We start from the raw sequence: 57,671 nt of genomic DNA on the forward strand, positions 1-57,671 counted from the left end.
AGGGGAAGAAGCAGGAAAAGCGTTAGTATGCGTCGTATCGTTTATGACAGTCTGATTATTTGTTATTGTGAATTGGAAAGTTTTTTCAATTAAGAAGGGATACGTTTGTATGTTGATTCGTTTCAAAAAGAGTTATGAAAAAATTGCGATGGGTCTTCTTTCTTTTATGCCAACAGAAAAAGAACTGAAAAAGCTACTAGCTACAGTGAAGGAATACGAAACAAACGAAGATTGGCAATTGTATTTGTGGAAAGAGGACGATGATGTTCTTGGAATTATCGGAACAGTGAAGAAAGAAGAAGGCGTTGTGCAGGTTCAGCATATTTGCGTGAATCCATCACATCGTCATGCTGGTATGGGCAAAAAAATGGTGCAAGAGCTATGTGCCATGATGCCTGGGGTTACGCTGTACGGAAATGAGCATACTGCGGTTTTTTGCGAAAAATGCAAGGACGTATCGCATCAAGTTAGCTTATAAAAAATTGTATAATACATTGTTTCTTGTTAAGAAAAACTCGCTGGCTGGCGAGCTGTTAGGCGAAGACATAGGAGTAGCTGCACTTACATTTTATCCTTAACAATGTAAGAAAAGAAGCAAAAAAGAAAGCAGAGCAATCATCTCTGCTTTCTTTTTTGCAGTTGGCGCTGTCGTTCAGCGATAACCTCGCTTCGATCGCGCAGCGTATGCCTATGAAGGAGAGACAAGTTCGCCATATCACTGTTGCTTCCGAATTGGAATCCCAGCTTCTCACATTGGCGGATGCATGTCTCGGTTAGCCCGCCATCAGCAATCGGGAGCATGATACTTTTGTAAGCTCGCTGATGGATTATATCATCGAGCTGGTTGCCTAAGAGACGCAGCAATGATTCATAATCAAGTCCAAGCGCTCTAACTGCCGCTTCCTCTTTCTGTAAGATGGCAAGGGCATGTTCCATCATGCGCGCAGCGCCTTTCCAATTGCCGCGGCGCTGATGATATAAGGAAACCGCAATTTGAATCAGCCCGACCCAATGCGGCTTTCGCTGGCCGCGCGGCTCCTCCTTCCAATATTCCTCCAAAATTTCATGACATTCAAAATAATCACGGTCTCCATGAAAATGAATTAAGTATTGTATGTATGCGTTTGGATACATGTACAGAGCCCCTTTGTAACACTTTAAGAAAGCATAAGTTTCCAGCCAGAAGCCACTCGACGCAGCAGGAAATCTTAGGAATAAAGTGTAAGAAATTTAAGCTAACAAATTTGATTTACCTACCATTTTACCATAATCAAGAAAAAGCAGCCGGAAGGAAATCCGGCTGCCTTCGGGTCACCAGCAGATGCAAGCTGCACCAACGATAATTAACAAAATAAACAACACCACAATTAAAGCAAATCCGCTATGATGTCCTCCCACATGATCACCCATAGTTTTTGAACCTCCTACATAATTGTTTGCTTCATTACAGTGTTATCATATGTAGGACATAAGCCCCGTTGCGTGGGCGAATGTCTAGTTCCAAATAAAAGAATTTCTGACTTTTTCTAAGAACGGTTGGATAGTTCATCCGGATGCTCTATACTTATAATGTTCTGCCGTTTGGTCTTCTCGAGCAGAAGCCCCGGCGGTATTAAGGAATTGGTGGGATGTATCGTGCAATACAATGTTAAAATTGATGCCTTTGAAGGCCCTTTAGATTTACTTTTACATTTAATCAATCGTTATGAAATCGATATATACGATATCCCTGTTGCAACCATTACGGAGCAGTATGTATCGTACATACATGCGATGCAGGAGCTTCAGCTGGATGTGGCGAGCGAGTTTTTGGTTATGGCGGCAACGCTGCTGGCTATGAAAAGCAAAATGCTCCTTCCTAAGCATGAAGAGGAATGGTCCGAAGATGGCGAGGAGCTTACGGAGGATCCGCGTCAGGAGCTGATGGAGCGTTTAATAGAATACAAGAAATATAAAGAAGCCGCAACGGAATTAAAGGAGCGAGAGGGAGAACGTGCCCAGCTGTTTACACGCCCTCCGGCCGACTTAAGTCCGTTTCAAGGGCAGGATAGCGACGAACGTATACCGCTGGATGTTACGCTGTACGACATGCTTGCAGCCTTTCAAAAGCTGATGCGGCGTAAAACGCTCCAGCGGCCAATTACGACAACTATTACGCGTCAGGAAATTTCCATTGAGGCACAGATGGATGAAGTAATGAAGCGTGTGAGGTTAAGTGGAGGCCGGCAGCGGTTTTTTGATTTGTTTGGGCAAGATGACAGGGAAGCAATAGTTGTTACGTTTTTAGCTGTGTTGGAGCTGATGAAAAAAAAGCTCATCATGATCGAGCAGGAGCGTAATTTTGACGAGATTTATGTCTTTCAAACATAGAGGAGGAGATTGTGTTGGAACGTGCAGAACAAAAAGCAGTCGTTGAGGGGCTTCTCTTCATCTCTGGAGATGAAGGAATCTATCTTGAACAGATTGCAGGTGTACTAGAATTAGAGAAGGGAGAGGTGCAATTGCTTTTACAGCAGCTGCAGGAGGACTATCAGAGACCTAGCTGCGGCTTGCAAATTGTTCAATATGCACAGACATATCGTCTAACAACAAAAAAGGAGCATGCCTCCTACTACAAGAAGCTTATTGAAACGCCTATGTCGTCTTCCTTATCGCAGGCGGCGCTTGAAACGCTTGCAATTATAGCATACCGCCAGCCTATTACAAGAACGGAAATTGAAGAGGTTCGCGGCGTGAAGACGGAAAAGGCGCTGCAAACACTCATTTCCCGCTTGCTGGTGAAGGAAATCGGGCGAGCCGAGGGAACAGGGCGTCCAATTTTATATGGTACAACAAAGGAATTTTTAGATACATTCGGATTGAAAACATTAAAAGAGCTTCCTCCGCTGCCAGAGGAAGTGCAGAATATGAACGAAGCAGATTTATTTTTTGATTCGCTTCGTGAACTCCCTGTGGAACAAGAAGCCTGACAACTGTCGGGCTTTTTTGTATTGTAGGAAACTATAAATTCCCAGACAGAAGCCAACTCGACGTAGCGAGAAATTTTAGGAATGAAGTATAGGGGCAATTACGCCTCTGTCTTCGCCCAAGAGCAAGGATCGACAATCCGCAATTTATATACATGAAAATAAAGTAAACGCCTCATAATAAGCAGAAAAAGGAGGCTGTTGTATGAAGTGGATACGGGTTATATGTTTTGGCTTGTCTGTTCTCTTTTGCCTCCAATTGTCGGGTGTTTCGTATGCTACACATGATTTCGCTGTACAGGCAAGTAAGTTCATTTCAGAGCAGGAGCAATCTAATAAGCTAAAGATTATGTTTTTGCAGGTTGGACAAGGGGATGCAACTTTGCTTGTTCTGCCAAATCAAAAGACGGTGCTTATTGATGGAGGACCGCATGAGGCGGGGGAAGTAATTATGAATAAGCTCATTGAAAAAGGGATTAAACGTCTTGATTTGGTTGTCAGCACGCATCCAGACATGGATCATATCGGCGGGTTAATTCCTATTATTCAGCAGGTGCCGGTTGCTATGGTGCTAGATAGCGGTAAACCTTATGGTACACTCACCTATCATATGTACGTACGCAGCGTGAAAAAGCGACGAATTCCCTTTATTCCCGCAGAGGAAGGAAAATTCCTGCAAATGGATCCGGACGTATCCATCCAAGTACTGAATACTGGAAAAAGAAAACTGCAAAACAACGAGTCTTCCATTGTGCTGAAAATTAGATATAAGAAGGCCGATTTCCTGCTTATGGCAGATGCAGATGTAAGGACAGAAAAGAAAATAATTCAAACGTATCCTGTTCATGCGGATGTTCTGAAAATCGGTCATCACGGCTCTTATACCTCAACAGGACGGTTGCTTTTGGAGAATGTGTATCCTCAATTTGCCGTTATTTCTTACGAAAAAGGAAATCCATACGGTCATCCTCATCGGAGTGTGATGAAGCGGATTCGGAAATTTGGCATTCAAGTGTATACAACCGCTGACGGTGATGTGGAAATGGAGACGGATGGAAACAGCTTGCAAATACAAGGCGGTCTACCGTTGCCGTTGTTGCGATAAGCTAAGGTTATTCTACCTATGAGCAGATTACACATAAAGAAAAGCGGACAAGGCCCGCCTTTTATGGCAGCGTAGAGGTGGGCCAAAGTAAAAGGTGCTTTTTGCCTTTTGCGGAGGTTCAGCCTGAAGTCTGCCATTTTGGGCCTAGGGAGCTAAGACATCACCCCGAAAAGTTATATACTTTCTTAATCTTGTAAAGAAAACTCGCCGATTGGCGAAGACAGAAACGTAGTTGCATTTACACTTTGTTCCCCAAATTTCCTGCTGCATCGAATTTGCCTCCAGCTGGAAATGTATTCTTTTTGAAATTATAAAAACATACTGCTTATAGTGATTATATAGCAGTATGTTTTTATAATTATGTATAGGTTAACAGCTCTGTGGATTGCTTCTCTTGAAGATTCTCCTTGCACAGGGAACTGCTACGGTTTCTTAAGTCTTGTGGCCGGCATTTCTTACACAGTTTGTTGATTATGCATACGAACGTATTCTGCGGCTTCTTTTACGGATGCCGCTACATGCCCGGCATGCCGTTTTACCTCTTTGTCTGCATCCTTCATGGCAAAGCTGTGCGGCGTGAGCTGAAACATAGGAATATCATTATAGGAATCGCCAATGCATGCCATTTCATCAGCTCGTACGCCGTGCTGCTCGAGCAATACGGAAACAGCTGCTCCCTTGCTTACACTAGCTGGCATAATGTCGAGGCACTCCTTTGCCGAGATAAAGGTGCTCACTTTTCCCGCGAAGCGATCCTCGATTTCCTGTTGCAGTTCTACTAAAGCAGCCTCATTGCCGCCGATCGAGATTTTGTGAGGAAATATTGTTTTCCCAACCTTATCCAGCAACTTCGGTTCCTCAACGGAATGCAGTTTGGCTTTTTCTTCTAATTCCAAAATGAAAGGGCTTTTTTTCTCAATATAATAATTATGCTCATCACTGATATAACGAATAAATTTTTCGCCGCTTGATATTGCAAGCAATTGCGGTAAAATATCTGGCTCGAAGGAGGCGTTCAACAGCTGTTCGTTGTCATGCGTGTAAACAAATACACCATTTACGCTAATACGGTGAAAGTTTGTACCGATATCCTTCATCAACGCGGCAATTTCATTATCTAATCGGCCGGATGCAAAGCAAAGAATGACACCTTCTTCAGCCATCCTACGCAGTGCCTGCACATCCTCTTTATCAATAATGCCCCCGTGCTGCATCATTGTGCCGTCGATATCGCTTACAAACATTTTGATCATAGATAACCGCTCCTTTTTATTTAGTGGAATGCTATGTTAGAAATATAGTTATATCCATTATAGTCGTCAGGACAGCCGATGTCTAAAAGGAAGAGCCTTGTATTGGCAGTTGTTTTGCATTGACGATAAAGCACTGGTTTTGTAACATGGAGACAGACTGTTTTTCGCATAAAGGTGGAGGATATATGAGAGAAGGGCTTGAAGTACAAAAAGTGCTTAACAATAACGTCATCATCGCCTCCCATCCGGAGCATGAAGAGGTTGTCGTGATTGGCAAAGGAATCGGATTCGGAAAGAAGACGGGAGACCAACTATCCGCAGAGACAATCGAGAAAATGTTTATTTTGACAAATGAACGGGAACGAGAACAATACAAAACGCTTGTTCCGCATGTGAGTGAACGATTGATTGAGCTTATGAACGATATTATGCTGTACATTCAAGACCGGGTAAGTGAGCCGTTAAATGAACATATTCATATCGCACTCACTGATCATATTGCATTTGCAATTAAGCGGCTGAAGCAAGGCTTTGCGATGGACAACCCATTTTTGCTAGAGACGAAAGCGCTGTATCCTCAGGAATATGAGATTGCTAAAGGCGTTATTGAAATGCTGAATGAAAGGTTAAACATTTCACTCCCTGAAGGAGAAGTCGGGTTTATTGCATTGCACATTTACAGCTCGGTTACAAACTCGGAAGTATCATCTGTCAATCAAAATTCCCGTTTGATCTCGCGCTTAATTACTCTGATCGAAGAGCATCTACAGATTGAACTGGCCCGCGACAGCGTTCATTACCTTCGTCTCATTCGACATTTGCATTATACAATTGAACGTGTGAGGAACGGAGAACAGGTAGAGGAGCCAAGGCGATTTGCAGAAATTTTGCGGGAGGAATATCCAACTGCTTATGCTGTAGCATGGAAGCTTGTAAGGGTAATGGAGCAGCAATTGCAGCTTTCGGTGTATGAGGCGGAAACAGTGTACCTCACGATGCATCTGCAGCGCCTCGCGCAAGGAAAAACGCCGAACTAGGGTCGGATGTTTAAAAAAATATAAAAATAAAAATAAAAAGTATTGAATCGCTTACATGTACTGTGTATAATATTTTTCGTAAGCACTATGTTTCGACAAAAGTCGCAAGGTTTCTTCAGAAAGCCGTTTGCGGCCTGTAACAGTTGAATATTGCTATTATTTATCTCGTTCGACACGTGTTACTGATTCGATCAGGCATGAGTGAAGAAGGGCTCGGAATGATAGCTGATCATAGGGGTATACTACCCTTGAACAGCTATTTTCTGCCTTTTTCCTCATGCCTTTTTTATGTTTGTCGAGCATAAAAAATAAAAACCCTAAAAAGGAGGAAGAGTCCAAATGTTTAAAAAATTATTTGGTGTGCTTCAAAAAGTCGGGAAAGCGCTCATGCTTCCGGTTGCGATTTTGCCTGCGGCAGGTATTTTGCTCGCGCTTGGTAATGCATTCCAAAATCCGGCACTTACAGATCGTATTCCAGCATTAACAACTGACTGGTTCGTTATGATTGCAAAAGTTATGGAGCAATCAGGCGGCGTTGTTTTTGATAATCTGCCACTTCTGTTCGCGGTAGGGGTAGCAGTAGGGCTAGCAGGCGGTGAAGGTGTTGCCGGCTTAGCAGCCATCGTTGGTTACTTAATTATGAATAAAACACTGAGCGTAATTGCAGGTGTAACAGCTGACAAAATTGGTACTGATCCTTCATTTGCAAACGTTCTTGGTATTCCGACGCTGCAAACAGGTGTGTTCGGCGGTATTATTGTCGGTGTCCTAGCGGCATATTGCTATAACAAGTACTTTAACATTGAACTTGCTTCTTACTTAGGATTCTTTGCAGGGAAGCGTTTCGTTCCGATTGCGACTGCGGCATTTTCATTACTTTTAGGTTTAGTGCTGTTCTTTATCTGGCCTCCAGTACAGCACGCGTTAAACGCATTCTCTCATAACGTAATTGATGCAAACAGAACAGTTGCGGCATTTGTGTTCGGATTGGTAGAACGTTCTTTAATTCCATTTGGTCTGCATCACGTATTTTACACTCCAATTTGGTATGAATTTGGTCAATATACAGACAAAGCAGGAAACATTGTACACGGTGACCAAAAGATTTTCTTTGCTCAATTAAAAGATGGTGCTCCTTTGACAGCTGGTACGTTCATGACAGGTAAATATCCATTCATGATGTTCGGTCTTCCAGCAGCTGCATTAGCAATGTATCATGAAGCACGTCCAGAAAATAAAAAAATGGCAGCAGGTATCTTAGGTTCTGCCGCATTAACATCTTTCTTAACAGGTATCACTGAGCCAATCGAATTTTCATTCTTGTTCTTGGCTCCTGTATTATTCGCAGTTCACGCTGTGTTTGCTGGTCTTTCCTTCATGATTATGGATATTTTAAATGTGAAAATTGGTATGACATTCTCTGGTGGTTTAATTGACTTCCTATTGTTCGGGGTTCTTCCAGGCCGTACAGCGTGGTGGTTAGTAATTCCAGTTGGTCTTGCATTCGCAGTTATTTACTACTTCGGATTCCGTTTTGCAATCCGCAAATGGGATTTGAAAACACCAGGCCGTGAAGTAGTAGAAGAAAATGAAGAAGGTCCAGTAGCCTCCGCAGGAGAGCTTCCGCATGAAATCCTAGCAGCTCTTGGCGGTAAAGAAAATATCGCTTCTTTAGATGCTTGTATCACTCGTTTACGTGTACAGGTTGCAGATCAAAAGAATGTTGATAAATCACGCTTAAAAGCACTTGGCGCAGCAGGCGTATTAGAAGTAGGTAACAACATTCAAGCGATTTTCGGGCCAAAATCCGATACATTGAAATCACAAATTCATGACATCATGAAAGGTCGTACACCGCAAATTGTGAAGGAAGTACAACCGGCGCAGCCAGTGAAAGCAGAGCAAGCGGCGGCAACTAAAGAAGAAGTAATCGTGGCTCCAATTGAAGGAAAGCTTGTTCCAATCACAGAAGTTCCAGACCAAGTATTCGCAGGAAAAATGATGGGTGATGGCTTTGCGATTGAACCAGCAGAAGGTACAGTTGTATCTCCAGTAAACGGTGAAATCATCAATGCGTTCCCGACAAAACATGCTATCGGTATTTTATCTGAAGGCGGAAAAGAAATTTTAATCCACTTCGGTATTGATACAGTAAAATTAAATGGTGAAGGCTTTGAGCTTCTTGTGAGCCAAGGCGATAAAGTAAAACAAGGACAACCATTGTTGAAGGTAGACCTAGACTTCGTGAAAGCAAATGCGCCTTCGGTTATGACTCCTGTAGTCTTCACAAACCTAAAAGAAGGACAGGAAATCGTTATTAAAAAGCAAGGCAACGTAGCAAAAGGTGAAAAAGACGTTGTAGCTATTAAATAAAAAGTATTAAAATGGCTCATAGCTTATAGTAAGCAATGCAAATACGTTGCTTACTATAGGTTTTTAATAATAACTATACAGAAAAAAGGGGACCATCATTATGGAAAAAACTTTTAAAGTAACTAGCCATGCTGGTATTCATGCTCGTCCTGCAACACTTCTTGTAAACACTGCAAGCAAATTCAATGCTGATATCCAATTAGCGTATTCAGGAAAAACTGTAAACCTAAAGTCCATCATGGGTGTAATGTCTTTAGGTATTCAAGAAGGAAGCTCAATCACAATTACTGCCAACGGTGGAGATGCGGCTCAAGCCTTAGCAGCTATTGAAGATACAATGAAAAGCGAAGGTCTAGGAGAATAATGACACTTCATATCCAAGGGATTGCCGCATCCAACGGAATCGCAATTGCAAAAGCATTTCGTTTGGAAAATCCTGACTTCACTATTGAAAAAAAATCTGTTGCTGATGCAGCAGCTGAAGTGGCGCGCTTAGAAGCAGCGCTTGAAACATCAAAGGGTGAGCTCTCTGCCATTAAAGACCGCGCTTTGACGGAGCTTGGTGCAGATAAGGCTGCAATCTTTGAGGCGCACCTTCTCGTACTTAATGATCCAGAGCTTGTAAACCCAGTAAAAGACCGCATCAATAGCGAGGCTCTAAATGCTGAGTTTGCGATGAATGAAGTCGCTAACATGTTCATCGGCTTGTTCGAAGGCATGGATAACGAGTATATGAAAGAGCGTGCTGCTGATATTCGTGACGTAACGAAACGTGTATTAGCGCATCTATTAGGAATTAACTTCTCAAATCCAAGCACAATTTCTGAAGAAGTTATCATTATCGCTGAAGATTTAACACCTTCTGATACAGCACAGCTTAACCGCACATATGCAAAAGGCTTTACAACAGATATCGGCGGACGTACGTCTCACTCAGCGATTATGGCACGTTCTATGGAAATTCCAGCAGTTGTTGGTACAAAGGTTGTTATGGAGCAAATTAAAAATGGCGACCTTGTTATCGTAGACGGCTTAGATGGAAATGTAGTCGTAAATCCATCTGCTGAGGAGCTTCGCGCTTACGAAGAGAAAAAAGCGAACCACGAAGCACAAAAAGCAGAATGGGCGAAATTAAAAAATGAACATACAGTAACCGCTGACGGACATCAAGTTGAGCTCGTTGCCAACATCGGAACACCAAAGGATGTAAAAGGTGTACTTGATAATGGCGGCGAAGGTGTCGGCTTATACCGTACAGAATTCTTATACATGGGCCGCGACAATCTTCCAACAGAAGAAGAGCAATTTGATGCATACAAAACTGTTCTGGAAAGCATGGAAGGAAAGCCTGTTGTTGTTCGTACACTAGATATCGGCGGCGATAAAGAGCTTCCATACTTACATCTTCCAAAGGAAATGAACCCATTCCTTGGATATCGTGCAATCCGTCTTTGCCTAGATGAGCAAGACGTGTTCCGTACGCAGCTTCGCGCATTGCTTCGTGCAAGTGTGTATGGCAACCTAAAAATCATGTTCCCAATGATCGCGACTGTAGACGAGTTCCGTCAAGCAAAGGCTGTGCTTCTTGAAGAGAAGGACAAGCTTGTACAAAGCGGCGTGACTGTATCTGACAGCATCGAAGTTGGTATGATGGTAGAGATCCCTGCATCTGCCGTACTTGCTGATGTATTCGCGAAGGAAGTTGATTTCTTCTCAATCGGAACAAATGACTTAATTCAATACACAATGGCAGCAGACCGTATGAATGAGCAAGTAGCGTACTTGTACCAGCCATACAATCCGTCCATTTTACGTCTTGTAAAAATGGTTATCGATGCAGCTCATAAAGAAGGAAAATGGGCTGGCATGTGTGGCGAAATGGCGGGCGACTCGCTTGCGATTCCGCTTCTTATCGGCTTAGGACTAGACGAGTTCAGCATGAGCGCAACGTCTATTCTTGCAGCAAGAACACAAATGCGCAAGCTTTCTAAGTCTCAAATGGAAGAACTTGCACAAAAAGCATTACAAATGGCAACTGCTGAAGAGGTAGTTGAGCTTGTAAAGAGCATCTAATAGAAAACGACCTTGCTAATTTTTAGCAGGGTCGTTTTCTATTGTTGAAACAATCTATTAACCTTTTCCTTACACTCGAGAAACATAGTTCCATTCGTAGGCATACCCCCATCCTACTCATCCGCGCGAAAAAACAGAAATAGAGAAGAGAAAACTCTAGAAAAATTTATGAACTTCATAGCCTTATTTATGTAAAACTTCCACAAGAGCCTGTACACCTCGTCCCCTTTTCATGCATATCATGTATCAACAGTATAAAGGAGGTGAGATAGTATGAGTTTTAACGGTAACTATGGAAACAGCTTCTGGGGATGCGGCGGTCATGACAAAAAGGAAAACCACCACAACGTCCACCACAACGTCCACCACAACGTCACCAATGTAGCATCTGTAAACGACCTTACTCCATTTCTCCGTCAATTAAGCCCTGGCACAAGAGTGACTGTACAATACGATAGCCAGCCTCCAGCAACAGGCGTTTTCCAAGGCTTCCAAAACGGCTTTGTTTTGCTAGATAACTTTAATGGCTTTCCTGGTTTGACTCGTCTATTACCAAACAGAATCAACGCGATTTCTCCTTCCGGTGGAGGACGTTACTAAGGCTAATTCCTCAGCAATAATCTCCTTTTCCAATAAGGCTTGTTCCGACTATTAATATGATTATAGGGAGGTGAATAATATGGGTAACTATAACTATAGCAACAACAACAACTATAACAACACTAACGTGGCAGGGGTGAATGACTTAACTCCATTTCTCCGCCAATTAAGCCCTGGTACAAGAGTAAGACTACAGTACGATAGCCAACCGCCAGCAACAGGCGTTTTCCAAGGCTTCCAAAATGGCTTTGTATTGCTAGATAACTTTAATGGCTTCCCAGGCTTAACTCGTCTATTACCAAGAAGGATTAATGCGGTTGCACCGTTCGCAACTGGTGGTAGATACGACGATGACGATTTTATGGAAGATTTCGAAGACTAATTGCAAATCAAAAGAGCACGGGAATATCCCCGTGCTCAGTTCATGTTTCTTACATATTTACAAAATAGCAACAGCTTGAATCGCGCTGATACGAATACGCATTACATTGTCTTTTACTAAAAATAAGGCATAGCTCCTTTGAAAGCCTTCAAACTGGCCCTTAATAAATCCGGATTCATGAAACCAAATTGCGACTCGCTGCCCTGGAGAAATATCTTGTAAAATGTCAGCTTCCGGGCTCTCTGAACGAACGAAGCGATCCTCAGCCTCATAGCGCCTTGGAAAGTCAAATGCCCACATGGCGGCACCTCCTTATGTATAGCATATTCAGCTTGTTTTTCGGAGGTGCGCTGCTTGTTTTTGAAAATATAAATTTCTCGAGCTAGAAAGCCAATTCGATGTAGTGAGAAATGTTAGGAATACCGTATAAGAGCAGGGCTCGCCAATCGACGAGTTTTCTTTACACACGTCTTGTTTTCAAGCGAACAATGATATACACAGGAATAGCGAAGGCCAGAGGCAAAAGGGAGTGTAATGACGTTTCTGTATGAGCTCCTTTTGCAAGCTGCAGCCATGGAATAGTAAAAACATCACCAATCAAATAAAGAAGCAAAACGGTTACAACATAGCAAAGAACCGCCATAAAGCTTCCATGCAACTTCAAATTCATCTTCCTCCGTTTATATTCTTTTTCTACCATTATATCATGGATGTAAAAACCATGCTTGTTAGACTGTTCTCGTGACATACAGAACATAGCAGCGCCGATCTTCATCCAGTTCTGCCGAATCCCGTTTGCAAATACCGATTGTCGGAACATCAACATAATCCTTCAGCAAATAGCGGATCACTTCCCAATGTCCCCGTCCGTACGGATTGATCTGTAATGTATACAAAAGAGGCATATGAGAAGGAGAAAGATATTCACGAAACTCAAGATGAATGCCTTCATTTTTGTAGAATATTTCCCCCGGCAATGCAGCGGCAGCCCCGAGATGCTCAATGATAAGCATCTCTTCATTTCCATCCATTTCGTTCGAAAGCAGACGATACTGCGAGCCATTTACAATAAAGTACTCACACAGCTGTCTTGCATAAACTTCATTTGCATCGATAGCGCCTTCCTTATATGTATAGAAAGCTTCATAGCTTTGGTCGTCCTTCTGTAAGTAATAGGTAAGATGCATGAGAATTTTCTCCTTTCATCTTGTTCTTCTACATCATATCATAAATTATAGAAGAAACTACATACGAAAGAGAGGCTACCCATGACCAAAACAACAAATATGATGATTGGTATATTTGCAGTTCTCGGAACAGTGGGCTGCGGCAAGGACGAAGCACTTCCCCCTAAGCCAGATGATTTAAGCTGCGGAGAATATGAGTTTGATTATGATGATGGAGTCTGGGAGTGTGACGATCGAACCTCTCGCTATTACGGTCATTATTTTTACGGTGGAACATGGTTCCAATCACGTCAGGCTCTGCATGCTTATGCTCCCTATCAGAAGTATAAACAAAGTCCAGGGTTTAAAAAAGGCTTCGGGTCTGGTTCAGCGGTGAGCGGCTCATGAGTGATCGCATTTCCTTTTATAATACAATTCACGACTTTTGGCCAGATTTGTACGGTCAGCCCTATGCTTTATATGATGTGCTGCTTATTTCAAAGGAGACAACAGAGCAACTACGAGAGGCGTCTACACGCGCAAGCCATATTTTTTTTAAGGTGGCTTCGCTTCTTCGCCGCCTTGATGAGGAAACTTTGCTTGCGATGTATTATCCAAAGGAAGCAATCCCATTTCTGCGTCTCACATCTTCACTTTCAGAAAGCGTCATTGCTCGCTTGGATTTTGTAGAAAGCAATGAAGGCTTTAAGGTGATGGAGTTAAATGCTGATACACCGACCTTTATTAAGGAGCTGTTTTCCGTAAATAAACAAGTATGTGCGCACTTTCGATGTGCGGATGTAAATGAGGGAGAAGCGTATAAGCTGCAGATGGCAGTACAAGAGGCCGTTGATATATCAGCGGGAAGAGATGATGCATACATTGTATTTACCGCTCATGAAGATAATGACGAGGATCGTTTAACTGTCCTGTATTTACAACAGCTGTATGGAAAAGCATCGCGGTTTGTGCCACTCGACAAGCTGCAAATTATTCCTCATGAGGGGCTATATGATGAGAAAGGAAAAAAAATAGATGTACTATATCGACAAACGTTTCCAATTGAAAGTCTGCTACTTGATTACGATGAAGCCGGAGCCCCGATTGGCCATATGCTTTTATCTTTAGTATGCGCTGGGAAATTGAAGGTCATTAATCCTCCATCAGCCTTCCTGCTGCAAAATAAAGCTGTTCAAGCTGTGATTTGGGGGCTTCATGAGGAGCGAAATTCGTTTTTTAGCGATGAGGAGCATGAATGGATTGCAAAGCATTTTTTACCTACTTATTTAGAAGAAGATACATTTTTGATGAAGCGCATGCCGTATGTCAAGAAGCCTATATTTGGTCGTGAAGGTGATACGGTGGAACTGTATGACGGCAAAGGAAGCAAAACGCTGGAGGAGACGCAGAAATCATATGAAGCCTATGGCTTTGTATATCAGCAGTATGTTGATTTGCCTGTGCTGCAAATAGATGTGAACGGACAGAAGCAGGATGGCCATATGATGTACGGGAGTTTTTTGCTAAATGGACGCGCAAGCAGCATTGGCTGCCGCGTTGGGGGAAAGATCACGAATAATGTAGCGTATTATTTGCCTCTGGGTATACAAAAGGACGAGGGATGAATGATCCCCCGTCTTCTGTACCGCTTGATGATGGTGTAAGCTTCCGGCTTTTCCGATTACATCCATTCTGTAGTGCGTGAAATATCCATGCGAGAGGAAGGATGTCCTTTTACACTTGCTTCTCCTAAAGTAATCAGCATGATCGGCAGATAACGCTCGGAAACCTGGAACTCTTCAACAAGTGCCTTCGCATTATAACCGCCAATCGGACAAGTGTCCCAGCCCTTTGCTTTTGCCGCAAGCATAAATTGCATTGCTGCAAGAGATGCGTTACAAACAGCAGCATCGCGTGAGTATTGCGCATTGTTATGGGCGCTGGCTACGTTTTGAGCCAAACGGTCAAACGCTTCCTGCGTCATATAGCCTTCCTTCACAAGCGGACCGAACACATCGTCAACATTTTGATTCGCTTCTAAGTCCCCCAGCACCGCGATTACTGCTGAAGCATCTACAACCTGCTGTTGTCCATAAGCGATGGAAAGCAAGCGCTGCTGTACGTCTTTTCCATGGAATACAAGAAATTTCCAGTGCTGCAGATTCCAAGCAGATGGTGCTTTGCCAGCTGCATTTAACAATTCTGTTAACTCTTCTTTTGTGATTTCCTTTTCTGGGTTGTATGCCCGCGTAGATGTACGCTCCTCGAGTACTGTGAAAAAATCTGCCATTGCTGTATCCTCCATGTTTCTTTATTAACTCCAAAAATTATCTGACTCATTTTTTACACTGTAAGAAAGTATAAATTTCCAGATGAAAACCAATTCGACGTAGTCGGAAATTTTAAGAATACAGTATAAGTAGGGCTACGCCTCTGTCTTCGCCCAAAGGCAGGGCTCGCCAATCGGCGAGTTTTCTTTAGAAGTATTATCCTATCTTAGAATATAATATCTGCTTGTGGGGATTCAAGTATTTTGCACGTGTTGTGGATAGTATGCCCGATTTAAGATTTTTTTAGAAAAAGGACATTCACACAGACAGTTTGCATTTCCTGCTCATACAATACAAAGATGGAACTTCTATAGTTTTTGTCCAAAGTAAGGATAGATATATGGGAGCTTTGATAGTTCTCACGGTCTGCTCCCGCAGTAAAGTATTCCTCTCTGCCTAAACAAATATATAACCTTTGCAGTGAAGACATTTTACTGCGGGAGCAAAAACAGGCCGTATCCGCTTTTCTTAAAAACGAAGTGAGTGACGAGCGTGTGATCAGATTATTGCATTTCCTGTTAACAAACACGATTTTTCAAGATTTGTTGAAGGACCTGGAAGTAAATGTATTGTATGTAGAAGAAGGAGGTCAGATGCAGCCGATAACAGAGGATTGGAAGCCAAAATGCTTATTTCCAGCAAACGGAATCGAGGAAGGTTGGAGCACCTTTCAAAGGGTGAAGCCGCATATTGTGATTTTACATGTCTCTGGAGACGCTGCTTGCTCATTTGTAGAAAGAATGGAACACGATAAAACGCGGGTTGTGGTTATATGCGAGGATGTTGATTCCGACTCAGTCATGAAACTCCTCTCTTTAGGGGTGAAGCATTTTGTTATGCCACCCATTACCCCGCAGGCTGTATTAAAAATTCTTCATGAAAGCTTATATAAAATATCTCTTGAAAAAGAAGCTGAATTGCAAAAAAGTATGCTGTGTACACTAATGGAATTTCAAAGTGATTTGTTGTTTATTGTGGAGGATGATGAAGTTACCGACTGTAACACAACCTTTCTTCATTTTTTTGGCTATGAGGACTTATCAGCTTATCAAGAGAATAATATTACCTTTGCCGATGCCTTTTTAGAAGAAAAAGGCTATTATGTTCCGTTTAATAAGCTTGCTTGGATTGATGATTGCCTAGCGGGAAGCAAGAAGGTCAAAATGATGAACAGTGTGGGAGAAGAGTTTGTATTTCTTGTACGGTCTGTTGCCATTCCTGATGATATGTCACGGTTTCTTGTAATTGGAACGGATATTACGGAGATTGAGAAGGAGTATAAGGAGAACGAGCGTTTAGCAACGATTGATTCTTTAACGAATATTTACAACCGCTTTAAATTTCAAACCCTATTGCAGGAACAATGGAATCTGGCAAAAAGGCGTAGAAAACCTCTATCTGTTGTTATATTTGACGTGGATGATTTTAAAAAGGTGAATGACACATATGGACATGACCACGGAGACCTAGTATTGGCGCAAATAGCTGATCTTGTTTCTAAGCATCTACACACGAATGACGTATTTGCACGCTGGGGAGGAGAGGAGTTTGTTCTTCTTCTGCCTAATACAACGGGTAAGCAGGCATTTGTTATTGCCGAATCTCTTCGATTTTTTATTGAAACAAAAAAATTTACAGGCATTTCGAAGCTAACGGCAAGCTTTGGAGTGGCGGAGTATTCAGCCGGTCTGAGTCGCGAGGAGTTCGTTCAGCGTGCTAATGAGGCACTGTCTGAGGCGAAGCAAAAGGGTAAAAATCAAGTATGTTTATATCGGGAGAGAAAAGATAAAGTGTAAGGGAAAAGTCGCAGCTTGTGAGTTGCGACTTTTTCGTACTGTAGGAAAGGATAAATTTCTAGCCGGAAGCCAATTCGACGTAGGGAGAAATTTTTAGGAATACAGTATAAGTAGGGCTACGCCCGGGGGGCAGGGCTCGCCAGTCGGCGCAAGATAGGAAAGGATAGCTTTTCGGGGTGATGGCTAGCTCCCAAGGCCCAAAATGGCAGACTCCAGGCTGAACGGCAAAAAGCGCCTTTTACTCCGGCCCACCCCTACGCTGCCATAAAAGGTGGACCCTGTCCGCTTTTCTTAATTTGTGTAATGAGAATGACGGAAAAAAGTGGTATCCTTATAGGGAAGTCTACATAAGAAAAGCGGATATAGCAGTATAGTGCTTTTCAATAAGCCATGATAAAAGGAGTGGGCGAGATGAAGCAGCTTACATCGGAAGCGGTGATTGGATTTATCGGCACGGGTGTGATGGGGAAAAGCATGGTGCGTCATTTACTGAAGGCTGGTTACCCTGTACATGTTTATAATCGAACAAAAGCGAAGACGGATGAGCTTGTGCAAGAAGGGGCAGTGTGGGAGGAATCTCCGGCTGCTATTGCCAAGAAGGCGGATGTTGTCATGACAATGGTTGGGTATCCGCACGATGTGGAAAGTACATATCTTGGAGACGAAGGAATGATGCAGAGCGCAAAGCCAGGGACGATTTTTATTGATTTTACAACTTCGACGCCGACGCTTGCAAAGCGGATTTACGATGAAGCGAAGGTACGCGGCATGCACACACTGGATGCACCTGTTTCTGGCGGAGATGTCGGTGCAAAGGAGGCTCGTCTTGCCATTATGGTAGGAGGTGAACAGGAAGTGTATGAAGCTTGCCTTCCTGTGCTGAAACTATTAGGAACAAATATTATTCTGCAGGGCGGAGCCGGCAGCGGACAGCATACGAAGATGTGCAATCAAATTGCTATTGCGTCCAATATGATTGGTGTATGTGAAGCGATCGCTTATGCAAAGCAAGCTGGTCTTGCTCCAGAGCGAGTGCTTGAGAGCATCTCAACTGGGGCAGCTGGCAGCTGGTCATTAAGCAATCTAGCACCGCGGATGATACAAGGCAATTTTGAGCCGGGCTTTTATATTAAGCATTTTATTAAGGATATGGGCATTGCACTTGCTGAGGCGGAGGCGATGAATATAGAGATGCCGGGACTCGACCTAGCGAAGCGGATGTATGAGGAGCTTGCGGAGCATGGAGAAGAGAATAGCGGCACACAGGCGCTGTATAAACGGTATTTCAAAGGGTGAAAGAAGCAGGGGCTTAGAGCCTTGATGCAGTGATTGACGCAGACAGGGGCGTAACTGCACTGATACTTCACTCTTGAAATTTCCAGATATATCAAACTTGTTTCTGGCTGGAGATTTATACTTTTTTAAAGTATAAGCAAAAATAAGCAAGCGTCGCTAGGATGCTTGCTTATTTTGCATTAGGATCTTACTCTTGCACTAGGAAATGGAATGACCTCCGCCGGAATACCACGTTTTGGCTTAACAAGCAGAAGGGTAAAGGTGATCGCAATCGGAATGGCTAAATACCACCCATATATGATAGCGCTTACAACAGAGAGAAAAAGTCCAAGCATTCCTACTTCCAGCTTTTCCTGAAGCACTCCTACGATCATGGGAAGGATACCGCAAATCATACCGATTACAACTAAGCTAATCATCGTCATTTTCTATCCCCTTTTCCAGTCTTATATAAGACTTCGATTACGCAAGACATTTTTTCAAGTATTATAGCTTATTATAGAGGAAATTTTCAGATTTTATTCAAAAACATTTCCATATTTTGTAACAAAATATTTAAAAAGTGTTAGTATGGAATTGTATAACTTGGGAGTCATTTATGTAGTAAAAAAACAATATTAGTATTTCTTCAAATACATAAGATATAAAATCAAAATAAAAGAATCAAATATATAAGCATCTTGGAGGAATGATAGCTAAAGCCTTATGATATATGCATTTTTCTAGGATTATAAGAGACTTTCTATTCAAGAACTCACATATTCACATGCAAGTAAATCAAATATCCACAGTACAGAGGCAATGATATGGGGAATTCTCAGGAATAGAAGCAGTTATCTGATATATGAAGAAAACAGAAGCAGTGATTTGATATCATACTGTTAAAAAAAAGGTTCCCCCGCGTTAAATCGGAGGAACCTTTTCTATTTCTAGGTTATATAGAAGCTGATCGTGACTATTCTTTGTATAAATTGCTTCGTTGTGGAGATCGCTTCTGTACGACAAATAGCCCTCGTCGCGCTCATTTTTTCGACAGGGCTTACATTGTGAGAAGATGAAGTTTTGGGATATGTTCTTTAGCTGTATACTCCAGCACCTTGGCATCATGTATCAGTGGATGAGGAATCTGCTGCACGGCATGTGGCAAATTCCTGCGGAAGATCGTCCGAAAATAGGCACCAATAGAGGTTCGGAACGTAAATGGCTCCTTTTGCTCCTTCATATGCTGTTCAAATCTTGATAAACAGGAGTAGAAGAACGTTTCTAACCAGCTATCCCGATATGAATAGGACGGATCTCCCTCTTCATTTATTATGTATTTCACTACATTCACGACCTCTTGTTTAAATGAAATCATTATATCAAATAGGTCACGTGCTTTATAACGGATTTTTAAACCGTTTAATATATATAATAAATTCTCCTGAAAAGCAGCTAAAAGGGGCTGTACTTTAAACTCATCTGTATTTTCCTTCACACATTCTTCCTTTAAACGGAACTTTACTTGCCGGACCCATAGCTGCTTACCGCGCACTTGAACTCCGACAAGCTCGATTTCAAAAATAGCTTCAAATAGTGTCAGCATTTCCCGGACAGCCTTTGCCCGTTTGCCGAGCTTTTCCTTTAATGTGCTCATATTGCGAGTTTGTTCAACAAATGAAAGCTCTCCTGTATTGCGCAGCTTTGCAACACCGTGACGGAATTGGTTGAGTAAGGAGAATAAAAGCTCGAATGCTTCCGGATTCGCCGTACGAACAAGTTCTGCGATAATATTTGTTTGGAAGAGGGTATGAGGAACGATAAAGTAGTTGAGCTCGTGTCCTTGCGTTAGTTCAGGCGTTGTATATTCCTTATAGTTCCGCAGTACAAATGCCGGCATACCGCTCGGTAAGATTTCTTCATATAAAAAGCCATGACGGATTAAGAATTCTCGGCCGGCATGCATAGTAGAATATGCCATATGAAGTGTTCTTGCCCAGTGAGCTAAATTGTATTCCAGCACTTTTCCTTGGCTATTGCGCTCTACATGGATTTGCTGCAGTACAGTTAGCAATACTGCATAGGAGCTTGCTGGCACCTGAATATGCTGCTGATCCTGGAACTGGCGCAACTCTTCTAATAGTTGATGCGGAAAGCGGAAGCCATCCATTTTAATGGCTTGCTGCTTTTTTTGTTTGGTACGCTTACGGCTCATCTCATACCCTCCTTTCCTAAATTTCGAGTATTTACAACAAAAAGCATTATACTATATGAATATTTCTCGAATGAGCTTCTCTAAGAGAAAGTGGCAAATGGCAGGAGAGCACTCAAACCGTTGTGGCTGTAGGGCTGAAAAATTTTTAGGGAATTCTTTGGTGCACGGGTAAGTTCAGCAAAACGGCAAAGTGGCAAATAAGCTATTGCTGCTGCTGCACAGGGGGGATACTTGTAATTGCAGTGTTATCAAGGGTTTTGATAGGAGCGGTCGAAGCTCGTCCTGCACAGTAGGTTTAAAGAAAAGGCAAAGTGGCAGATTATGCGTTGCACAGTAAGTTCGTCTGGCGGCAAAATGGCAAACAGCTGCTTTTTACAGAACATGATTTAAAAAGTGTGTCTCCCTACTCCCATAAGGGATAGAGCTCAGGGCCTGCTGTATATAAAGTGCACAGTAAGTTTGATGAACGGTAAAATGGCATATTGTTTGCTGCAAGATACTGCTTGCCGTTTTCTTCAGGAGGTGTACGGTAGGCTGCTATTTCTAGCACATATATAAGGAAAATATGGGGAAATTGGTCTAAATGGCAAACTTTCTGTGCGGTAAGTTTTAAAATGGCAATCTTTCTATGCACGGTAAGAAAGGATAAATTTCTAGCAGGAAGCCAATTTGACGTAGCGAGAAATTTTAGGAATACAGTGTAAGTGTAATTACGCCTCTGTCTTCGCCCAAAGGCGGGGCTCGCCAATCGGCAAGTTTTCTTTAAATTGATAGTGGCAAAAATGGCATAACGTACGGTATGATGATAAAGCAGATAAAATGGCAAATGAGTTGAACGGTAAGTCCCAAAATGGAGAATTTTTCTTTGCACAGAAATAGATCTATTAACAAGAATGAATCCATATGGGGGATAACCGGCATAATGAGGTGAAATAGGTGCAGCAAACGATACACATCCCTGATCATGTTCCTTTAAATCAGGAGCTTTGTCATTTAGTAATCTTACAAGAGGCGGTCTTGCTATTTCGTAATCAGCCTGATGTAATTCAGGCATGGGAGCGGTATGTGCATGGTATTGTAGGGGGCGAAAAACATCCGAATGTATCACGCAGCTTTCAAATTTTATATGATCTGATTACAGGGTCCTTACGAGAGCAAAATCAAAAATTAACAAAACATAATATTTATCATATTTTTTATTCGTATAACCAGCAGCTAACGACGATTTTGCATGAGTATATTGTAGAGGAATTTAATCGTAATAGCGATGAGAGAAGCATGAATGATATGATGATTCATCAAGCAAGAGAGCAGCGCGGCATTATTACAAGCATGGACTATAAATATCATCTCATGCGTAATATTTTGACGAACCCGCAGAAATTTTCTCCTCATGAAGGGGAGGAGGGGGTATATGAGGCCCGTGTAGAGGATGCTGGCGGTGCATTGCAGCTGCTAGCTAGGATCAAGGAGCAGGATGATCTTACAAATATGGGCTGGACAGAGGAGGAGCAGGTGCAATGGAATCAGCTTCGCTCCGCATTCTCGTCCATGGATGAGATGACAGCCGATGTGTTTGATATTCTCTGCTTTCTCTTTTTGTTCGCGCCGCGTGATACAGACGGCTTTCTCTTTTTGCATTCACAGGATGTATTAAAGCTGAGAACAAATGTTGTGGATCACAATACAAATAAGCTTAAAATTAAGGAACGGGATCGTTTTCAAATTATGTCCCGTGTGAAAGCAATCGCGAACATTTGGATTTCGCTCAATGAAGGGGAGATTATCGAAATTGAGGATGAGGAAGGAGAGGGCATGCAGACGTTGAAATTGCGCGACTTGGAGAAGCTCGTGGAAATCGGGAAAATTCGGGCTGCGTATGATACGAAAGACCGCTTTGTTGGTATTCAAGCATGTCAAATTAAGCCGACTCCGCTGCTTACATCCTTTTTAGAACAAAATAAGCGCTTAGGCTTTATCGACTTAAGTGCATTGGAATTTCATCCGATCCGCGAGAAATTTGAAAAGCGATTAACGCGTTATTTAGCCATTCAATGGTTTATTCGATTATCAAAGCGCAATATGAGACAGCCCTTTTTAGTCGGCACTCTAGCACGTGAAATGGAGATGGAAAATAGCCGTCATCGGGGGACTGAGCTTGTTGATCGCTTTATGAAGGTGCTTTACAATTTGCAGGAGCATAGCATTATTAAGGAATGGAACTTTGTCGAAGAGCTTGATTACGATAAAATCGGGACGAAGGGATGGAAGCAGTATTTCTTTTCTCAAAAAATTATTGTCATCCCGACAGAGGAAATTGTCCGTAAAAATAAAGCAAAGCTATCAATTTTAAAGGAGCAACACCAATTCGACAGCAGCGGCTTCGAGAGGACGTTAGATAGTGTCCTAAGCAAGCAGGAGCATGTATTAGCTGCGTACAGTGCGCCTCAGGCTGACAGAGAGCCTCACTACACAGATATGCTGACAAAAGCCGTGCAGACAGAGAGTGTGACTAACTCCCTGAAAGAACCGCAGCAAAGGCAGCCTGTTATTACAGAGGAGATGCTGGAGCCGAATATGGTTGTAAAAGAAATGGAGCGCCGCAAAATCAGCTTGTTAAAGGCATCAGAGGAAATCGAAATCGGCTATAATACACTCAAGCGCTTTGTGAACAACGCCACGAAGCGGAGAAATAAGAATAATGATGCGAAGATTGTAAGATGGCTTAGGGAGTCGTGGAAGAAGACTGCTGAGGAATAAGGCTTGATAGATAAATATAAAGAAAACTCGCTGACTGGCGAGTTTTCTTTACTAAAAATGCTCATTTGGAGTACTAAATAATTTAGAGGAGGATCCAATTCTTTTTTTGGTAATTTAATCCTTTCCTGTATAATAATTAAAGAGGAGGGAATTAAAAATGGTTTTAAAGCTAGAAAACGTGACAAAAAAGTTTGGATCCTTTACTGCAGTTGATGATGTGTCCATTTCGATTCCAGAAAATGAGATGTTTGGATTTTTAGGGGCAAATGGCGCAGGAAAAACAACAACATTTAGAATGATCTTAGGATTGCTAGATCCAAGCAGTGGAACTATTACTTGGGACAATAAACCGATTAACTACACGACAAGTCATCTCATTGGCTATCTTCCAGAGGAGAGAGGCTTATATCCAAAATTAAAAGTAAAAGAGCAGATTGTGTATTTAGCTAGGTTAAGAGGTATGCAAAAGCAAGCTGCTTTAAAAGAATTAGATTCCTGGTTAACTAGATTTAAGATACCTGGATATAAGGATAAGAAGGTAGAGGAGCTTTCCAAAGGAAATCAGCAAAAAATTCAATTTATTGCTGCTGTTATTCATAAGCCGCAGCTTTTGATTTTGGATGAACCTTTCAGTGGCCTTGATCCAGTGAATGTTGAACTGTTAAAGGAGGCAGTCTTACATTTGAAAGAAAACGGAACGACTATCGTGTTTTCAAGCCATCGAATGGAGCATGTAGAAGAGATGTGTGAGCATTTATGTATTATGCACCACGGAAAACCGATTGTTCATGGTTCTCTAAAGGAAATTAAACGGTCATTTGGAAAGAAAAATTTGATCATCCATGCGGATTTTAATATGGATTTCCTTAAAAGTTATTCAGGGGTAACGAAAACAAAGCAAACAACGGAAGGAATTCATTTACAGATTGAAGGAGAATACGTCGCTGAAAAAATCTTAAATGATATTGTTGGAAAAGGCTTCGTCCGAAAGTTTGTTCTTGAAGAACCTTCTTTGAATGATATTTTTATCGAGAAAGTAGGTGCTTCCTATGAATAACTTCTGGATTATCTTATTTCATACATACACGAGTAAGCTAAAAACAAAACAATTTTTAATTTCTACCGCTATCACTTTGGTACTCATGATTGGTTTAACCAATATGACGAATATTATTAACTTTTTTAATAAAGGTGAGGAACAGGATACAATTGCTGTGATTGACGAAACAAATGCCCTGTTTGAACCGCTTAAGCAGAATGTAAAAGGGGTAAACCAGGACATTAAACTGGTCAATTATACGGATGGAGAGAAAAAAGCACAATCTGAAGTAGAAAAAGGCTCCTATAAAGGTGTACTGATCCTTTCATTTGATAAAGAAAACCTTCCTTTGGCTACGTATAAATCTATGACAATCGCAGATTCGACTTTACCTACAGAATTACAAAATAGTCTGCAGCAAATTAAAACGCAAATTGCGGCATCAAAAATCAATCTATCTTCTGAGCAGCTAGCAAAGCTGTATGAGCCTGTTTCATTTGAGCGAGTGGCTCTTGAGAAAAATGCAAAAACAGAAGAAGAATTGGATCAAGCTAGAGGTTTGGTATATGTGTTATTGTTCATTATCTATTTTTCAGTGATCATGTATGCGAACATGATTGCGATGGAGGTTGCTATAGAGAAGTCGTCTCGCGTTATGGAAATTTTAATTTCAAGCGTTTCTCCCATTAAGCAAATGTTTGCCAAAATATTAGGTGTAGGTTTACTAAGTTTGACTCAGCTTATCGTGTTATTAGGAATAGGCTATTATTCTGTTAAAAAAAATCTTTCCTCAATGGAAGGCGGGTTTTTTGATTCTTTTGGATTCAATACTATTCCAATAGCCACTGTTATATATGCAGTCGTCTTTTTTGTACTAGGGTATTTCCTATATGCGACCTTAGCGGCATTTTTAGGCTCTTTAGTAAGCAGAATTGAGGATGTTCAGCAAATGATTACCCCGATGACTCTATTAATAGTTGCTGGATTTATGATTGCGGTGTTTGGTTTGGGCCAGCCGGATACCACATTTATTACGGTAACCTCCTATATTCCCTTCTTTACACCAATGTTGATGTTCATGCGTGTTGGGATGTTGACTATTCCTGTTTGGGAGCCGTTAGTGGGAATAGGTATTCTGATAGTGACGATTGTGGTTCTCGCCATATTTGGAGCAAGGGTATATAAAGGCGGCGTTCTTATGTACGGAAAATCCAGCTCCTTTAAGGATATAAAAAAGGCACTTCAGTTAACAAAAAATGAATAAAGCTAGGAAACGAAGAGGATGATTACTAGTTAAAGCAGATAGTTCTTCAGCTACAACTGCAAAAGAGCTGCTAGCCCTTACGAACTAGAAGTAAACGAGACTGCCAGAAAATTTTTGGCGGTCTTATTTACATTGTAGGAAAGTATAAATTTCCAGCCAGAAGTGAATTCGGCGTAGTCGGAAATTTTAGGAATACAGTATAAGTAGGGCTACGCCAATCGACGAGTTTTCTTTACTATAGAACTTAAAAGTGCCTATAGAACTTAAAAGTACCTATGGCACTTTTAAGTGCGTTCTTCTCATGAGCAGTACTATCAGTCATAATAACTCTTGTCAAAGGGGATAGCTGACGGATAATAGACAGCTTATTAGCAGTTATCTTACTTTATTGTCTAATAGGAATAAGTTTGAGGAGGATATAGAAATGCAGAACTTACAAAGTACAACTACATTGCATAATGGTGTAAAAATGCCTTGGTTTGGCTTAGGGGTATTTAAGGTAGAAGAAGGACCAGAATTGGTTCATGCAGTAAAGGCTGCTATTAAGCATGGATATCGCAGCATTGATACGGCAGCGATTTATGGGAATGAAGAGGGAGTTGGGCAGGCAATCCGTGAGGGGCTTGCGGATGTGGGCTTATCCCGTGAAGATTTGTTTGTGACTTCAAAGGTATGGAATGCAGATCAAGGCTATGAGACTACGCTTACTGCTTTTGAGACAAGCTTAGAAAAGCTGGGATTAGATTATTTGGACTTATACCTGATTCACTGGCCGGTTGAAGGAAAGTATAAAGAGACTTGGAGAGCATTGGAAGTTCTTTATAAGGCAGGACGTATTCGCGCAATTGGGGTAAGCAACTTCCAAATTCATCACTTGCAAGACTTACTGAAGGAAGCAGAAATCAAGCCAATGATCAACCAAGTGGAGTATCATCCAAGGCTGACACAAGTAGAATTACAAACGTTCTGTAAGGAACAAGGGATTCAACTGGAAGCGTGGTCCCCTCTTATGCAAGGTCAATTATTAGACCAGCCAGAGCTGCAAGAAATCGCAAGCCAACACGGAAAATCCATTGCTCAAGTGATTTTGCGCTGGGACTTACAGCATGGTGTTGTGACCATTCCTAAATCCATAAAGGAACATCGCATTATCGAAAATGCCGCTATTTTTGATTTTGAATTAACTGCAGAGGATATGGACCGAATCGATGCTTTGAATCAAAATCATCGTGTGGGGCCGGATCCTGATAACTTTGATTTCTAATACAGCCGATCGTTAAGCCGAGGGCAATGCCCCCGGCTTTTTGTACCACTGTAGGAAAGTATAAATTTCCAGCTAGAAGCGAATTCGACGTAGCCGGAAACTTTAGGAATACAGTATAAGTAGGGCTGCGCCTCTGTCTTCGCCAACCGGCTCGCTAATCGGCGAGTTTTCTTTACCCGCATCGTTGTAGAACGTCCCTACATTGTACATGTTCTTTCGAAAATACCAAGCTTCGCAATGCGTTGGATTGCTTCCTGCAGGCGTTCCTCTGTATGAAGCAGACCGACGCGTACATACCCTTCGCCGTGCTCACCGAAGCCATTGCCTGGTGCAACTGCAACGTGCGCTTGTTCGAGCAAGATATCGGCAAATTGCTGTGATGTATAACCGTCGGGAATAGGAAGCCACGCAAAGAAGGAGCCCTCTGGTGCTTTTACATCCCACCCGATGGAATGACAAGCAGAGACCAATGCTTCGCGGCGTGACTCATAGCGGGCTACAAGTTCTTCGACGCATGTTTGCGGTTGGAGCAATGCTTGTTTTGTGGCTTCTTGAATGGCGCCAAATATGCTTACATACATATGATCCTGCAGCAGGTTAATCGCTTCAATGACGCTTTCGTTTCCGACTGCAAACGCGATGCGCCAGCCAGCCATATTATACGTTTTCGACATTGTGTAGATTTCAATACCTGCTTCCTTTGCGCCTTCTGCTTGAAGGAAGCTAATTGGCTTTTTCCCGTTAAAGCCGATCGCGCCGTATGCGAAATCGTGGCAAACTAAGATGTTATGCTTATTTGCAAAAGCAGCTGTTTCCGCAAAAAATTCCTTCGTCGCCACTGCACCTGTCGGGTTGTTTGGATAGTTGAGGAACATAAGCTTTGCTTCGTCCGCCACCTCGGGCGCAAGCTTGCTATAATCAGGAAGAAAGCCGTTTTCGGCAAGCAGCGGCATCATGCTCATCTTTGCTTTTGCAAGAGCGACGCCTGACCAATAATCCGGATAGCCTGGGTCCGGTACCAAAATCGTATCTCCAGGCTCGGTAAAGCAGAGCGGAAGCTCAACAAGACCGGCTTTGCCCCCGAATAAAACCGCGACTTCCTTTTCAGGATCAAGTGTTACGCCATATTCACGCTTATAAAATACTGCAACCGCTTCCTTTAAGCTGTGTGTTCCGCGAAATGGCGGATATTTATGATGCACGGGATTTGCGGCAGCCTCCTGCAGCGCCCGTACTATATGTGTTGGGGTCGGTTGGTCTGGATTTCCTTGTCCGAGATTGATGACATCATGTCCTTCGCTCATTACCTTGTTGACCTTTTGCACAAGTGAGGCAAAAAATTGTGTTGGCAATTGTGTTAAAACGTGAGAAGTTTTAAAAGATTTCATTGGATTTTTCGTGCAGGATACCCGACTTCAGGCCCATTTCTAAGTCGAGGAGGAATGCTCGATTTTACATCGCAAAACACTTCCTGCACATCCCCCTCCCATTGTATAATTTTGGATAAGAGAAAACCATTGGGCGTATTTTTCGTCTTTTAAAAAATGTTGCAATTCTAGTGACCAATCATATATGTTTATGAGTGATTTGTAAAGAACAAAATCACAGTAGGAAAGGTACAGTTTCTGCGGTTTGCTGAAGAGGTACAGTTTCTTTTCTGTATATAAAAAGAGGATGCGAGAGGGGCTATAAATATGAAAGTAGCATGCTTGCAAATGGACATTGCATTTGGCGATATTGAGGAAAATGTAAAGCGCGCAGCGGAGCAGCTGGCGGCTGTAATGGAGCAGGAGCCTGATATTGTTGTGCTGCCGGAGCTTTGGACGACTGGCTATGATTTAACGCGTCTTGATGTACTTGGGGATGTTGACGGAGTACATGTAAAGGGTGTAATGAGCGAGTGGGCAAAAGCGTATGATGTAAACATTGTCGGCGGCTCGATTGCGAAGCGTACAGATGATGGCGTAACAAACACAATGTATATATTTGACCGAAGCGGCGAGATTGTTGGCGAATACAGCAAGGTACATTTGTTTCAGCTGATGGATGAGCATAAGTTTTTAGCACCCGGAAGCGATGAGGGACAGTTCACAGTCGATAACGTGCCGTGCGCCGGCTTTATTTGCTATGACATTCGTTTTCCAGAGTGGCTGCGTGTACATACGTCAAAGGGGGCAGAGGTGCTGTTTGTTGTGGCGGAGTGGCCGCTGCCGCGTCTGGCGCATTGGCGTACACTTTTAACAGCGCGTGCAATTGAAAATCAATGCTACGTTGTGGCGTGCAACCGTGCTGGAAGCGATCCAAACAATGTGTTTGCGGGACATTCGATGATTATTGACCCTTGGGGCGAAGTTGTAGCTGAGGCGGGAGAAGGGGAAGAAATGCTCGTCGGCACGCTTGATTTTGCAAAAATCCCAGAGGTGCGCCGCGGTATTCCGGTTTTTGAAGATCGCCGTCCAGATTTATATAAATAAGAAAGCAGCTTATTGACGACGAGGACTATCCTTAAAGTTTCCGACTATGTCGAATTCTCTTCTAGCTGGAAATGTCTCCTCTTACAGTATAACAAAGGTTGTTAAGAGGAGACACACGGACCGATTATGTATTCAAGCAATAGCCTATTTTTTCTTCTTTTTCTTATATACAAAGAGAAAAGGAGGGAATTGCTATGGAGGAATGGATCGCATATATTGGCAATATCGGCTTTCCAATCGTTGTTACCCTATATTTGCTGCACCGTATTGAGAGTAAGTTGGACGCTGTCGTTGTGGCCATTGAGAAACTGCCGCAGCATTTTTCTGTATATAATAAATAGGAGATATAGAAAAAAGCAACCGATCAGATTAGCGTCGGTTGCTTTTTTCTTTTAACAGCGGACTGCGCAGCGCTGTGCGCCGCTGATTGGATGTAATTAAATCCTCTGGATGGCGCCACGACTTCGGTGAGGGAATAATCGGGTGCATGAGGTTCTGGGAATTTGGATGATGCACCCCACCGTCGGGACAGTCTGGATCTGAATTCGTCCAAACTCCTTGTTCGCGGCGTGTTAATAAAATATGTCCAAGCTCATGGGCGAGCGTGTATAAATTCGAATGGGATGCAGCGCCGTTTGTTATTACAATAAAGCCCTTGAGGATTCCGTTTGAAACACGAGAGCAGGCGCAGGCAATGACATTATCTTCTTGGAAATAGTCACCGCCAACATAGCATACATAAATATCCGCTCTTGGGGAAAGCGCTGTAGCATGGTGCATCAGGCGATTTACCTTAGGCTGTTCAGTAAATGGAGTAAGATAGCTAATTTCCCGATCAGCGAAGCTGTAGGAGGAGCTAAGACGAACAATGCGTGTAACAGAGAAGCGAATCGGGTACCAAATATCCTCTGAGCATAAAAAGTCCCGTTTTAAGCGGTCGTAATCGGCATCTGCGCCGGGGGCAATGCATATACATACGTTAACATACAGAGTCATAACGACACCTCTGAAGTGAGATACGACAGTATATGAGACCATTCGCGGTTTTGTTTGTACGATTATCTCGGTTATTGGGAAAAGACGGTGACCTTGTCGGAAAAAGATGAATCGAAAAGGTCGAAAGTCAGTTGCTTTTTTTGTATAATAAAAATGGATAAATATAGAAAGTATAGCAGTTATAAACAGTGAATTTTATTGCACATAAAATCATAAAAAATAATCTTAGATATTGCTCTTATAGGTTTTAGGGTGTCTGTTTCTTGCTTTCAAGCTTGAAGGAGCGTAGAGGAGGTGAAAACTGGTTTCGTGAAATTACCAAAGGTGGATAAATAATACTAAAGGGTATTGGTGTTTTGTATTTACAGGGTTTATATTAGGAGTACCGTTTAGCTGGGACAACGTGCATAAGGCTGCGGTTATCTTTACAGGGATAGGTTACACCTATAATTAAGGAACAAGAATATCCCTTATTGATTGCGCGCAGGCGATCCCCTAGTGTGCGAATCCTGTGAGGACGCGTTTCCAAAAGGAGATGCAAAACTTGTAAATGTAATGCTGAATTGTAACTTTTGGTAAGTTTTGTGAACCAGGTTGCTTGATGAATAGAGGAAGAAAGAAAACACTTCTGTTTAGTTTGTTGGCATCAATCTGTTTTAGCGGCGGAATCGCATTGAAGCCTGTGCTAACAAGTGCTCCGACGATAGGTGTGTTTTTTGGAACAATTTGTGTGCTGGCTGCCGTCTTTTTTCTCGGAAAAACAGAAGCAAAGTAGCAAAGGATAGCAGCTTGCGAGCTAAGAGCCGTGTTCTGGGGAAAAAGAAATGTATGGATAGATAGATGGGAGAGGAACATATTATATAATATGTTCTTTTTCTATGGACACATATGAGAATTTCTATTGAGGTAGAAGATGTCTGGAAGTTTGACTATAGGAATAGAGGAGGGATTGCCCAAAATGGGATACATAGAAGAGCTGCGCGAAATGATAGGAACGAGGCCTATTATTCTCAACGGATCAGCTATTATTGTGCTCAATCATTCGCAGGAAGTACTGCTGCAATTGCGGACGGATACAAACGATTGGAGTGTACCAGGCGGAGCGATGGAAATCGGGGAAACGCTTGAGGAAACAGCATCGCGTGAGCTGCTCGAGGAAACAGGATTAAAGAGCGAAATGCTGCAGTTTCTTGGGGTTTTATCCGGAAAGGACATGTATTATCAATATCCGAACGGGAATGAAGTCTATAATGTGATTCATGTGTTTCAAGCAGATTCAGTGGCAGGTTCCTTGCGGGTAGATGGGGAAGGGCAAGAATTGCAATATTTCCCGATTGAAAAGCTGCCAGAGGAGCTAAATCCTGTGACAGAACGTATTTTACATAAGTATTTATTCGCAATCGCAGAGTAAGCCTTTAGAAGATAAGAAAAGCGGACAAGGCCCGCTTTTTATGGCAGCGTAGGGGTGGGCCGGAGTAAAAGGCGCTTTTTGCCTTTTGCGGAGGTTCAGCCCTACGCTGCCATTTTGAGCCTCGGGAGCTAGACATTGCCCCGAAAAGTTGTACTTTCTTACATTGTAAGGAAAACTCGCCGATTGGCGAGCCCTGCCCCCAGCGAAGACAGAGGCGTAGCCCTACTTATACTGCATTCCTCAAATTTCCGACTACGCCGAATTCACTTCTGGCTGGAAACTTATACTTTCCTACAGTGCAAGTGTAAAAAAGAGGCTTCCTGTAAGGAAGCCTTTTCATTTTGAACATATGGGGAAAATCCTAATACTTGTATTTTATATCCTATATATATGCTGTATGTTATGCTGTTATGACATACTAATTTGGAAAAACATAGGGTTACTGTAGCTTTGGTGCCCCAGGGGGAACATACGGAGGCGGCTGCTTGAGCCATCCCTTTTTACTCAGTTCTATTGTTTCTATAAAACAGGTAAGAAGCAATATAGGGAACTCCGACTGCTAGCACAATTGAACCTATCAGGAGAGGGAGCTTCCAAGCATTTGGAAGAAGTCCGGAAATGAAAATAAGACTGCCGGCAATGATAAACAAGCGTGCGCCGAGGCGGTGCGTCATTTTCCATACATCTTCATCCTGAAGTGCCCATGGTGTCCGAATACCTACGAAATAATTGGATTTGATGCGCTGCATATAGTTGCCGATAATGATAAACAGAATACCAACGCCCATTGGAACCACTGTTTCAATCGAGATAGGATAGCCGAGCGCACTAAATATGACAAGTGCGTGTGTAAACAGCAGGAATGAAAAAACGCTGTTCATAATAATAGCATAGCTGCCTTTGAACTTTTTGTAATTTTCCTTACGCGGGTCTAGTTTAGGGAGAATAAGAAGCAGAATGAAAACAGCCGCTGAGACAATGGGTAAGATCAAAACCGCTGATAGTCTGCTGCCATAGCTATCCACTTGACCTTCGAAATTCCAATGTATCGGTACCTGATTTGGCAATTGCGGATATGCCCAAATGCTTAACGAAATCCCAATTACGACGAGTAATAGTGGATATATACGTGTGTTCATCATTGTTCATCTTTCCCTTCTGTTTTATTGGAAACATCAAGAAGCCATTTCATCACGTCCTGCAGCACAGTTGTATTGAGAGAATAGTAAATAAATTGCCCGCGCCGCTCATCCTGCACAAGATTTGCGTTTTTCAAGCCGCTTAAGTGGTGTGATACGCTTGGTTTGGTAATATGAAAATGCTCAGCAATTTCTCCGGCCGTTTTGTCGCGCTCCTTCAGCAGGTCTAAAATGGCCCGTCGCGTCGGATCGGACAGGGCCTTAAATGTTTCATTCAAACGAGTCACCTTCTTTAGATATTTAGATAATTATCTAACTATCTAAAGTATATGTGAAGAAAAGGAAAAAGTCGACAGGAATTATGAAAATGTGAATATAAAATAGGATGCTAGCTTATGCAAGCATCCTGTTCAGAAAGTGTGAATTTATATCTGGCTTCATTCTGCAGAGAATAATTCATGTTCCGCTAGTAAAATGAACTCCTTAGCTTTGCTTGTGAGCAAGGAGAAGAGTTCTTGTGATTCTTCTTCTGTATCTGTCAGGAACGAGAGGGATGGCAGCTGTTCATGCAGCCAATTCTCCAGCAGCAGCATGCAGCGGGAAGCAGCTTCAGCGATCATGTCAGAATCCAGCTCCCAGAAGCTGTCTGATGGGTCGCATATCTCTAGCAGCAGCATGCTGGTTGACTCAAGTGCTGTTTGCAGAGAGAAGGCGGTATTAGCTTGTAAGTCTCCGTTCATCCGTTCACTTGCTTCCAGCAGCATGCCATATATATATAGAAGAGATACAACCGCATTTTGCTGTTGAAACGACTGAAGTACTTTCATTTCGTCGAAGGGAAAACGATGGTCGCTCCAAACAGAAAAGCGGATATAATGCATGAGCTTGCCAAACTCCTGATCGGATTGCTCTGTAGAATATTTGTAGGAATCGGCTGCCCAAGATACAATTTCATTTGACACATGCTGTGCAATTGTACTGCTTTTGAGCGGGTCGGCTTGTGGAAACAGCGGATTTGCGTGGTGCAGCGTGCGCAGCAGTATACCGCTAAATAATGCCTCTAGTCCGTATGCTTCCAGCCGTTCTTCTTGATACACTGCAGGATTTTGCAGCACGACGGCAGCATCATGGAATATATCGACAAGTCCTTCAATAAAAGGATGCAGCTCAACGCTGCGTTTAGGGGGAATAATAGACATGATTGGATCCTCATTTCTTTTCTTGATTTTAACAGATTTTCGGAAGAGATCCCCTTCTTTAGGCCTGTGGAGGGTGAAGTCCAAGGATAAGGAGGGGGCATTCACATAGGCTATAGGCTATGCGTATTTTATCACAAGAAGGAAGAAACTTGATAGAGACTGAAGCTGCATATTATCTTTTTACCAGAAATCAGAAAAGTTGATGGGAAATTACGTTTAAATATATAATAAGGGATAGTGTAGAAAGGAGCTGACATATGGTCAAACAAGATGCGAATATCCGTTTTGTTTTAGCTGGTTTGCTGCTCGGTATTTTTATGGCTGCGATTGACAATACAATTGTTGCTACAGCGATGGCATCTATTGTGTATGATTTAGGCGGACTAGATAAATTTGTCTGGGTTACATCGGCTTATATGGTTACAGTGATGGCTGGGATGCCTATTTTTGGGAAATTATCCGATATGTACGGGCGAAAACGTTTTTTTATTTTTGGACTTTTAGTATTTTTAATTGGTTCCGCACTTTGTGGTCTGGCACAAACTATTGAACAGCTTAGCATATACCGGGCGATTCAAGGAATCGGGGGCGGGGCGCTTATGCCGATTGCCTTCACGATTATTTTTGATGTGTTCCCGCCGGAGAAACGTGGCAAGATGACTGGCTTATTCGGAGCGGTATTTGGACTTTCAAGCGTAATTGGTCCGCTGCTTGGCGCATATATTACAGAATACATAAGCTGGCACTGGGTATTTTATGTAAATGTACCGATCGGTGCTGTATCATTATTTTTGATTTCGAAATTTTATAAAGAATCTACTGAGCACCGTAAGCAAAAAATTGATTGGTGGGGCGCAATCACGCTCGTTGTTGCTGTTGTAAGCCTTATGTTTGCCCTTGAGCTCGGCGGCAAAGAATACGCATGGGATTCTGCACAAATTATTGGGTTGTTTTCGTTATTCGGCGTGTTTTTCCTTGTCTTTTTCTATGTAGAAACAAAGGCGTCCGAACCCATTATTTCATTTTGGATGTTTAAGCGAAGAATTTTTGCAACATCGCAGGCGCTTGCGTTTCTATATGGTGCTACATTTGTTATTTTAACAATTTATATTCCGCTTTTCATTCAGGCTGTATACGGTGGTTCGGCAACAAATGCAGGCTTTATCTTAATGCCTCTTATGCTAGGATCAGTTGTAGGAAGCGGCTTCGGCGGTTCGTTTCAAACGAAATTCAAATTCCGGACGCTTATGGTGATTTCTATCATTGCGTATACATTTGGTTTTTATTTACTAACAACACTCACACCAGAAACAGCGCGCTGGCTACTAACAGTGTATATGATTGTTACGGGCTTTGGCATGGGTTTTTCGTTCTCGTTATTGCCATCTGCTTCTATACACAATCTCGAGCCGCGCTTTAGAGGATCAGCCAACTCGACGAACTCGTTTTTCCGTTCTCTCGGTATGACGCTGGGGATTACCGTTTTTGGAACAATCCAAACAAATGCCTTTACGAATCAGCTGAAGGAAGCGTTCAAAGGAATGCAGGGCGGCGATATGTCTAGTCTTGGTGATCCGCGCTCTATTTTTGAAGCGGGGCAACGAGCTAAGATTCCGGCTCCCATTCTTGATAAAATTGTGCAGTCGATGTCTGATTCGATTACCAATGCCTTTACCTGGGCACTTATTCCGATTGGGGTTGCTTTCTTGGTTGTCTTGCTTATGGGCAATGCACGGATAGAAGTGAGAAAAGAAGGACAAGAGACTGTGCCGGAAGGAAGAATGGCAGGTCATTAAAGAAAACTCGCCGATCGCGGCGAGTTTTCTTTATACTTTAAGGAAGTATAAATTTCTAGCTAGAAGACAATTCGACGTAGTGAGAAATTTTAGGAATAAAGTATAAGTGCAACTACGCCCCTGTCTTCGCCCAAGAGCAGGGCTCGCCAATCGGCGAGTTTTCTTTATGGAATGCATAATTTCAAGAGGTATTCCCTGGTTTTTCCTCAGTAATTTGCCCAGAGAGCACTTTTCCGAATTTTCAACAAATCTTCAGTTTTTCTTCAGTGCGCTTTAAGATAAAAAGCAGATAATAAAAGATGAATGAAACAATTGGAGGAACATGTATGAAGCAGCTACAGGGCTTTAAAATATTAGTAGTAGATGATGAACCGCATATTGTCCAATTTTTGGAGTTTGGATTGGAGAATGAGGGCTTTGAGGTGCGGACGGCATTTGATGGTATGTCAGCCATTGCCGCAGCAAAGGAATTTCAGCCGCATGTTGTTATTTTGGATGTAATGATGCCGGGAATGGATGGCTTTGAAGTGTGTAAAATGCTAAAAAAAACGGAAAATGTTGCAGTTATTATGTTAACGGCGAAGGATGAGGTGGACGATCGGGTAAAGGGTTTGACGATCGGCGCTGATGATTATGTTATTAAACCGTTTAGCTTTGAGGAATTGCTGGCACGCATTTATGCACGCATCCGCAATCAGTTCCCAAATTTGTTCGGTGAGGTTGTTGTTGGTCCGTTTCAAATTGATGATAGACGAAAAGAAATTAAGTTTGACGGTCGTGTGCTTGAATTGTCTCCAACTGAGTATGGATTGCTGCATTTTTTAGTTTTGAATCATGGGCTCGTTCTTAGTAAGGCAGTTATTTTAGATAAGGTATGGGGATATGATTTTGGTGGAGATGAAAATATTGTGGAAGTGTATATTCGTTCGCTGCGCGATAAATTGCAGGACAAAGATCGGCAGTTTATTAAAACGGTGCGCGGTGCCGGCTATCGGGTTGATTTATGATGAAAGATACATTTCGTCGATTGAGGGGATGGTTTCCTTTAGAATCGCTTCGTGTTCAGCTTCTGTCCCGAACCTTGCTTATTTTGGCCGCGTTGTTAATTTTAGTTGGTTTGCTGCAGTACGTACTTATGAAGGATGTTGTGTATAAGAGCGAGGCGAGCAGCTTGCAAAGCCAGGCTAGGTCGATTCCTCCTATTGTATGGGAGAGAATGGAGGGGGACAAGCAGGATAAAGAGGAGCAGCTGCCATTCTTTTTTATTCCTAAGGCAAATTTAGCTTTTATAGATTGGGATGGCAACTATACAGTATTGTCAGATGAGTATCAAAATGTGGCGCCTCCGCGGCTTGCAGCAGAGCAATATGAAAAAGCGTTAAAGCGAAAACCGGAGCTGAATTATAGCATTGTGAAAAACGATGCGGGAACGGAGCAGCTTGTTGTGTTACAGCCTACTGCTTCAAAGTCTGGAAACATTATCGGAGTTATTCAAATTAGTACACCAACAGCTCCGCTGAAAGAGCTGCTTCTTAGACAGCTTGCAACCTTTATCGTTTTGTCGCTGCTTGCCATGCTGCTTGGCTTGTTTGGTTATTTACCCGTGCTTAGGAAAACGCTAGTTCCGCTGTTTAATATGGTAGAAACGGCAGAACAAATTGATGCGGGGAATTTGGCAAGACGATTTTCAACTGCACAGCGTCAGGAGGAAATTGATCGGCTCGCAGCTTCCTTTAACGGAATGCTGGAGCGTTTGGAAGCATCATTTAAAGCGGAGCAGGAGACGAAGGAACAGATGCGCCGCTTTGTAGCGGATGCTTCCCATGAATTGAGGACACCGTTAACATCCATACATGGATTTTTAGAGGTTCTTCTAAGAGGAGCAGCCAATAAACCAGAGCAGCTGAATCGTGCACTGCAAAGCATGCACAGCGAGTCAGAGCGTCTGAATAAGCTCGTGCAAAATCTTCTATTGCTGGCGAGGCTCGATCGTACGCCGCATCTGGAGCTCCTGCCAGGGAATTTAGGGGAGCTGCTCGGAGAGATGGAGCCGCAGCTGCGTATTTTGGCAGGTGAGCGGCAAGTAGACATGGAGATAAAAGAACAGATAACCTGCAAGTATGACAGCGATCAATTGAAACAGATTGTGTTAAATTTATTTCATAATGCAGTCCAGCATACAGATTCTAAGGAGGGGCATATTCGTGTTGTACTGACAGAGGAAAAGAACTGGATACAGCTAGTTGTTTCCGATAATGGGCCAGGGATCGGCTCGGAGCATCTGCCGCATGTGTTTGAACGATTTTATCGAAGTGACTCCTCTCGTACACGCAAGTATGGCGGAGCGGGTCTAGGCTTATCTATTACGAAAGCGATTGTGGATGCGCATGGCGGAACGATTCATGTCACGAGCGAGGAGGGCAAGGGCAGCCGCTTTTATGTACGGTTGCCGAAGGAGTCAAGCGGTCCTGAATCCCCTTAATCAAGAAACATCATATCTGTTAATCTAAAGATACTAGCTTCGCCATTATATGGAATCGGGAAATGCTTCAATTGTTTATTCTGCTAGAGTAACTGGGATGATTCTCATCATATCGTTAAAGGTGATACGGTCTGTCTATAATATATGAAGAATGATTTAGCAATATTGAGTGAGAATAATGGATGCATTACTCTCACTCAAGCAAAACAGCCATAGCATGAATGTTTCTGTAATAACGAACTCTTTGATGAGAATGGAGGAATCATTTTGATTACTCGAGAAGCAATCTATCATCGTCCGAAAAATAACTTTGCATATGCCTATGATACGCAAACATTACATATTCGTTTACGCTCCAAGAAGAATGAGATAACGGCCGTAACCCTTATTCATGGGGATCCGTATGTATGGGAAGAAGGCGCGTGGCAATACAAAACAAGCACGATGCGTAAAATAGCGGCTACAGAATTATTTGACTATTGGTTTGTTGAGATTCGACCTGATTTTCGCCGTTTACGTTACGGCTTTGAATTGAAAAATGATGAGGAAACGGTTGTATATACGGAAAGAGGGTTTTTTCATGAAATTGTGGATAGGGATATTGCCCCTTATTTTTGTTTTCCGTATTTAAATGAAGAAGATGTATTTGTTCCTCCCGCCTGGGTGCGCGATGCAGTATGGTATCAAATTTTTCCAGAGCGGTTTGGCAATGGCAATCCTTCTCTGAATCCTAAGGACACGTTGCCATGGAGCAGCGAAGAGCCGACACCGGCTAACTTCTTTGGCGGTGACTTTGAAGGCATCATTCAGCATCTGGATTATCTTGTACAATTGGGGATCACCGGCATCTACTTCACGCCGATTTTCAAAGCAACAACAAATCATAAGTACGATACAGTGGATTATATGGAGATTGACCCGCAGTTTGGAGATAAGGAAACGTTTAAACGTCTTGTGCGGCTTTGCCATGAGCACGGCATAAAGGTGATGCTTGATGCCGTCTTTAACCATAGCGGCTTCTACTTCGCGCCGTTTCAGGATGTATTAGAAAAGGGCGAATCCTCTAAGTATAAAGACTGGTTTTACATTTGGGATTTCCCCGTACAAACAGAACCTGCACCAAACTACGCTACATTTTCATTTACTCATATGATGCCGAAGCTGAACACCTCTCACCCCGAGGTGCGAGAATATTTATTGGAGGTTGGCCGCTACTGGGTGCGCGAGTTTGATATTGATGGCTGGCGCTTAGATGTAGCAAACGAAGTAGGGCATGATTTTTGGCGCGCATTCCGGAAAGAGGTAAAGAGCATTAAACCGGATGTATACATTCTCGGTGAAATTTGGCATGATTCTATGCCGTGGCTGCAGGGCGATCAATTTGATGCAGTGATGAATTATCCATATTCAAGCGCAGCTATTCAATTTTTTACTCAAGGTACGCTGCCAGCAGAAGAGTTTGTGTACAAAACAGCAGAAGCTCTTCTGATGTATCCGCAAAATGCAACAGAAGTAGCCTTCAATTTATTAGGAAGCCATGACACACCGCGTATTTTAACAGTGTGCCAGGATAACAAGCAAAAAGTAAAGCAATTGTTCACCTTCCTGCTCTCGTCTCCGGGGACACCGTGTATTTACTACGGAGATGAAATTAGCATGGCGGGGGATACGGATCCAGGCTGCCGTAGGTGTATGATTTGGGATGAAGAAGCACAGGACAAGGAGATGTTTCATTTTGTTGCCGAGCTTATTAGCTTACGTAAGAAAAACCTGGCATTTGGCAATCGCGGCACCTTGCAGTTCGTTACGGCAAGCAATGCAACAAACCATGTTATGTACACAAAAACATTTGAAGAGCAGACAGTGTTATTCGCATTCAACAACTCAGATCAGGAAATTACAGTGGATATGCCGTTTAACTTAAGAGGAAAAAAGGTTACAAGCTTGCTGACGGGCGAAGAATTTGCGTACGAAGCAGAACGGGTGGATGTAGTCCTGGCAGCGCATGGGGTTGTTGTGTTGGAGTTTTAATGGAGGAAGGGCCCTCTCATAAATCAGTAAAATTGATTTATGAGAGGGCCTTTTTTAGTATAACTTTTCGAGGTAATGTTAGCTCCCAAGACCCAAAATGGCAGACTCCGGGTTGAACCTCCGCAAAGGGCAATCCTTGTCCGCTTTTCTTGTGCTTTCAGCAAATGTTCAGTTAATCCTCAAGAAGTGCTCAGTTTCTCTTAAGGGTCAATTCAGTTTCGGTGTGTATGCTAGAGACAAGTAAGAAATAAGAACAAACCTAGAGATGAAACTAAGGAATGAGAGGGGAAATAGAACATGAATATGAAACAAGAGAGGCGGTTTGACATTGTTCTTGTCGGAATCGCCATACTCGCCGCTTTTTTAAATATCTTCAATATTTGGAATAGCGGCAATGCAAACGCCTATTACACAGCAGCGGTTACAAGCATGCTGCAAAGCTTTCATAATTTCTTTTACGCTTCATTTGATCCAGCTGGATTTATTACAGTAGATAAGCCGCCGGTTGTGTTTTGGGTGCAAACAGCATTTGCCGCAGTATTTGGTGTACACGGCTGGAGCGTTATTTTGCCGCAGGCTTTGGCAGGCGTGGGCTCAGTACTGCTTATGTATACACTCGTGAAACCGACGTTTGGCAGGACGGCGGCACGGCTTTCGAGCTTAGTCATGGCATTTATGCCAGTTGCGGTGGCAGTAAGCCGTACAAATAATATTGACAGTTTATTAGTATTTACACTGCTTCTTGGAGCATGGATGCTGTTTCGCGGTGTTCGCAGCGGGAAGCTTGGCTGGGTGCTTGGCGCATTTGCCATGATTGGGCTTGGCTTTAATATGAAAATGATGCAGGCATATATGGTTGTACCGGCATTTTTCTTGTTATATGTTCTTGCTTTTAAGGCACAGTGGAAAAAGAAGCTCATCGGTCTTATAGCAGCAACAGTGCTGATGCTTGGTGTATCGGTATCATGGGCTGTTGTAGTAGATTCGATTCCTGCAGAGGATCGTCCTTATATCGGCAGCAGTTCAACGAACTCGGTTTTGGAGCTTGCTTTTGGGTATAACGGTGTTTCTCGTTTGACAGGTGATAATACTGTAGGTGGACAAAGTGGAACGCAGCAGCCAGCTGCAACAGCTGCGAGTCAGCAAAGCAATAGCAGTGCAGCAAATACAAATACACAGCAGACGCAGAATGGCACAACAAATACACAGCAGACACAAAATAGCACAACAAATATGCAGCAGGACGGAGGCACTCCACCAAGCGGAGGACCGCAAGGAGGAATGGGGCGTAACAACGGTACGAGTGGTTTATTCGGTACAGGCCAAGCAGGTCCGCTTCGTCTTTTCCAAAAGGAGTTGTCAGGACAGGCAAGCTGGCTGCTTCCTTTCGTAGCATTTGCAAGTGTGGCATTGCTTGCCGGTATTCGCCTTCGTCAGAAATTTACAGATAAACAAATTGAAACATTATTTTGGCTAGCATGGCTATTGCCAATTGCAGCATTCTTTAGTATAGCGGGTTTCTTCCATCACTATTACCTAATTATGTTAGCACCAGCGATTGCAGGACTTTCTGGGGCGGGCTGGGTAGAGCTTTGGAGCAAGTATCGTGATAAAGAGGGATGGAAAGCATGGTTGTTACCTTCTTCGATTGCTGTAACAACAGCATTCCAATTATACATTTTACAGGCATATAGCAGTACGATTGGCATCGGTTGGTTAATTGCTGTCGGTATAGCGGGAATTGGGACAGCGATAGCTTTATTCTTTGCCCGTTCCAACAAAACATTATCTTCACGGATGGCTTTAGCTGGAATGCTTGCTTTATTGATTGGACCGTTATATTGGTCAGCAACACCGCTTATTTATGGTGATAACACAATGATACCGCAAGCAGGACCAAGCGGAGGCACTATGATGGGCGGCAATAGACCAATGGATGGCAATATGCCACAAGATGGACAGCCATCATTTGGAGCGGCACCTGGCGCAATGCCGCAAAATGGAGAGCAACAACCAAGCGGCACAGCTGCTGAAACAAGAATGACACAGGATAGCCGAGGAGCTGGAATGGGCGGCAGTTCAGGCAGCGGAGTGAATGAAGCATTGCTTAACTACGTGACGAAGAACAATACAGGTGAAACATTCTTATTTGGCACGACAAATGCTAACTCTGCTTCCTCGTATATTATTGAAACAGGAAAAGCAGTTATGGCAATGGGCGGATTTTCAGGAGAAGATCCTGCACTTACGGTCGAAAAGCTTCAAAAAATGGTAGAAAATAATGAAATTAAATTCTTCTATATTTCTGATAATGGTTTAGGCAGAGGAAGTTCGGATGTGCTGACTTGGATTAAGGAACATAGTACAGAAATACCGGCAACAGAGTGGCAAGGAAGTTCGTCCAGCTCGTCTCAGACAAGCGGAATGGGTATGGGCGGATCAGGCACATTGTATCAAATTAATAAATAAAGCATGGCGCGGCTCGTACCGACGAGCCGCCTGCTGACTATAAAAAGATAAGGAGTGGTATGAGATGGATCAAAATATGCGGTATTCCATTATTATTCCTGTCTATAATGAGGAAGCTGTTGTGGAGGAAACATACCGTCGTTTAACAGGTGTAATGAAGTCATTGCAGGAGCCATATGAGCTGTTGTTCATCAACGATGGAAGCAAGGATCGCACAGCGGAAATTGTAGAGGGGATTTCGAAGTGGGATCATAGCGTAAAGCTGCTGGATTTCTCTCGTAATTTTGGGCATCAAATCGCAATTACAGCTGGTATGGACTATGCACGAGGCGAGGCTATTATTATTATTGACGCTGATTTACAGGACCCGCCTGAATTAATTCCTGACATGATTGAAAAGTGGAAGGATGGCTATGAGGTTGTGTACGCGAAGCGTGCGAAGCGAAAGGGAGAGACCTTATTTAAGAAATGGACCGCTGCTATCTTTTATCGTACGCTCCGTTCATTAACGGAGGTTGACATTCCAATTGATACAGGGGACTTTCGGCTAATGGACCGCCGCGTCTGCGAAGCGATGCGCAGCGTCCGAGAAAAAAATCGTTTTGTTCGCGGGCTTGTGAGCTGGGTAGGCTTTCGCCAAACAGCAATCGAATACGAACGCGATGAGCGCTTTGCGGGGGAAACGAAATATCCGCTTAAGAAAATGCTGCGTTTCTCGATGGATGGAATTACATCATTTTCTCATAAGCCATTGAGGCTGGCGACGTATCTCGGCTTTTTGATCTCCTTTTCGAGCTTTATCTATTTGTTAGTATCAGTATGTCAACGACTATTTACAACGAACACGGTCTCTGGATGGACATCACTCATTGCCTGTGTACTGCTGTTAAATGGAGTGATTCTCATTCTGCTCGGGATTCTTGGGGAGTATGTTGGCAGAATTTACGATGAAACGAAGGGACGCCCGCTTTACTTGCTGCGGAACAATCCCTATGCTGAAGTCTCTGCACGCAAAGAGGTGAGCGCAAATGCTAGACAATAAGCAAGGCGCTGCGCAATTTTTACGCTTTTGCATAGTGGGAGGAATGAATACAGCTGTTGATTTTGCTGCCTTTTTTCTGCTTCATTTTCTAGGAGTGCCATATACAGCAGCCCAAGTGCTATCGTATTCATGCGGAACGGCAAATAGCTTTTTTTTCAATAGAAAATGGACATTTGGTCTGACGCACGGTGTTAATATGCCTGAGGTTGTCAAGTTTCTCGCTGTAAACGGGGCTTCTCTGCTTTGTTCATTTGGTCTGCTGTTTTTTCTGTACGATATGTATCAATATAATCTTTGGATAAGCAAGCTAGCTGCAACCGGGTTTGGTGTAGTTGTGAATTATATCGGCAGCCGGCTTTGGGTATTTACACAAAAAGAACAAATAAGGAGTGAGCTGGAATGAAAGTGAAAAAGGCCATTATCCCTGCGGCAGGACTAGGAACAAGATTTTTGCCTGCTACAAAGGCGCAGCCGAAGGAAATGCTGCCGGCGATAAGCTTGGGTTTATACAGGCTACTATCGATTTAGCGTTAGGCCGGCCAGAGCTTCGCTTAGAATTGCTTGCCTTTATGGAGGAATTGCTCGCAAAGGAACAAAAGAAAGCATAAAGCACCCTGAGTAAGAAGGAGAGATGCGCGCTGGAGCTTGTCAAATACATGGATGCCCCGGACCATCAGGCTATTAACTTGATGGTCCTGCAGCTATATGATGATATAAATTGTGAACAGAAGAATCTAAGTGGAATTTCATACTTTATATTAGCTATGCGTTACCCTTTACCTGTCCCTGCTCAGTAAACAACCACTTCATCATCGGCGGTGTTACAATTGTTGTAATAAGAACAACTACAACAATCACGGCAAACAAATCCTGGCTAAGCAAATTGCTTTCGAGCCCGATGGCTGAGATAATTAATGCTACTTCCCCACGCGACACCATAGCCGCTCCGATGCCGAGCGAGCTTCTCCAACCGAACCCAGAGACTTTGGCACCCAATGACGCACCCACTAACTTTGTGAGAATAGCTACTATACTTAATGAAACAATTAAGCCGATATTTTCTGCGATTCCAGAAAATTGTGCACTTATACCAATGGATGTGAAAAACACTGGAACAAAAATAGAATAGCTAATCGTTTCTACCTTTTCAAACACTTCATGCTTATAGTTTGTTACGCTAATAGCAACCCCGGCGATATATGCACCAATAATGGCCGCTACCCCTGCATATTCTGCTAAGTAGGCATACATAAAGCAAATAATTAAAGCGGCAGAAATAGTAGCTTCTGTTACACGCAGCGGCGCGAAGCGTTTAAGAATAAAAGGAACAATTTTCCACCCTATGAGAATGGCTCCTGTAAAGAAGATAACCTTCTTCAAGATCATGGCTCCTAGATGAACATCTCCTCCAGCCATGCTCATTAAAAATGCTAACGCAATAATAACAACAACATCATCAATCACGGCAGCCCCTAAAATCGTTGCCCCTTCACGGGATTTTAATTGGTTCATCTCCTTCAGAGCTTGCACAGAAATGCTGACGCTTGTTGCTGACAGCAGTAAACCTAAAAACCAGGATTCAATGGAAGACAGATTTAAAATGATTCCTGATCCATATCCTACAAGAAGAGGAACGATAATTCCGCCAATTCCTACAAAAGAGGATGCTTTTCCTGTACGTTTGAATTCATCTATATCTGTTTCCAATCCGGCAATAAACATTAATAGAATGACACCAATTTGGCTAAGTTCCTTTAATATCTCTGTATCATGAACAAGACCTAATACAGATGGACCAAGGACAATACCGATGAGAAGCTTTCCGAGAACGGAAGGCTGACCCAGTCTTACGCTTACGTCTCCAGCAATTTTTGATGCCAGCAAAATAATCGCAAGTTGAAATACTAACATATGTGTTCCCGCCTTTCTCTATAATTACAGCGTGCGCAAGCAGTTTAAAAAAATACAAAAAGAGCCCATCACTATAGGACACAGTTATCCCATAGTGACAGGCTCCTCCAAAATACGCACTTTATTTTCTTCAGTATAACACAGATTTTTCATTTTGTTTACTGGAGTTTTTCAGAAAGGGTTTTATCTAAAATTGTTTCCTGAATTGGAAATTAGGCTATCTTTGTCCTCACAGAATGCGTGGTAAAATCAAGAAAAGGGAAGCTGCTGTCTCTGCTGTTGGGTATTCTGTTTTTTTAGGCTTCGGGTAGATAGGGGGAGAGGGGAATGAAACAAACGTATCAAGAGGTTCAATCTATGCCGTGGTATACGTATATTCCTATTTTTTTAATAAGCGGGTTTATATGGTATGGATGGATTGAACAGACATTCTTTAAAATTTCATTTGGGGATAAGCCTATGAGCAATGCGGAGCTTTTGCTAGGCAGCTTGCTAGGTTTAGTATTATCGATCTTTTTCATAATGCTAAGGCTTGTTACAGAGGTGAAGGAGGAAGGGATTATAGTTCGGTTCACGCCCCTTCGGTCACGATATATTCCGTATACAGGGATCTCAGGAATGGAAGTGGTTAGTTATCATCTGCTGTCGTATGGCGGGCTGGGATTAAGATGGACGCCATATAAGGGCTGGGCCTATATTATGGGCAGCATGCGCGGTATAAAGCTGCAGTTTGCGGATGGAGAGGAACTGCTAATTGGAAGTAAGGACCCAGAGAGATTGCTTCAATTGATCGAAAGCCAAAAATGGAAGTGAAGGCTGGAAAGGGCGCAGGCACTCACATACATAGTTCAGGGTAGGATAAGAACCTACCCGAACGTGGTGCCGTTGCCTGTTTGGAAAGAACGCATCGTGCTTTTAGAGCTTTCTAGCTTCACGCAGCGAGGAGGTTTTCCGACCACTGAGAATACAGTGACTCATTGTCTTAGAGGTTTCTTTGATCACGAGCAAAGAGAACAAATTGTGCTTTTTCGCGGCTCCCAAAATCTTATACACCAAATTATGAGAAGATATGCTATAATAAACAAGGTCAAAAGAACTTCTTTTAGATTTGTCCTTATACCGGACAAGCTCTCTGGTATAAGGCTGTTAATCTAGCAGGCATAGGTAATACGGGAACCAGAGTTTTTGATTATAGGAGGTGTGGCTCCTGGTGATAAAATCTTGGCGGTAAACGGATTTGTTCCAAACATCGTTTGCTGCTCATGACATCTCTCATGGAGTAAAATGATATGAGAGTCACTGCAGTATGTCTCCCTTCCTGGTTCGGAGAATATCTTGCAATCTATTATGTTAGCTGTCATGTGATTTTAGTAGCTAGGTCGTATTGTATGGAGTATGTATTTCCTATTTTAGGAGCGATTGTGTCTTCAGGTGCGTTAATTGCTTTACTCAAAATTATTGCTATTGATATTATTTTATCTGGGGACAATGCGGTCGTGATTGCAATGGCAACAAGAAATCTGCCGAAGGAGCAGCAAGGCAAAGCTATTTTTTGGGGAACTGCGGGAGCAGTTTTGTTGCGAATTGGTTTTGCAGCAATCATTGTATACTTGCTCAAAGTCCCTTATGTGAATCTTGTAGGAGGGTTATTGCTTCTTTGGATTGCTTACAAAGTATTGGTTGAAGGGGAAGAAGAAGCAAATATTAAGTCTCATAATGGACTGATGAAGTCGATCCAAACGATTATTATTGCCGATGCAGTCATGAGCCTAGATAATGTCGTTGCTGTTGCCGGTGCCGCTCACGGTCATCTTGGTATGATTGCTCTTGGCGTTATTATTAGTATCCCAATCATGATTTTTGGTTCGAAAGCAATTGTCAAAGCAATGGAACGCTATTCATGGATTGCTTATGCCGGCGCAGGGATTTTAACATGGACAGCTGGCGAGATGATTCTAAAAGACAAAAGCTTAAACGAGTTAGTAGAAATCCCGCATGGGGTGGTTTTATACTTAATTCTAGCTGTGATAACAGCTCTTATATTAGGAATTGGTTATCTTAAGAATCAAAAGAGCCGTAAAAAAGAAAAGCTGCAGCAGCCAGCTTAATGGTCAAGGAGAAAAAGCGAGTGTTTGCTTTTTCTCCTTTTTATATTAGGTTGTTTGCGTAAAAAATATGTATGGATTTTGGCTGATGACTACGCCTTCTTATAGCTTAATTGCCTTTAGAATTTTAGCGGGATTCCCCCCGGCTACAACATTATTAGGTATGTCCTTTGTCACAACAGATCCAGAAGCGATTACAACGTTATTGCCGATCGTGACTCCTGGATTAATGACAGCCCTGCCGCCAATCCACACATTATCTCCAATGGTAACTGCTTTTCCAAACTCGGCGCCGGAAATGCGCTCATATGGGTTAAGCGGATGTGTAGCTGTATAAATATGTACGCCCGGAGCGAGAAAGCAGTGCTCGCCAATGCGGATTTCACAAACATCCAGCATGACGCAATCAAAGTTCGCGTAGAAATTCTCCCCCACATGGATGTTGTACCCATAATCACAACGGAAGGTCGGTTCGATATAGATGTTATTTCCAGCGGCACCAAATAACTCTCGAAGGATTTCTGTACGTTGTGCTTGTTCAGTTTCGATTGTTTCATTATATAATCGCGTCAATCGCCTTGCATTAATACGTTCTTGGACAAGTACTGGATCATTTGCCAAGTAGAGTTCTCCACGTATCATTTTTTCTTTTTCGGTCATAATTACCATCCTCTCAAAAAAGGCCTATTTCTATTGATTACTATTTCTAAGCAGATTATTAATTATAAAACAATTTGGAGCGAAATGAAGGAATGTCTACATAGTCCGCGCATAGGATGGGTAAGAAGATGGATGCGGAAAAGCTCGTAAGGAAAGCGAAAAAAGGGAATAAGCAAGCATTCCTGCAGTTGATTGAAGCAGAGCAGACAAGGCTGTATCGAATGGTACTGAGCTGAACTATAGCATTCATGAGAATCAGGCAGGGGAATTGATTCACGGGATTATTTCTGTTTCTGATGCTAAGCAGTTGCCTTCATCCATTCAGCTGGAAATTGAAATTACGCAGCTCTTTGAGAAAAAAGGGGAATGGCACTTCGCATTTCCACTTGAAAGGCAGAGATAAGAAGGGGAGGATTCAGGTGAAGAGACATAGTGTTCAAAGGATCCTGGCAATGTTATGTTTTGTAGCCATATTGTTTACAGGGTGTTCCAGCGCTGAACAGAAAAATAGTGCAGAAATGTCAATGTCGCCAGACTCTGCAAAGATGGAGGGGGCCGCACCAGCAGCGCAGGAAAAGACAGATCAGCCAGCAGATATGACCGCACCAGCAAAAGAGATACCATCTGTTGGGGAAAATCGAAAGCTCATAAAAAATGTCGAGGTGCGCATGGAAACAACTGAATTTGATGCCTCCATCGGCAAGGTTGAAGCATCTGTAGGGAAGTTTGGCGGTTACGTGGAAGGGAGCAGCGTTTCTGGCGTGTCCGTACAAGAAAATAGCCGCTCCACAAGATCTGCTTCCTATACAATCCGCATTCCGGCAAATAAGCTGGACGATTACTTGAAGGAAGCCGGCACGATTGGGAATATCACCTCTAAGCAAATTATGACGGAGGATGTGACCAGCCAATATTTTGACACGGAAGCTAGACTAAAGTCGTTAAAAATGCAAGAGGAGCGCCTGCTGGCATTGCTAAAACAAACAGGATCGCTTAAAGATGTGATAGAAATTGAAAAGGAGCTTGCAGCTATCCGCTATGAAATTGAAGGTCTGACAACAACATTGAAAAGATATGATTCTCTCGTTGATTACAGTACCATTCGAATTGAGCTGACAGAGGTACAATCGCTTACACAAAATGCCTCAACGCTTGGAGAGAGAATTGGAGCGGCCTTTAAAAAGAGTGTGACGAGTATTTCCAACGGTGCACAAGGTTTGCTTGTATTTGTGATTGGGAACTCACCGGTGCTGCTTCTGCTTGGAGCAGGGGGAACTGTAGTCTTTTTTGCTGCAAGAAGGATTCGCAGGAATAAAAAATAGGTGAAGAAAATGTATCGAGGCCTTTTCACTAAAGCTTGCTAGGAGGCTTGCCTAAATAACTGACGAAACCCTAACTATCAATGTGTAGTTAGGGTTCTGTCAGTTATAGGCTTAATCGAGCTGGCTTTTTGTTCGTTTGATCTGTACTTACATGCCGCAAGAAATTATGAATGTTAAGAATTGTATAATATTTGTTCATATGATAATATCTTCTTAATGTTAACTTGTTTTTATTTTCGGTTAACAAAAGATAGGGATTAGGTGATAATAAATGCTTGTAAAAGAATGGGATTATGCAGAACTTGCTCAAAAGAATAAGCAGTATGTATGGCATCCTTTTACACAGATGAAGGAGTACATAGAGGATGATCCGATTATCATTGCAGAAGGAAACGGGAGAAAGCTTCGTGATGTGCAAGGAAACGAATATTGGGACGGCGTGTCCTCCATTTGGCTGAATGTGCATGGCCACCGCGTTCAAGAGCTTGATCAGGCGATTCGGGATCAATTAGATCACATTGCTCACTCTACCTTGCTTGGCATGGCGAATATTCCGGCTATTTTGCTTGCAGAAAAGCTGATTGGCTTGATGCCGCCAGGGCTTGCGAAGGTGTTTTATTCCGATTCCGGCGCCACTGCTGTTGAAATCGCGATTAAAATGGCATTTCAATATTGGCAGCATAAAGGAGAACGAAAGAAGCAGCGGTTTATTACGATGAAGGAAGCCTATCATGGAGATACAATCGGGGCTGTTTCTGTCGGGGCCATCGATTTGTATCATGAAGCATACTCCAGCTTGCTTTTTTCATCCATTAAAGCTCCGTACCCATATGTATACCGTTCTCCTATTAATGGAAGAGAGAAGGAGCAAACTGACTTTTTCCTAGCTAAGCTAGAAGAGGTGCTGCAGGCTCATCATGAGGAAACGGCTGCGCTCATTATTGAGCCGATCGTGCAAGGGGCGAGCGGGATTATTGTCATGCCGGATGGCTATTTGCGCGGGGTTCGTGAGCTGTGCACGAAATACAATGTCCTGATGATCGCAGATGAAGTAGCTACTGGATTTGGCCGTACGGGTCGCTGGTTCGCCTGTGACCACGAGAATGTGACCCCTGACATTTTAACGGCAGGGAAGGGACTGACGGGAGGATATTTGCCAGTTGCGATTACAGTGGCGACAAATGAAATCTATGAGGCGTTTCTTGGTGAGTATGAAGAGAAAAAGACCTTTTTCCACGGCCATAGCTATACCGGAAATCAGCTTGGCTGTGCGGTAGCGATTGCGAATCTTGAATTGATGGAAAAAAAGAATTTAATCTTGGAAGTGCAGCAAAAGTCTCTTTATCTTGCTAAAAAATTAGAGAGGTTCCGTCAGTTGCGCCATGTTGGTGATATTCGCCAAAAGGGCTTGATGATGGGGCTTGAGCTTGTTGTGAATCGTGATGCGAAAGAGGCATATGATTGGTCTGAACGGATTGGCGTTCGTGTATGCCGCCGCGCGCGTGAGCTTGGCATGCTCATTCGTCCCCTTGGAAATGTGATTGTCTTTATGCCGCCGCTTGCAGCAACTACCGAAGAATTAGATGCAATGCTTCAGATTTTGCACCAAGCTATTCAAGAGGTAACGGAAGGGTGATGTGGTCAAAGGAGCTTGCAGAAATAAAGGAAGCAGGGTTGTACCGTCAGCTGCAGACAGTAGATGTAGTGGATGACGGTGGATATGCGCTTGTGAATGGAAAAAAAATGCTCATGCTTGCTTCTAATAATTATCTAGGACTCGCGCATGATGAACGGCTCATTGAGGCATCCATTCGGGCAACGAAGGGGCTTGGCGCAGGATCAACAGGGTCAAGGCTAACCACTGGAAATACGACCTTGCACGAACAACTGGAGGAGCGGCTTGCACAGTTTAAGCAAACCGAGGCAGCTATCGTATGCAATACAGGATATATGGCAAATATAGCGGCTTTAACAACAGTAGTAGGCAAGGAGGATGTTATTTTATCAGACGAAATGAACCATGCGAGCATTATTGATGGCTGCCGTTTATCACGTGCGCAAACAATCGTATACAGTCATTGTGATTTACATGATCTAGAAGAAAAGCTAAAAGCTGCGTCCGCTTATCGAAGACGTTTGATTGTCACAGATGGTGTATTTTCAATGGACGGGAATATTGCGCCGCTCCCTGGAATTGTGGCATTAGCACAGCGGTACGATGCACTTGTTATGGTTGATGATGCTCATGCAACTGGTGTGCTCGGATACTGCGGACGAGGAACAGCAGAGCATTTTGGACTAACGGGAAGCATAGATATTCAAATGGGGACGCTCTCAAAAGCGATTGGCGCAGAAGGAGGATATATTGCGGGAAGCCGGCTGTTAATTGATTATCTGTTAAATCGGGCGCGGCCGTTTATTTTTTCGACCTCTTTGCCGCCAGGTGTGATTGCGAGTGCGCTTGAGGCGATCCAGATTATTCAGCAGGAGCAGGAACGAAGACAGCATCTGCTGCAAATGAGCCGGAAGCTTTATGGTGGGTTAACAGCTTTAGGGTATGACGTATGGGGCGGAGAAACACCGATTCTTGCAGTGATTTGTAAGGAGGCAAATAAAGCAATCTCCTTATCTCAGATGTTATATGAACATGGCATCTTTGCACCTGCGATTCGGCCTCCTACAGTTCCGATGGGAACATCACGAGTGCGGCTTACGGTGATGGCCAGCCATCAAAAGCAAGATATAGAACGAGTGATTGCAGTATTTCGTACTATCCATTGTTAAAGGAGGCTCGTAATAGATGAACGGATTTTTCATTACTGCTACCGATACGGACGTTGGCAAGACGATTGTAGCAGGAGGAATAGCTGGTGTGTTGCGCGCGAGGGGCTATGATGTTGGTGTGTATAAACCAGTTCAAAGCGGTCATCTTGTAAAGCATCGGGATGGAGATGCCACACGCTTAAAGGCACTATCAAACGTAGATGATCCAGTCGAGGAGATTTGTCCGTACGCTGCGGTAGAACCACTTGCCCCTGTATTGGCACTAAATCGTTCTGGGCAGCAGGTTACCTTGCAGGATTTGCGGCATCATTATGAGCGATTGGCGAAAAAGCATGATGTGATGTTGGTTGAAGGAGCTGGAGGACTTGCGGTTCCGTATGTAGAGGACGGACTTGTTGTTGATGCGGCTGTTATGTTTGGTTTGCCTATTATTATTGTGGCACGGCCAAATTTAGGGACGGTGAATCATACATTATTAACTATTTCATATGCAAAGGGGCATGGGTTACAGGTTGCGGGCGTAATTCTATCAGACTATCAGAAAGACATAGCAGGAATTGCAGAGCAAACCAATCCATCGATGATTGAACAGTATAGCGGAGTTCCCGTGTTAGGTGTTATCCCGCATATTGAAAACCCTCGGTCGCGGGAACATGTGATTTCCGTAGTGGAACAGTCTATTGAATGGAGTAAGCTTGGGAAATTTCAAATAAAGGAAAGAGGGATGAAGGATGAAAGCAGTTCAAACAGATTGGAAAGCATTGGCGCAAGGCGTCGTCCAAGGATATAAAGTCACAAAGGAGGAAGCTCTTGCAATCGTGCAGGCACAAGACGAAGAGTTGCTGGCTATTTTAAACGCAGCTTTTATCATTCGCCATCATTACTATGGCAAAAAGGTGAAGTTAAATATGATCATTAATACGAAGTCTGGATTATGTCCTGAGGACTGTGGATATTGCTCTCAGTCAATTGTCTCTGAAGCGCCAATTGATAAATATGCGTGGCTGACAAAGGAGAAAATTGTGGAGGGAGCGCAGGAGTCCATTCGCCGAAAGGCAGGTACATATTGTATTGTTGCATCAGGACGCCGTCCGACTAATAAGGAAATTGATCATGTGATTGAAGCGGTAAAGGAAATCCGTGAAACAACAGATTTGAAGATTTGCTGTTGCCTTGGCTTTTTAAATGAAGAGCATGCAAGCAAGCTGGCTGCGGTGGGTGTTCATCGTTATAACCATAACTTGAACACATCGCAGGAAAACTATAAAAACATTGCATCTACCCATACGTATGAGGATCGTGTAGATACGGTTGAGAAGGTCAAAGGGTCTGGTATGTCTCCGTGCTCGGGTGCTATTTTTGGTATGGGGGAATCAGATAAAGAGGCTGTCGAAATCGCATTTTCACTTCAGCAGCTTGATGCAGATTCCATTCCTTGTAACTTCCTCAATTCCATTGACGGAACGCCGCTTGAAGGACGTGCCGAGTTGAATCCGCGCAAATGCTTAAAATTGCTTGCGATGATGCGCTTTGTGAATCCTGCAAAGGAAATTCGTATTGCCGGAGGGCGCGAGGTGAATCTAGCTTCTCTACAGCCGCTTGGGTTATATGCAGCAAATTCGATTTTTGTCGGAGATTATTTAACGACAGAAGGTCAAGAAGTTCGGGCTGATTGGAAAATCATTGAGGACCTTGGTTTTGAAATTGAAGAGTGCGCTCTGTAATGATAGCGAGATATTTTGCCTCCAAACATAATGGATATACGGTGTAAAGAAAACATGAGGTGGTATGTTTGCAAGAAGAAATGTTTAGTGTCCGAATGAGGGCGGCTGAAGGCGGCTCTCATGAGGATGGCGGCTTTCATATATCCGGTGGGGAAACGCTTGTTGCGAAACGCTCCTTAGAGGCTGCGGTGCAGGAATTGCTGCAAAAGGCACTGCTGCATAGCCGCGGGGATGCTGACTTTATTCAGCTTGTGATGGAAAGGATTGCACCGCACGAGATTTTACGCGTTCCGCCGCTGCCTGTGATAACAGCAACAGCAGAACATATGCATGAAGGCAGACTGTATGCCATGCGGTATTTACAAACCCTTTGTATCTCAGAGCAAGCAGCTCGAAAAGGGATCGAGTTGCTTGCGAGTCAGACGAATTTACGAGGTGCTGCAATTATGAGCGCTTCAAGCGGAGAGCGTCTTGATGCAGGGCTGCAGGGGGTGCGTGCAACTCGAATGGGATGGACGGAGGATGGGTATAAGCAATGGGCGAGCCGGCATACCATTGCATCTCCGCGAATAACGGAGGCACTCGCTCTTGCCACAAAGGTGGCACACGCTCCGTTTGTCCTTGCCGAGCTCTGTTGGTCTGATGACCCTGAATATGTTACCGGCTATATTTCCTCCCTTAAGGAAGGGTATGTACGCATTCCCCATTTGAAAGAAAAGGGAGATTTTAGCGGAGGAAGAGTCTTTTATGTCTCTGATGATGTACAGTTAGAAGAGCTGACTTCCTATTTGGAAAAAACGCCAATTTTAATAGATAGGGGATAAGATGGGCAATGTACTTTCTATATCATTGGCATGAAATACAGTTCTGATAAAAAACAGGCTGTGGAAAACATTTTTTTCACAGCCTGAATAATTCCTCTCTTGCTGAAGGGAATTATTTTTATTGTATAGAACGAGAATGCAAACGGAGCGTTACTGGATAAGGCCTCCCATATTTCCACTGTTCATACTGCTATTGGCGATATCCTGTCTTACCTGCTGTGCATCTGTTCTAGAAAATCCTGACTGCATAGCGGAATGAGAGCCTGCAAAGCTAGCGTTTTGAGGCGAGAAGCTACCAGGTTGCTGCGTGTACCCTCCCATGTTTCCACGGTTCATGTTCATGTTGCTATTGGCGATATCCTGTCTTACCTGCTGTGCATCTGTTCCGGAAAATCCTGAATGCATGGCGGAATGAGAGCCTGCAAAGCTAGCGCCTTGAGGTAAGAAGCTACTCGCTTGCTGCGTATATCCTCCCATGTTTCCACGGTTCATATTCATAGTGCTATTGGCGATATCCTGTCTTACCTGCTGTGCATCTGTTCCGGAAAATCCTGAATGCATAGCAGAATGAGAGCCTGCAAAGCTAGCGCCTTGAGGTAAGAAGCCACCCGCCTGCTGCGTATATCCTCCCATGTTTCCGCTGTTCATGTTCATAGTGTTATTAGAGATATCCTGTCTTACCTGCTGTGCGTCTGTTCCGGCAAATCCCGGCTGCATAGCAGAATGAGGACCTGCAAAGTTAACATTGTGCTGTCCCTGCATGGCTAATTGCTGAGCTGCTTGTTGGATTTGTTGAAGTGCCTGTTGAGCTTGTTGAGCCGCCTGATAAATTCGATGTGGCATATCGATTCCTCCTTGTATTGTTGTTATAAACAACAATGATTAGAGTCTGCTCTGTTCTTCTTTTTATACACGTTTGTTTATAAAAATTGTTTATTGCTCCACTTTAAGAAAGTATAAATTCAAAACCATTAATTTACAATTAAGTGTAAAAATAGGAGGAAGATAGAGTGCCTGTCTCGAACAGTACATATTAAAGAAGTTCTTAATTCTTATTATATGAATAAGATACAGATTTTACAGGCTGTATATGGCTCCCTACAGTATAAGCTGCCCTCTAAGAGTGACTCTTTGTAGCTTGTCATGGTGTATTTCTGACGGGTTAACGGAGGTATAGAAAGAATTTCACTTGTTTGCTGGGGATTTGGTTGTATCTTCTAAATGGATTAGATTTTTTTATATTTTCTCAGTTTATTATTCTATTGCAAGACGACAAACTTCGACATCGCATGCTATAATCAAAACGGATATGGAATATTGAAATATTTTGTTTTAGGAAATAAAATCTATAAAGGGTGGAGATGTATAATGTTAGATTTTACAATTAATCAACCAAATTTAAATATTGTAGCCGAGCAGCTTAAGGTAATTGCGCACCCGGTGCGTTTGCAAATACTTCAGATCTTGATGGAGCGCGGGCCACAAAATGTTACATCTCTATATGAGGGCTTAGGACTCCCGCAATCTACATTGTCACAGCACCTTGCAAAAATGAAGTCGGCACGTATCGTATTAGGGAACCGAAAAGGATTGGAAATTTATTATGAGGTGTTGGATTCCCGTATGAAGCAAATCGTCTCTTTAATTAATGAACAGGTATAGGAACATAAAGAGTAAGAGACTATTTTTTAGGGCACTGCTGTTAGTAAGCGTTATCTAGAAACGGCAATGCGCAGTATGAATTGTCAAGAAAACTCGCCAATCGGCGAGTTTTCTTTATTTTGCCATGAATATAGCCGCCTTATCAGCATATCTATCTGTATATTGATTCATCCATAAATAGGAGCATACATTCTTATTGGAGATGGATGATTTCTTAAGGGAGATGAGGTGAGTGATATGAATCTTCCAAAGCAGGTAGAAATTATTGAGGTGGGTCCGAGGGATGGGCTGCAAAATGAGGCGGGCTTTATTCCTACAGAACAGAAAATTGCTTTCATTCACTCCTTAAATGGAACAGGAATACGGAGAATGGAGGCGACCTCCTTTGTCCATCCGGTATATGTTCCGCAAATGAAAGATGCAAAGGAATTGCTTGAGGGAATTGAACGTTTTCCGCAAATTCAGTATATGGTACTTATCCCGAATGAAACTGGCTATGAACGGGCAGTGGCAAGCGGGGTGCGAGATCTTTCTTTCGTAATAGGGGTGAGTGATAGCTTTAATCTGAAAAATATAAAAATGACGAGAGAAGAATCGATTAAGCGACTTGAAGCGGTAATTAAGAAAGCAAAGAAAAATGGAATGTTTATTCGTCATAACATCTCTACTTCGTTCTGGTGTCCATATGAAGGAAAGGTGGATGCTGCTCTTGTGCTGGAGATGCTTAAAAGAATTGATGCCC

57 protein-coding genes and 1 pseudogene (1 of these 58 running past the window's edge) are annotated in these 57,671 nt (G+C 42.9%); 41 read left to right on the plus strand and 17 right to left on the minus strand.

All coding sequences use genetic code 11. The features are described 5' to 3' along the window. Positions 1-109: 109 nt before the first annotated feature. Positions 110-478, plus strand: a complete 369-nt coding sequence (locus AAHB12_RS00925) for a GNAT family N-acetyltransferase (protein WP_129727043.1) — start codon at positions 110-112, stop codon at positions 476-478. A gap of 137 nt (positions 479-615) precedes the next feature. Here the strand turns inward: AAHB12_RS00925 and AAHB12_RS00930 are convergent, their stop codons facing one another. Further along, complete coding sequence (locus tag AAHB12_RS00930; RefSeq protein ID WP_129727042.1) at positions 616-1,134, minus strand: DUF309 domain-containing protein; 519 nt, start codon at positions 1,132-1,134, stop codon at positions 616-618. A gap of 177 nt (positions 1,135-1,311) precedes the next feature. Next, positions 1,312-1,410, minus strand: coding sequence for a YjcZ family sporulation protein (locus tag AAHB12_RS00935; RefSeq protein WP_129727041.1), 99 nt, complete (start codon positions 1,408-1,410; stop codon positions 1,312-1,314). Positions 1,411-1,635: 225 nt separating this feature from the next. Here AAHB12_RS00935 and AAHB12_RS00940 point away from each other — a divergent pair, with 225 nt between their 5' ends. From AAHB12_RS00940 to AAHB12_RS00950, 3 genes are all read left to right on the plus strand, one after another. Further along, positions 1,636-2,370 (plus strand): segregation/condensation protein A, encoded by a 735-nt coding sequence (locus AAHB12_RS00940; protein WP_129727040.1) that lies wholly within the window; start codon positions 1,636-1,638, stop codon positions 2,368-2,370. Between the two features lie 14 nt (positions 2,371-2,384). After that, a complete protein-coding gene (gene scpB / locus AAHB12_RS00945) occupies positions 2,385-2,969 on the plus strand; it encodes an SMC-Scp complex subunit ScpB (RefSeq protein ID WP_129727039.1) in 585 nt (194 codons plus the stop codon). 202 nt (positions 2,970-3,171) lie between these two features. Continuing rightward, complete coding sequence (locus AAHB12_RS00950) at positions 3,172-4,071, plus strand: ComEC/Rec2 family competence protein (protein ID WP_342043993.1); 900 nt, start codon at positions 3,172-3,174, stop codon at positions 4,069-4,071. A gap of 455 nt (positions 4,072-4,526) precedes the next feature. Here the strand turns inward: AAHB12_RS00950 and AAHB12_RS00955 are convergent, their stop codons facing one another. Then, positions 4,527-5,324, minus strand: a complete 798-nt coding sequence (locus AAHB12_RS00955) for an HAD family hydrolase (protein WP_342043994.1) — start codon at positions 5,322-5,324, stop codon at positions 4,527-4,529. Positions 5,325-5,509: 185 nt separating this feature from the next. Between AAHB12_RS00955 and glcT the strand changes: the two genes are divergently transcribed. The 6 genes from glcT to AAHB12_RS00985 all read left to right on the plus strand — a co-directional run bounded on the left by glcT (position 5,510) and on the right by AAHB12_RS00985 (position 11,789). Continuing rightward, positions 5,510-6,361 (plus strand): glucose PTS transporter transcription antiterminator GlcT, encoded by an 852-nt coding sequence (glcT, locus tag AAHB12_RS00960; protein WP_129727036.1) that lies wholly within the window; start codon positions 5,510-5,512, stop codon positions 6,359-6,361. A 339-nt stretch (positions 6,362-6,700) separates the two neighbouring features. After that, positions 6,701-8,734, plus strand: coding sequence for a glucose-specific PTS transporter subunit IIBC (ptsG, locus tag AAHB12_RS00965; RefSeq protein ID WP_342043995.1), 2,034 nt, complete (start codon positions 6,701-6,703; stop codon positions 8,732-8,734). A 100-nt stretch (positions 8,735-8,834) separates the two neighbouring features. Next, on the plus strand, positions 8,835-9,098 hold the full coding sequence (locus tag AAHB12_RS00970) for a phosphocarrier protein HPr (RefSeq protein ID WP_129727034.1): 264 nt from the start codon (positions 8,835-8,837) through the stop codon (positions 9,096-9,098). After that, on the plus strand, positions 9,098-10,807 hold the full coding sequence (gene ptsP, locus AAHB12_RS00975) for a phosphoenolpyruvate--protein phosphotransferase (RefSeq protein WP_342043996.1): 1,710 nt from the start codon (positions 9,098-9,100) through the stop codon (positions 10,805-10,807). Before AAHB12_RS00970 ends, ptsP begins: the two co-directional genes overlap by 1 nt. Positions 10,808-11,080: 273 nt before the next feature. Continuing rightward, positions 11,081-11,407 carry a hypothetical protein gene (locus AAHB12_RS00980; protein ID WP_342043997.1) on the plus strand — a complete coding sequence of 109 codons (327 nt, stop codon included), beginning with the start codon at positions 11,081-11,083 and terminating at the stop codon, positions 11,405-11,407. A 79-nt stretch (positions 11,408-11,486) separates the two neighbouring features. Further along, a complete protein-coding gene (locus tag AAHB12_RS00985; RefSeq protein ID WP_129727031.1) occupies positions 11,487-11,789 on the plus strand; it encodes a hypothetical protein in 303 nt (100 codons plus the stop codon). A 57-nt stretch (positions 11,790-11,846) separates the two neighbouring features. On the opposite strand, the gene AAHB12_RS00990 is transcribed toward AAHB12_RS00985, so the two are convergent. From AAHB12_RS00990 to AAHB12_RS01000, 3 genes are all read right to left on the minus strand, one after another. Then, positions 11,847-12,089, minus strand: a complete 243-nt coding sequence (locus AAHB12_RS00990; protein ID WP_129727030.1) for a hypothetical protein — start codon at positions 12,087-12,089, stop codon at positions 11,847-11,849. A 160-nt stretch (positions 12,090-12,249) separates the two neighbouring features. Further along, the gene (locus AAHB12_RS00995) at positions 12,250-12,432 is read right to left on the minus strand and encodes a hypothetical protein (RefSeq protein WP_379952312.1); all 183 of its coding nucleotides are present in this window, start codon (positions 12,430-12,432) and stop codon (positions 12,250-12,252) included. 85 nt (positions 12,433-12,517) lie between these two features. Continuing rightward, on the minus strand, positions 12,518-12,976 hold the full coding sequence (locus tag AAHB12_RS01000; protein WP_129727028.1) for an RNA helicase: 459 nt from the start codon (positions 12,974-12,976) through the stop codon (positions 12,518-12,520). Positions 12,977-13,057: 81 nt separating this feature from the next. Between AAHB12_RS01000 and AAHB12_RS01005 the strand changes: the two genes are divergently transcribed. Further along, entirely contained in the window at positions 13,058-13,363 is a 306-nt protein-coding gene (locus AAHB12_RS01005; RefSeq protein ID WP_342043998.1) for an aminotransferase yhxA, read from the plus strand. Then, positions 13,360-14,580, plus strand: coding sequence for a glutathionylspermidine synthase family protein (locus tag AAHB12_RS01010; RefSeq protein WP_342043999.1), 1,221 nt, complete (start codon positions 13,360-13,362; stop codon positions 14,578-14,580). Before AAHB12_RS01005 ends, AAHB12_RS01010 begins: the two co-directional genes overlap by 4 nt. A 56-nt stretch (positions 14,581-14,636) precedes the next feature. Here AAHB12_RS01010 and AAHB12_RS01015 read toward each other — a convergent pair whose 3' ends face one another. Continuing rightward, a complete protein-coding gene (locus AAHB12_RS01015) occupies positions 14,637-15,245 on the minus strand; it encodes a nitroreductase family protein (RefSeq protein ID WP_129727026.1) in 609 nt (202 codons plus the stop codon). Positions 15,246-15,782: 537 nt separating this feature from the next. Between AAHB12_RS01015 and AAHB12_RS01020 the strand changes: the two genes are divergently transcribed. Then, positions 15,783-17,081 (plus strand): GGDEF domain-containing protein, encoded by a 1,299-nt coding sequence (locus tag AAHB12_RS01020; protein WP_129727078.1) that lies wholly within the window; start codon positions 15,783-15,785, stop codon positions 17,079-17,081. A 411-nt stretch (positions 17,082-17,492) separates the two neighbouring features. After that, a complete protein-coding gene (locus AAHB12_RS01025; protein WP_342044000.1) occupies positions 17,493-18,377 on the plus strand; it encodes an NAD(P)-dependent oxidoreductase in 885 nt (294 codons plus the stop codon). Between the two features lie 179 nt (positions 18,378-18,556). On the opposite strand, the gene AAHB12_RS01030 is transcribed toward AAHB12_RS01025, so the two are convergent. Together AAHB12_RS01030 and AAHB12_RS01035 are read right to left on the minus strand one after the other, a co-directional pair. Then, the gene (locus tag AAHB12_RS01030) at positions 18,557-18,802 is read right to left on the minus strand and encodes a hypothetical protein (RefSeq protein ID WP_129727024.1); all 246 of its coding nucleotides are present in this window, start codon (positions 18,800-18,802) and stop codon (positions 18,557-18,559) included. 614 nt (positions 18,803-19,416) lie between these two features. Beyond that, on the minus strand, positions 19,417-20,571 hold the full coding sequence (locus AAHB12_RS01035; RefSeq protein WP_342044001.1) for a hypothetical protein: 1,155 nt from the start codon (positions 20,569-20,571) through the stop codon (positions 19,417-19,419). Between the two features lie 936 nt (positions 20,572-21,507). Here AAHB12_RS01035 and AAHB12_RS01040 point away from each other — a divergent pair. From AAHB12_RS01040 to AAHB12_RS01055, 4 genes are all read left to right on the plus strand, one after another. Next, on the plus strand, positions 21,508-23,331 hold the full coding sequence (locus AAHB12_RS01040; RefSeq protein WP_342044002.1) for a hypothetical protein: 1,824 nt from the start codon (positions 21,508-21,510) through the stop codon (positions 23,329-23,331). A gap of 157 nt (positions 23,332-23,488) precedes the next feature. Continuing rightward, a complete protein-coding gene (locus AAHB12_RS01045; RefSeq protein ID WP_129727021.1) occupies positions 23,489-24,388 on the plus strand; it encodes an ABC transporter ATP-binding protein in 900 nt (299 codons plus the stop codon). Further along, a complete protein-coding gene (locus tag AAHB12_RS01050; protein ID WP_342044003.1) occupies positions 24,381-25,634 on the plus strand; it encodes an ABC transporter permease in 1,254 nt (417 codons plus the stop codon). Before AAHB12_RS01045 ends, AAHB12_RS01050 begins: the two co-directional genes overlap by 8 nt. A gap of 424 nt (positions 25,635-26,058) precedes the next feature. Continuing rightward, entirely contained in the window at positions 26,059-26,898 is an 840-nt protein-coding gene (locus AAHB12_RS01055; RefSeq protein WP_342044004.1) for an aldo/keto reductase, read from the plus strand. A gap of 197 nt (positions 26,899-27,095) precedes the next feature. Here AAHB12_RS01055 and AAHB12_RS01060 read toward each other — a convergent pair whose 3' ends face one another. After that, positions 27,096-28,286 carry a pyridoxal phosphate-dependent aminotransferase gene (locus AAHB12_RS01060; RefSeq protein ID WP_129727018.1) on the minus strand — a complete coding sequence of 397 codons (1,191 nt, stop codon included), beginning with the start codon at positions 28,284-28,286 and terminating at the stop codon, positions 27,096-27,098. Positions 28,287-28,586: 300 nt separating this feature from the next. On the opposite strand from AAHB12_RS01060, the gene AAHB12_RS01065 reads away from it, so the two are divergent. Together AAHB12_RS01065 and AAHB12_RS01070 are read left to right on the plus strand one after the other, a co-directional pair. After that, positions 28,587-29,372 (plus strand): carbon-nitrogen family hydrolase, encoded by a 786-nt coding sequence (locus tag AAHB12_RS01065; protein ID WP_446715498.1) that lies wholly within the window; start codon positions 28,587-28,589, stop codon positions 29,370-29,372. Between the two features lie 194 nt (positions 29,373-29,566). Beyond that, a complete protein-coding gene (locus tag AAHB12_RS01070) occupies positions 29,567-29,713 on the plus strand; it encodes a YvrJ family protein (RefSeq protein ID WP_342044006.1) in 147 nt (48 codons plus the stop codon). Positions 29,714-29,741: 28 nt separating this feature from the next. Here the strand turns inward: AAHB12_RS01070 and AAHB12_RS01075 are convergent, their stop codons facing one another. Beyond that, positions 29,742-30,368 carry a DUF955 domain-containing protein gene (locus tag AAHB12_RS01075; protein WP_129727015.1) on the minus strand — a complete coding sequence of 209 codons (627 nt, stop codon included), beginning with the start codon at positions 30,366-30,368 and terminating at the stop codon, positions 29,742-29,744. 601 nt (positions 30,369-30,969) lie between these two features. Between AAHB12_RS01075 and AAHB12_RS01080 the strand changes: the two genes are divergently transcribed. Then, on the plus strand, positions 30,970-31,143 hold the full coding sequence (locus AAHB12_RS01080) for a hypothetical protein (protein WP_165350707.1): 174 nt from the start codon (positions 30,970-30,972) through the stop codon (positions 31,141-31,143). A 183-nt stretch (positions 31,144-31,326) separates the two neighbouring features. Further along, positions 31,327-31,779, plus strand: coding sequence for an NUDIX hydrolase (locus AAHB12_RS01085; RefSeq protein WP_342044007.1), 453 nt, complete (start codon positions 31,327-31,329; stop codon positions 31,777-31,779). A 500-nt stretch (positions 31,780-32,279) separates the two neighbouring features. Here AAHB12_RS01085 and AAHB12_RS01090 read toward each other — a convergent pair whose 3' ends face one another. From AAHB12_RS01090 to AAHB12_RS01100, 3 genes are all read right to left on the minus strand, one after another. Beyond that, complete coding sequence (locus tag AAHB12_RS01090) at positions 32,280-32,921, minus strand: SdpI family protein (RefSeq protein WP_342044008.1); 642 nt, start codon at positions 32,919-32,921, stop codon at positions 32,280-32,282. Beyond that, positions 32,918-33,196 (minus strand): autorepressor SdpR family transcription factor, encoded by a 279-nt coding sequence (locus AAHB12_RS01095; protein WP_129727012.1) that lies wholly within the window; start codon positions 33,194-33,196, stop codon positions 32,918-32,920. The genes AAHB12_RS01090 and AAHB12_RS01095 overlap by 4 nt, the downstream gene beginning before the upstream one ends. Before the next feature lie 159 nt (positions 33,197-33,355). Next, the gene (locus AAHB12_RS01100) at positions 33,356-34,117 is read right to left on the minus strand and encodes a hypothetical protein (RefSeq protein ID WP_342044009.1); all 762 of its coding nucleotides are present in this window, start codon (positions 34,115-34,117) and stop codon (positions 33,356-33,358) included. 257 nt (positions 34,118-34,374) lie between these two features. Between AAHB12_RS01100 and AAHB12_RS01105 the strand changes: the two genes are divergently transcribed. The 8 genes and pseudogenes from AAHB12_RS01105 to AAHB12_RS01140 form a co-directional block, all read left to right on the plus strand. Further along, positions 34,375-35,913 carry an MDR family MFS transporter gene (locus tag AAHB12_RS01105; protein WP_342044010.1) on the plus strand — a complete coding sequence of 513 codons (1,539 nt, stop codon included), beginning with the start codon at positions 34,375-34,377 and terminating at the stop codon, positions 35,911-35,913. 326 nt (positions 35,914-36,239) lie between these two features. After that, positions 36,240-36,920, plus strand: a complete 681-nt coding sequence (locus AAHB12_RS01110; RefSeq protein WP_129727009.1) for a response regulator transcription factor — start codon at positions 36,240-36,242, stop codon at positions 36,918-36,920. Then, positions 36,920-38,395 carry a sensor histidine kinase gene (locus tag AAHB12_RS01115; RefSeq protein ID WP_342044042.1) on the plus strand — a complete coding sequence of 492 codons (1,476 nt, stop codon included), beginning with the start codon at positions 36,920-36,922 and terminating at the stop codon, positions 38,393-38,395. Before AAHB12_RS01110 ends, AAHB12_RS01115 begins: the two co-directional genes overlap by 1 nt. A 270-nt stretch (positions 38,396-38,665) precedes the next feature. Beyond that, positions 38,666-40,426 (plus strand): alpha-glycosidase, encoded by a 1,761-nt coding sequence (locus AAHB12_RS01120; protein ID WP_342044043.1) that lies wholly within the window; start codon positions 38,666-38,668, stop codon positions 40,424-40,426. 297 nt (positions 40,427-40,723) lie between these two features. After that, a complete protein-coding gene (locus AAHB12_RS01125) occupies positions 40,724-42,895 on the plus strand; it encodes an ArnT family glycosyltransferase (protein ID WP_446715497.1) in 2,172 nt (723 codons plus the stop codon). A gap of 64 nt (positions 42,896-42,959) precedes the next feature. Next, complete coding sequence (locus AAHB12_RS01130; RefSeq protein WP_342044011.1) at positions 42,960-43,937, plus strand: glycosyltransferase family 2 protein; 978 nt, start codon at positions 42,960-42,962, stop codon at positions 43,935-43,937. Next, positions 43,924-44,340: a GtrA family protein gene (locus tag AAHB12_RS01135; protein ID WP_342044012.1), complete on the plus strand. Its 417-nt coding sequence runs from the start codon at positions 43,924-43,926 to the stop codon at positions 44,338-44,340. Before AAHB12_RS01130 ends, AAHB12_RS01135 begins: the two co-directional genes overlap by 14 nt. After that, positions 44,337-44,432, plus strand: a pseudogene (locus tag AAHB12_RS01140) (UTP--glucose-1-phosphate uridylyltransferase); the annotation flags it as partial. The gene AAHB12_RS01135 and the pseudogene AAHB12_RS01140, both read left to right, overlap by 4 nt. A gap of 267 nt (positions 44,433-44,699) precedes the next feature. On the opposite strand, the gene AAHB12_RS01145 reads toward AAHB12_RS01140, so the two are convergent. Next, entirely contained in the window at positions 44,700-45,848 is a 1,149-nt protein-coding gene (locus AAHB12_RS01145; protein ID WP_342044013.1) for a cation:proton antiporter, read from the minus strand. 327 nt (positions 45,849-46,175) lie between these two features. Here AAHB12_RS01145 and AAHB12_RS01150 point away from each other — a divergent pair, with 327 nt between their 5' ends. After that, entirely contained in the window at positions 46,176-46,661 is a 486-nt protein-coding gene (locus tag AAHB12_RS01150; RefSeq protein WP_129727004.1) for a hypothetical protein, read from the plus strand. A gap of 575 nt (positions 46,662-47,236) precedes the next feature. Next, the gene (locus AAHB12_RS01155; protein WP_129727075.1) at positions 47,237-47,956 is read left to right on the plus strand and encodes a TerC family protein; all 720 of its coding nucleotides are present in this window, start codon (positions 47,237-47,239) and stop codon (positions 47,954-47,956) included. Between the two features lie 99 nt (positions 47,957-48,055). Here AAHB12_RS01155 and AAHB12_RS01160 read toward each other — a convergent pair whose 3' ends face one another. After that, entirely contained in the window at positions 48,056-48,616 is a 561-nt protein-coding gene (locus AAHB12_RS01160) for a maltose acetyltransferase domain-containing protein (protein ID WP_129727074.1), read from the minus strand. Positions 48,617-48,881: 265 nt separating this feature from the next. Here AAHB12_RS01160 and AAHB12_RS01165 point away from each other — a divergent pair, with 265 nt between their 5' ends. The 7 genes from AAHB12_RS01165 to AAHB12_RS01195 all read left to right on the plus strand — a co-directional run bounded on the left by AAHB12_RS01165 (position 48,882) and on the right by AAHB12_RS01195 (position 55,267). After that, positions 48,882-49,016 (plus strand): hypothetical protein, encoded by a 135-nt coding sequence (locus AAHB12_RS01165; RefSeq protein WP_342044014.1) that lies wholly within the window; start codon positions 48,882-48,884, stop codon positions 49,014-49,016. A gap of 16 nt (positions 49,017-49,032) precedes the next feature. Then, complete coding sequence (locus AAHB12_RS01170) at positions 49,033-49,935, plus strand: DUF4349 domain-containing protein (protein WP_342044015.1); 903 nt, start codon at positions 49,033-49,035, stop codon at positions 49,933-49,935. A gap of 271 nt (positions 49,936-50,206) precedes the next feature. Continuing rightward, positions 50,207-51,571 (plus strand): adenosylmethionine--8-amino-7-oxononanoate transaminase, encoded by a 1,365-nt coding sequence (bioA, locus tag AAHB12_RS01175; RefSeq protein ID WP_342044016.1) that lies wholly within the window; start codon positions 50,207-50,209, stop codon positions 51,569-51,571. Continuing rightward, entirely contained in the window at positions 51,571-52,719 is a 1,149-nt protein-coding gene (bioF, locus tag AAHB12_RS01180; protein ID WP_342044045.1) for an 8-amino-7-oxononanoate synthase, read from the plus strand. Before bioA ends, bioF begins: the two co-directional genes overlap by 1 nt. A 16-nt stretch (positions 52,720-52,735) precedes the next feature. After that, positions 52,736-53,509, plus strand: coding sequence for a dethiobiotin synthase (bioD, locus tag AAHB12_RS01185; protein WP_342044017.1), 774 nt, complete (start codon positions 52,736-52,738; stop codon positions 53,507-53,509). Further along, positions 53,451-54,443, plus strand: a complete 993-nt coding sequence (bioB, locus tag AAHB12_RS01190; RefSeq protein ID WP_342044018.1) for a biotin synthase BioB — start codon at positions 53,451-53,453, stop codon at positions 54,441-54,443. Before bioD ends, bioB begins: the two co-directional genes overlap by 59 nt. A 68-nt stretch (positions 54,444-54,511) precedes the next feature. Then, positions 54,512-55,267, plus strand: a complete 756-nt coding sequence (locus tag AAHB12_RS01195) for a 6-carboxyhexanoate--CoA ligase (RefSeq protein ID WP_342044019.1) — start codon at positions 54,512-54,514, stop codon at positions 55,265-55,267. A 150-nt stretch (positions 55,268-55,417) separates the two neighbouring features. Here AAHB12_RS01195 and AAHB12_RS01200 read toward each other — a convergent pair whose 3' ends face one another. Then, positions 55,418-56,110: a hypothetical protein gene (locus AAHB12_RS01200; protein WP_342044020.1), complete on the minus strand. Its 693-nt coding sequence runs from the start codon at positions 56,108-56,110 to the stop codon at positions 55,418-55,420. A 525-nt stretch (positions 56,111-56,635) separates the two neighbouring features. Here AAHB12_RS01200 and AAHB12_RS01205 point away from each other — a divergent pair. Beyond that, a complete protein-coding gene (locus AAHB12_RS01205) occupies positions 56,636-56,929 on the plus strand; it encodes an ArsR/SmtB family transcription factor (protein WP_129726997.1) in 294 nt (97 codons plus the stop codon). 237 nt (positions 56,930-57,166) lie between these two features. Next, positions 57,167-57,671, plus strand: partial view of a hydroxymethylglutaryl-CoA lyase gene (locus tag AAHB12_RS01210; protein WP_129726996.1) — the 5' portion only. Its footprint extends 398 nt past the window's final position; the window shows 505 of its 903 coding nt (coding positions 1-505); its start codon is at positions 57,167-57,169; its stop codon lies beyond the right edge, outside the window.

It is taken from the genome of Bacillus sp. OTU530, from assembly GCF_038440375.1.

Excerpts from the sequence above, each read along its gene's own strand:
- AAHB12_RS00955 (WP_342043994.1), bottom strand. The coding sequence starts at position 5,324 with ATGATCAAAATGTTTGTAAGCGATATCGACGGCACAATGATGCAGCAC.
- AAHB12_RS01145 (WP_342044013.1), bottom strand. The coding sequence starts at position 45,848 with ATGTTAGTATTTCAACTTGCGATTATTTTGCTGGCATCAAAAATTGCT.
- AAHB12_RS01115 (WP_342044042.1), top strand. The coding sequence starts at position 36,920 with ATGAAAGATACATTTCGTCGATTGAGGGGATGGTTTCCTTTAGAATCG.
- AAHB12_RS00995 (WP_379952312.1), bottom strand. The coding sequence starts at position 12,432 with ATGGCGGTTCTTTGCTATGTTGTAACCGTTTTGCTTCTTTATTTGATT.
- AAHB12_RS01000 (WP_129727028.1), bottom strand. The coding sequence starts at position 12,976 with ATGCATCTTACCTATTACTTACAGAAGGACGACCAAAGCTATGAAGCT.
- AAHB12_RS01155 (WP_129727075.1), top strand. The coding sequence starts at position 47,237 with ATGGAGTATGTATTTCCTATTTTAGGAGCGATTGTGTCTTCAGGTGCG.
- ptsP (WP_342043996.1), top strand. The coding sequence starts at position 9,098 with ATGACACTTCATATCCAAGGGATTGCCGCATCCAACGGAATCGCAATT.
- AAHB12_RS00970 (WP_129727034.1), top strand. The coding sequence starts at position 8,835 with ATGGAAAAAACTTTTAAAGTAACTAGCCATGCTGGTATTCATGCTCGT.
- AAHB12_RS01150 (WP_129727004.1), top strand. The coding sequence starts at position 46,176 with ATGAAACAAACGTATCAAGAGGTTCAATCTATGCCGTGGTATACGTAT.
- bioA (WP_342044016.1), top strand. The coding sequence starts at position 50,207 with ATGCTTGTAAAAGAATGGGATTATGCAGAACTTGCTCAAAAGAATAAG.
- AAHB12_RS01050 (WP_342044003.1), top strand. The coding sequence starts at position 24,381 with ATGAATAACTTCTGGATTATCTTATTTCATACATACACGAGTAAGCTA.
- AAHB12_RS01130 (WP_342044011.1), top strand. The coding sequence starts at position 42,960 with ATGGATCAAAATATGCGGTATTCCATTATTATTCCTGTCTATAATGAG.
- AAHB12_RS00925 (WP_129727043.1), top strand. The coding sequence starts at position 110 with ATGTTGATTCGTTTCAAAAAGAGTTATGAAAAAATTGCGATGGGTCTT.
- AAHB12_RS00985 (WP_129727031.1), top strand. The coding sequence starts at position 11,487 with ATGGGTAACTATAACTATAGCAACAACAACAACTATAACAACACTAAC.
- AAHB12_RS01080 (WP_165350707.1), top strand. The coding sequence starts at position 30,970 with ATGAATAGAGGAAGAAAGAAAACACTTCTGTTTAGTTTGTTGGCATCA.
- AAHB12_RS01055 (WP_342044004.1), top strand. The coding sequence starts at position 26,059 with ATGCAGAACTTACAAAGTACAACTACATTGCATAATGGTGTAAAAATG.
- bioB (WP_342044018.1), top strand. The coding sequence starts at position 53,451 with ATGAAAGCAGTTCAAACAGATTGGAAAGCATTGGCGCAAGGCGTCGTC.
- bioD (WP_342044017.1), top strand. The coding sequence starts at position 52,736 with ATGAACGGATTTTTCATTACTGCTACCGATACGGACGTTGGCAAGACG.
- AAHB12_RS01030 (WP_129727024.1), bottom strand. The coding sequence starts at position 18,802 with ATGACGATGATTAGCTTAGTTGTAATCGGTATGATTTGCGGTATCCTT.
- bioF (WP_342044045.1), top strand. The coding sequence starts at position 51,571 with ATGTGGTCAAAGGAGCTTGCAGAAATAAAGGAAGCAGGGTTGTACCGT.
- AAHB12_RS01025 (WP_342044000.1), top strand. The coding sequence starts at position 17,493 with ATGAAGCAGCTTACATCGGAAGCGGTGATTGGATTTATCGGCACGGGT.
- glcT (WP_129727036.1), top strand. The coding sequence starts at position 5,510 with ATGAGAGAAGGGCTTGAAGTACAAAAAGTGCTTAACAATAACGTCATC.
- ptsG (WP_342043995.1), top strand. The coding sequence starts at position 6,701 with ATGTTTAAAAAATTATTTGGTGTGCTTCAAAAAGTCGGGAAAGCGCTC.
- AAHB12_RS01075 (WP_129727015.1), bottom strand. The coding sequence starts at position 30,368 with ATGACTCTGTATGTTAACGTATGTATATGCATTGCCCCCGGCGCAGAT.
- AAHB12_RS01105 (WP_342044010.1), top strand. The coding sequence starts at position 34,375 with ATGGTCAAACAAGATGCGAATATCCGTTTTGTTTTAGCTGGTTTGCTG.
- AAHB12_RS01010 (WP_342043999.1), top strand. The coding sequence starts at position 13,360 with ATGAGTGATCGCATTTCCTTTTATAATACAATTCACGACTTTTGGCCA.
- AAHB12_RS01090 (WP_342044008.1), bottom strand. The coding sequence starts at position 32,921 with ATGATGAACACACGTATATATCCACTATTACTCGTCGTAATTGGGATT.
- AAHB12_RS00950 (WP_342043993.1), top strand. The coding sequence starts at position 3,172 with ATGAAGTGGATACGGGTTATATGTTTTGGCTTGTCTGTTCTCTTTTGC.
- AAHB12_RS01100 (WP_342044009.1), bottom strand. The coding sequence starts at position 34,117 with ATGTCTATTATTCCCCCTAAACGCAGCGTTGAGCTGCATCCTTTTATT.
- AAHB12_RS01005 (WP_342043998.1), top strand. The coding sequence starts at position 13,058 with ATGACCAAAACAACAAATATGATGATTGGTATATTTGCAGTTCTCGGA.
- AAHB12_RS01125 (WP_446715497.1), top strand. The coding sequence starts at position 40,724 with ATGAATATGAAACAAGAGAGGCGGTTTGACATTGTTCTTGTCGGAATC.
- AAHB12_RS00935 (WP_129727041.1), bottom strand. The coding sequence starts at position 1,410 with ATGGGTGATCATGTGGGAGGACATCATAGCGGATTTGCTTTAATTGTG.
- AAHB12_RS01060 (WP_129727018.1), bottom strand. The coding sequence starts at position 28,286 with ATGAAATCTTTTAAAACTTCTCACGTTTTAACACAATTGCCAACACAA.
- AAHB12_RS01070 (WP_342044006.1), top strand. The coding sequence starts at position 29,567 with ATGGAGGAATGGATCGCATATATTGGCAATATCGGCTTTCCAATCGTT.
- AAHB12_RS01045 (WP_129727021.1), top strand. The coding sequence starts at position 23,489 with ATGGTTTTAAAGCTAGAAAACGTGACAAAAAAGTTTGGATCCTTTACT.
- AAHB12_RS01015 (WP_129727026.1), bottom strand. The coding sequence starts at position 15,245 with ATGGCAGATTTTTTCACAGTACTCGAGGAGCGTACATCTACGCGGGCA.
- AAHB12_RS01110 (WP_129727009.1), top strand. The coding sequence starts at position 36,240 with ATGAAGCAGCTACAGGGCTTTAAAATATTAGTAGTAGATGATGAACCG.
- AAHB12_RS00930 (WP_129727042.1), bottom strand. The coding sequence starts at position 1,134 with ATGTATCCAAACGCATACATACAATACTTAATTCATTTTCATGGAGAC.
- AAHB12_RS01205 (WP_129726997.1), top strand. The coding sequence starts at position 56,636 with ATGTTAGATTTTACAATTAATCAACCAAATTTAAATATTGTAGCCGAG.
- AAHB12_RS01085 (WP_342044007.1), top strand. The coding sequence starts at position 31,327 with ATGGGATACATAGAAGAGCTGCGCGAAATGATAGGAACGAGGCCTATT.
- AAHB12_RS01035 (WP_342044001.1), bottom strand. The coding sequence starts at position 20,571 with ATGAGCCGTAAGCGTACCAAACAAAAAAAGCAGCAAGCCATTAAAATG.
- AAHB12_RS01200 (WP_342044020.1), bottom strand. The coding sequence starts at position 56,110 with ATGCCACATCGAATTTATCAGGCGGCTCAACAAGCTCAACAGGCACTT.
- AAHB12_RS00990 (WP_129727030.1), bottom strand. The coding sequence starts at position 12,089 with ATGTGGGCATTTGACTTTCCAAGGCGCTATGAGGCTGAGGATCGCTTC.
- AAHB12_RS00980 (WP_342043997.1), top strand. The coding sequence starts at position 11,081 with ATGAGTTTTAACGGTAACTATGGAAACAGCTTCTGGGGATGCGGCGGT.
- AAHB12_RS01135 (WP_342044012.1), top strand. The coding sequence starts at position 43,924 with ATGCTAGACAATAAGCAAGGCGCTGCGCAATTTTTACGCTTTTGCATA.